General features: G+C 74.7%; 47 protein-coding genes (2 of these 47 cut by a window edge). 17 read left to right on the forward strand and 30 right to left on the reverse strand.

Annotated features, from left to right (window positions below; genetic code table 11):
* The 4 genes in view from ABZ873_RS03795 to ABZ873_RS03810 are tightly spaced (at most 18 nt apart) and all read right to left on the reverse strand, a layout consistent with a single transcriptional unit that may run on beyond the window.
* Positions 1-388, reverse strand: the 5' portion of a protein-coding gene (locus ABZ873_RS03795; protein ID WP_360864609.1) for a hypothetical protein. It extends 179 nt beyond the left edge of the window; the window shows 388 of its 567 coding nt (coding positions 1-388); the start codon lies at positions 386-388; the stop codon falls past the left edge of the window.
* Positions 381-1,670, reverse strand: a complete 1,290-nt coding sequence (locus ABZ873_RS03800; protein ID WP_360864611.1) for a hypothetical protein — start codon at positions 1,668-1,670, stop codon at positions 381-383. Before ABZ873_RS03800 ends, ABZ873_RS03795 begins: the two co-directional genes overlap by 8 nt.
* Positions 1,667-2,524 carry an ATP-binding cassette domain-containing protein gene (locus tag ABZ873_RS03805; RefSeq protein WP_360864614.1) on the reverse strand — a complete coding sequence of 286 codons (858 nt, stop codon included), beginning with the start codon at positions 2,522-2,524 and terminating at the stop codon, positions 1,667-1,669. Before ABZ873_RS03805 ends, ABZ873_RS03800 begins: the two co-directional genes overlap by 4 nt.
* Positions 2,525-2,542: 18 nt before the next feature.
* Entirely contained in the window at positions 2,543-2,980 is a 438-nt protein-coding gene (locus ABZ873_RS03810; protein WP_360864617.1) for a hypothetical protein, read from the reverse strand.
* A 320-nt stretch (positions 2,981-3,300) separates the two neighbouring features.
* On the opposite strand from ABZ873_RS03810, the gene ABZ873_RS03815 reads away from it, so the two are divergent.
* On the forward strand, positions 3,301-4,284 hold the full coding sequence (locus ABZ873_RS03815) for an XdhC family protein (protein ID WP_360864620.1): 984 nt from the start codon (positions 3,301-3,303) through the stop codon (positions 4,282-4,284).
* A gap of 482 nt (positions 4,285-4,766) precedes the next feature.
* Positions 4,767-5,162 (forward strand): DUF6479 family protein, encoded by a 396-nt coding sequence (locus ABZ873_RS03820; RefSeq protein WP_360864622.1) that lies wholly within the window; start codon positions 4,767-4,769, stop codon positions 5,160-5,162.
* Positions 5,163-5,234: 72 nt separating this feature from the next.
* Here the strand turns inward: ABZ873_RS03820 and ABZ873_RS03825 are convergent, their stop codons facing one another.
* Positions 5,235-6,116 carry an ATP-dependent DNA ligase gene (locus ABZ873_RS03825; protein ID WP_360865027.1) on the reverse strand — a complete coding sequence of 294 codons (882 nt, stop codon included), beginning with the start codon at positions 6,114-6,116 and terminating at the stop codon, positions 5,235-5,237.
* On the reverse strand, positions 6,116-7,114 hold the full coding sequence (gene ligD, locus ABZ873_RS03830; RefSeq protein WP_360864624.1) for a non-homologous end-joining DNA ligase: 999 nt from the start codon (positions 7,112-7,114) through the stop codon (positions 6,116-6,118). Before ligD ends, ABZ873_RS03825 begins: the two co-directional genes overlap by 1 nt.
* A gap of 31 nt (positions 7,115-7,145) precedes the next feature.
* Between ligD and ABZ873_RS03835 the strand changes: the two genes are divergently transcribed.
* Positions 7,146-8,234 carry a Ku protein gene (locus tag ABZ873_RS03835; RefSeq protein ID WP_360864626.1) on the forward strand — a complete coding sequence of 363 codons (1,089 nt, stop codon included), beginning with the start codon at positions 7,146-7,148 and terminating at the stop codon, positions 8,232-8,234.
* 339 nt (positions 8,235-8,573) lie between these two features.
* On the opposite strand, the gene ABZ873_RS03840 is transcribed toward ABZ873_RS03835, so the two are convergent.
* Positions 8,574-9,392 (reverse strand): nuclease-related domain-containing protein, encoded by an 819-nt coding sequence (locus ABZ873_RS03840; protein ID WP_360864629.1) that lies wholly within the window; start codon positions 9,390-9,392, stop codon positions 8,574-8,576.
* A 191-nt stretch (positions 9,393-9,583) separates the two neighbouring features.
* On the opposite strand from ABZ873_RS03840, the gene ABZ873_RS03845 reads away from it, so the two are divergent.
* The 3 genes from ABZ873_RS03845 to ABZ873_RS03855 all read left to right on the forward strand — a co-directional run bounded on the left by ABZ873_RS03845 (position 9,584) and on the right by ABZ873_RS03855 (position 12,667).
* Positions 9,584-10,219 (forward strand): hypothetical protein, encoded by a 636-nt coding sequence (locus ABZ873_RS03845; RefSeq protein ID WP_360864632.1) that lies wholly within the window; start codon positions 9,584-9,586, stop codon positions 10,217-10,219.
* Between the two features lie 220 nt (positions 10,220-10,439).
* A complete protein-coding gene (locus ABZ873_RS03850) occupies positions 10,440-11,285 on the forward strand; it encodes a hypothetical protein (RefSeq protein ID WP_360865029.1) in 846 nt (281 codons plus the stop codon).
* Positions 11,282-12,667 carry a HAMP domain-containing sensor histidine kinase gene (locus ABZ873_RS03855; protein ID WP_360864635.1) on the forward strand — a complete coding sequence of 462 codons (1,386 nt, stop codon included), beginning with the start codon at positions 11,282-11,284 and terminating at the stop codon, positions 12,665-12,667. Before ABZ873_RS03850 ends, ABZ873_RS03855 begins: the two co-directional genes overlap by 4 nt.
* Positions 12,668-12,678: 11 nt before the next feature.
* Here ABZ873_RS03855 and ABZ873_RS03860 read toward each other — a convergent pair whose 3' ends face one another.
* The 3 genes from ABZ873_RS03860 to ABZ873_RS03870 all read right to left on the reverse strand — a co-directional run bounded on the left by ABZ873_RS03860 (position 12,679) and on the right by ABZ873_RS03870 (position 14,682).
* Positions 12,679-12,960: a hypothetical protein gene (locus ABZ873_RS03860; RefSeq protein ID WP_360864638.1), complete on the reverse strand. Its 282-nt coding sequence runs from the start codon at positions 12,958-12,960 to the stop codon at positions 12,679-12,681.
* Positions 12,961-12,970: 10 nt separating this feature from the next.
* Positions 12,971-13,684 carry a helix-turn-helix domain-containing protein gene (locus ABZ873_RS03865; protein WP_360864641.1) on the reverse strand — a complete coding sequence of 238 codons (714 nt, stop codon included), beginning with the start codon at positions 13,682-13,684 and terminating at the stop codon, positions 12,971-12,973.
* Positions 13,685-13,752: 68 nt separating this feature from the next.
* Positions 13,753-14,682 (reverse strand): diiron oxygenase, encoded by a 930-nt coding sequence (locus tag ABZ873_RS03870; RefSeq protein WP_360864644.1) that lies wholly within the window; start codon positions 14,680-14,682, stop codon positions 13,753-13,755.
* A gap of 168 nt (positions 14,683-14,850) precedes the next feature.
* Between ABZ873_RS03870 and ABZ873_RS03875 the strand changes: the two genes are divergently transcribed.
* A complete protein-coding gene (locus tag ABZ873_RS03875) occupies positions 14,851-15,969 on the forward strand; it encodes a ferritin-like domain-containing protein (RefSeq protein ID WP_360864647.1) in 1,119 nt (372 codons plus the stop codon).
* A 35-nt stretch (positions 15,970-16,004) separates the two neighbouring features.
* Here the strand turns inward: ABZ873_RS03875 and ABZ873_RS03880 are convergent, their stop codons facing one another.
* Together ABZ873_RS03880 and ABZ873_RS03885 are read right to left on the reverse strand one after the other, a co-directional pair.
* A complete protein-coding gene (locus ABZ873_RS03880) occupies positions 16,005-17,465 on the reverse strand; it encodes a penicillin-binding transpeptidase domain-containing protein (protein ID WP_360864650.1) in 1,461 nt (486 codons plus the stop codon).
* Entirely contained in the window at positions 17,462-18,832 is a 1,371-nt protein-coding gene (locus ABZ873_RS03885) for an FtsW/RodA/SpoVE family cell cycle protein (RefSeq protein ID WP_360864653.1), read from the reverse strand. Before ABZ873_RS03885 ends, ABZ873_RS03880 begins: the two co-directional genes overlap by 4 nt.
* A 97-nt stretch (positions 18,833-18,929) precedes the next feature.
* Between ABZ873_RS03885 and ABZ873_RS03890 the strand changes: the two genes are divergently transcribed.
* Positions 18,930-19,337 (forward strand): DUF6325 family protein, encoded by a 408-nt coding sequence (locus ABZ873_RS03890; protein ID WP_360864656.1) that lies wholly within the window; start codon positions 18,930-18,932, stop codon positions 19,335-19,337.
* A complete protein-coding gene (locus tag ABZ873_RS03895) occupies positions 19,337-19,690 on the forward strand; it encodes a hypothetical protein (protein ID WP_360864659.1) in 354 nt (117 codons plus the stop codon). The genes ABZ873_RS03890 and ABZ873_RS03895 overlap by 1 nt, the downstream gene beginning before the upstream one ends.
* On the opposite strand, the gene cutA is transcribed toward ABZ873_RS03895, so the two are convergent.
* A complete protein-coding gene (cutA, locus tag ABZ873_RS03900) occupies positions 19,676-20,017 on the reverse strand; it encodes a divalent-cation tolerance protein CutA (protein WP_360864662.1) in 342 nt (113 codons plus the stop codon). The two genes, ABZ873_RS03895 and cutA, sit on opposite strands and share 15 nt — an antisense overlap.
* Before the next feature lie 238 nt (positions 20,018-20,255).
* On the opposite strand from cutA, the gene ABZ873_RS03905 reads away from it, so the two are divergent.
* A complete protein-coding gene (locus ABZ873_RS03905) occupies positions 20,256-21,464 on the forward strand; it encodes an NlpC/P60 family protein (protein ID WP_360864665.1) in 1,209 nt (402 codons plus the stop codon).
* On the opposite strand, the gene ABZ873_RS03910 is transcribed toward ABZ873_RS03905, so the two are convergent.
* From ABZ873_RS03910 to ABZ873_RS03930, 5 genes are read right to left on the reverse strand one after another with little or no spacing between them, the layout of a single operon-like run.
* The gene (locus ABZ873_RS03910; RefSeq protein ID WP_360864668.1) at positions 21,398-22,651 is read right to left on the reverse strand and encodes a styrene monooxygenase/indole monooxygenase family protein; all 1,254 of its coding nucleotides are present in this window, start codon (positions 22,649-22,651) and stop codon (positions 21,398-21,400) included. The two genes, ABZ873_RS03905 and ABZ873_RS03910, sit on opposite strands and share 67 nt — an antisense overlap.
* Before the next feature lie 4 nt (positions 22,652-22,655).
* On the reverse strand, positions 22,656-23,264 hold the full coding sequence (locus ABZ873_RS03915; protein WP_360864671.1) for an ATP/GTP-binding protein: 609 nt from the start codon (positions 23,262-23,264) through the stop codon (positions 22,656-22,658).
* 1 nt (position 23,265) lies between these two features.
* Positions 23,266-23,655, reverse strand: coding sequence for a DUF742 domain-containing protein (locus ABZ873_RS03920; RefSeq protein ID WP_360864674.1), 390 nt, complete (start codon positions 23,653-23,655; stop codon positions 23,266-23,268).
* Complete coding sequence (locus tag ABZ873_RS03925; RefSeq protein WP_360864677.1) at positions 23,652-24,143, reverse strand: roadblock/LC7 domain-containing protein; 492 nt, start codon at positions 24,141-24,143, stop codon at positions 23,652-23,654. Before ABZ873_RS03925 ends, ABZ873_RS03920 begins: the two co-directional genes overlap by 4 nt.
* Positions 24,140-27,574, reverse strand: a complete 3,435-nt coding sequence (locus ABZ873_RS03930; protein ID WP_360864680.1) for a nitrate- and nitrite sensing domain-containing protein — start codon at positions 27,572-27,574, stop codon at positions 24,140-24,142. The genes ABZ873_RS03925 and ABZ873_RS03930 overlap by 4 nt, the downstream gene beginning before the upstream one ends.
* A gap of 366 nt (positions 27,575-27,940) precedes the next feature.
* On the opposite strand from ABZ873_RS03930, the gene ABZ873_RS03935 reads away from it, so the two are divergent.
* A complete protein-coding gene (locus tag ABZ873_RS03935) occupies positions 27,941-28,714 on the forward strand; it encodes a protein phosphatase 2C domain-containing protein (protein WP_360864684.1) in 774 nt (257 codons plus the stop codon).
* 25 nt (positions 28,715-28,739) lie between these two features.
* Here the strand turns inward: ABZ873_RS03935 and ABZ873_RS03940 are convergent, their stop codons facing one another.
* The 4 genes from ABZ873_RS03940 to ABZ873_RS03955 form a co-directional block, all read right to left on the reverse strand.
* Positions 28,740-29,180, reverse strand: a complete 441-nt coding sequence (locus ABZ873_RS03940) for a MarR family transcriptional regulator (RefSeq protein ID WP_360864687.1) — start codon at positions 29,178-29,180, stop codon at positions 28,740-28,742.
* A 233-nt stretch (positions 29,181-29,413) separates the two neighbouring features.
* On the reverse strand, positions 29,414-31,810 hold the full coding sequence (gene lon / locus ABZ873_RS03945; protein WP_360864690.1) for an endopeptidase La: 2,397 nt from the start codon (positions 31,808-31,810) through the stop codon (positions 29,414-29,416).
* Between the two features lie 119 nt (positions 31,811-31,929).
* Positions 31,930-32,784 (reverse strand): sulfurtransferase, encoded by an 855-nt coding sequence (locus ABZ873_RS03950; RefSeq protein ID WP_360864693.1) that lies wholly within the window; start codon positions 32,782-32,784, stop codon positions 31,930-31,932.
* Between the two features lie 412 nt (positions 32,785-33,196).
* Entirely contained in the window at positions 33,197-35,353 is a 2,157-nt protein-coding gene (locus ABZ873_RS03955; protein WP_360864696.1) for a glycosyltransferase family 39 protein, read from the reverse strand.
* Between the two features lie 36 nt (positions 35,354-35,389).
* On the opposite strand from ABZ873_RS03955, the gene ABZ873_RS03960 reads away from it, so the two are divergent.
* The 4 genes from ABZ873_RS03960 (at position 35,390) to ABZ873_RS03975 (ending at position 42,164) form a co-directional block, all read left to right on the forward strand.
* Positions 35,390-35,890 (forward strand): hypothetical protein, encoded by a 501-nt coding sequence (locus ABZ873_RS03960; protein ID WP_360864699.1) that lies wholly within the window; start codon positions 35,390-35,392, stop codon positions 35,888-35,890.
* Positions 35,891-36,204: 314 nt separating this feature from the next.
* A complete protein-coding gene (locus tag ABZ873_RS03965) occupies positions 36,205-36,945 on the forward strand; it encodes a response regulator transcription factor (protein ID WP_360864701.1) in 741 nt (246 codons plus the stop codon).
* A gap of 41 nt (positions 36,946-36,986) precedes the next feature.
* Positions 36,987-38,027, forward strand: coding sequence for a HAMP domain-containing sensor histidine kinase (locus ABZ873_RS03970; protein ID WP_360865032.1), 1,041 nt, complete (start codon positions 36,987-36,989; stop codon positions 38,025-38,027).
* A 270-nt stretch (positions 38,028-38,297) separates the two neighbouring features.
* Positions 38,298-42,164, forward strand: coding sequence for a multifunctional oxoglutarate decarboxylase/oxoglutarate dehydrogenase thiamine pyrophosphate-binding subunit/dihydrolipoyllysine-residue succinyltransferase subunit (locus ABZ873_RS03975; RefSeq protein WP_360864704.1), 3,867 nt, complete (start codon positions 38,298-38,300; stop codon positions 42,162-42,164).
* Between the two features lie 438 nt (positions 42,165-42,602).
* Here the strand turns inward: ABZ873_RS03975 and fxsT are convergent, their stop codons facing one another.
* The 7 genes from fxsT to ABZ873_RS04010 all read right to left on the reverse strand — a co-directional run bounded on the left by fxsT (position 42,603) and on the right by ABZ873_RS04010 (position 55,733).
* On the reverse strand, positions 42,603-45,683 hold the full coding sequence (fxsT, locus tag ABZ873_RS03980) for an FxSxx-COOH system tetratricopeptide repeat protein (RefSeq protein WP_360864707.1): 3,081 nt from the start codon (positions 45,681-45,683) through the stop codon (positions 42,603-42,605).
* A gap of 64 nt (positions 45,684-45,747) precedes the next feature.
* Entirely contained in the window at positions 45,748-47,004 is a 1,257-nt protein-coding gene (locus ABZ873_RS03985; protein WP_360864710.1) for an HEXXH motif domain-containing protein, read from the reverse strand.
* Positions 47,001-48,500 carry an FxsB family cyclophane-forming radical SAM/SPASM peptide maturase gene (locus ABZ873_RS03990; protein WP_360864713.1) on the reverse strand — a complete coding sequence of 500 codons (1,500 nt, stop codon included), beginning with the start codon at positions 48,498-48,500 and terminating at the stop codon, positions 47,001-47,003. The genes ABZ873_RS03985 and ABZ873_RS03990 overlap by 4 nt, the downstream gene beginning before the upstream one ends.
* 140 nt (positions 48,501-48,640) lie before the next feature.
* Positions 48,641-48,835 carry an FxSxx-COOH cyclophane-containing RiPP peptide gene (fxsA, locus tag ABZ873_RS03995; protein WP_360864716.1) on the reverse strand — a complete coding sequence of 65 codons (195 nt, stop codon included), beginning with the start codon at positions 48,833-48,835 and terminating at the stop codon, positions 48,641-48,643.
* A gap of 105 nt (positions 48,836-48,940) precedes the next feature.
* Positions 48,941-52,324 (reverse strand): SAV_2336 N-terminal domain-related protein, encoded by a 3,384-nt coding sequence (locus ABZ873_RS04000; RefSeq protein ID WP_360864719.1) that lies wholly within the window; start codon positions 52,322-52,324, stop codon positions 48,941-48,943.
* Between the two features lie 6 nt (positions 52,325-52,330).
* Entirely contained in the window at positions 52,331-53,422 is a 1,092-nt protein-coding gene (locus tag ABZ873_RS04005; RefSeq protein WP_360864722.1) for a MoxR family ATPase, read from the reverse strand.
* 79 nt (positions 53,423-53,501) lie between these two features.
* Positions 53,502-55,733: a trypsin-like peptidase domain-containing protein gene (locus ABZ873_RS04010; RefSeq protein ID WP_360864725.1), complete on the reverse strand. Its 2,232-nt coding sequence runs from the start codon at positions 55,731-55,733 to the stop codon at positions 53,502-53,504.
* Positions 55,734-55,865: 132 nt separating this feature from the next.
* On the opposite strand from ABZ873_RS04010, the gene ABZ873_RS04015 reads away from it, so the two are divergent.
* Positions 55,866-56,051, forward strand: a complete 186-nt coding sequence (locus tag ABZ873_RS04015) for a DUF6104 family protein (protein WP_010061466.1) — start codon at positions 55,866-55,868, stop codon at positions 56,049-56,051.
* A gap of 68 nt (positions 56,052-56,119) precedes the next feature.
* Here the strand turns inward: ABZ873_RS04015 and sodN are convergent, their stop codons facing one another.
* Entirely contained in the window at positions 56,120-56,515 is a 396-nt protein-coding gene (gene sodN / locus ABZ873_RS04020) for a superoxide dismutase, Ni (RefSeq protein ID WP_030036761.1), read from the reverse strand.
* A gap of 171 nt (positions 56,516-56,686) precedes the next feature.
* On the opposite strand from sodN, the gene sodX reads away from it, so the two are divergent.
* Positions 56,687-56,897, forward strand: partial view of a nickel-type superoxide dismutase maturation protease gene (gene sodX / locus ABZ873_RS04025; protein ID WP_360864729.1) — the 5' end (the start) only. 212 nt of this gene lie beyond the right edge of the window; the window shows 211 of its 423 coding nt (coding positions 1-211); its start codon is at positions 56,687-56,689; its stop codon lies beyond the right edge, outside the window.

Below are 56,897 nucleotides of genomic sequence, written 5' to 3' on the forward strand. Positions count from 1 at the left end.
AGGCCGCCGCGGGGGGCAGGACGCAGCAGGCGGCGTAGGCCAGGGATGTCAGCAGGAGGGTGTTGCGGAGGGCGACGGCCGGGTCGTTCGTGGCGCCCGCCAGGGCGAGCGCGGCCGCGAGGGTGAGGACCAGGGCCGTGGTCAGGGCGCGGAGGCGGGCGGGCGTGGGGGCGAGGCGTTCCGGGACCTCGGCGGCCGTGGCGAGCACCGAGGGCAGGAACGCGGCGAAGAGGGCGGGGACCATCGGCCAGAGGGCGCCCTGTACGCCGTCCCGCGCGGGTACGTCGTACAGCCGCAGCGGGGTCGCGAGCCACAGCAGCGCGCAGAGCAGGGCGACGAGTGCCTGGCGGCCGAGGCGCCAGCGGCGGACGTAGACGAGGCTAGCCATCGCAGGCGGCCAGGCCCTGAAAGGCGGCGCGCGCCACCGCGATGCGCTCGGCCGGCGAGCCCGAGGTCAGCCGGGGGTCCAGGAGCGGGTCCTCGTACGCGGGGGCTCCCACGGCCGCGGCCAGCCAGTAGCGGGCGTTGACGTGGTGGCGCTCCATCGGGGTGCCGGGCTCGATCGCGCAGTCGGAGCCGTAGTAGGTGCCGAGGAACATGTCGAGCAGCAGTTCGCTGTCGCCGCCCGTGACGGTGTCCGGGGAGAGCTGGCCGGTGTTCCTGCCGCTCCGCAGCGCGTCCTGGCGGAAGGCGGCCGGGGCGGGCAGGTCCAGCTCGGCCATGGCCGTCACCAGCGGGGTGAGCTTCGCGCGCAGCCGGGGCTCGTACGTCGCGTAGCCGCGGCCGAGGCAGATCTCGGGGCGGGTGCCCTGGCAGCGGACGTCGCCCGGGCGGGCTTCGAGGTAAAGGGGGTCGGCGGAGGCGAGGTGGCCGGCGGAGAGGACGCACAGTACGGCGGTGGCGGCCGCGGCGAGGAACTGGCGCGGGCGCAGGTGGTGGAGGGCGGTGCTCCAGGCGGCGGCGATCAGGACGAGCAGGGTGGCGGCGGCGTAGAAGGCGATCTGGGCGGTCTGGGTGCCGGCCTTGGGCCGCAGTCCGACGAGGGAGCTGGTGGCCCCGCCGACCATCACGAACTCCGACAGCTCGCCCGAGTAGAGGAGGAGGAAGACGAGGAAGACGACGATCGCCGCCAGCGGGGCCGCGACCTTGCCGCCCTCGCCGCTCAGCCGGCCCGCCGCGAGGCCGACGGCGCAGGCGAGGCCGAGGAGGGCGAGCGCGGGCAGCGGGGTGAGCAGTTCGGGCGGGCCGAGGGCGGCCAGGGCGCCGGTCCGGGCCACGAGGCCGAGGACGAGGACGAGCCCCAGGAGGAAGGCGGCGCAGCACCAGGCGAGGAGGGCGGCCCAGGCCGCGGCGAGCATCGCGAGGGGGCGATGGTGGGCGGACAGGAAGGGGGCGGCGCGGGCGAGGCGATGGCCCTCCCAGGCCGCGACGCCGGCCAGCAGCGGGCCGAGCAGCATCACGGTGAAGTTGTACTGGTACACCGCCCACATGGGTTCGTAGCGCCAGCCCATGGGCCGCAGCAGGGTGTTGAGGACGACGAGGACGAGGAGGAAGGGGAAGGCGGTGCGGCCGAGCGAGCGGCGCAGGTGGAGGCGGGCGGCGCCGGTGCTCCGGGCGGTGGCGGCGGTGGACCGGTCGGCCCTCGTGGTCCGGGTGGCGGTGGTGGTCATCGGGCGCCTCCGACGGCATCGTCCTGGGATGAACTTCCACCGCTGCTCAGGTCGTTGAGGGCGCGTTCCACCGAGCGCGCGGTGTCGCCGGTGCCGGCGCCGGCCCGGGCCATGAGTTCCGCGGGTGTGCCGTCGAAGACGACGCGGCCCTCGCGCAGCGAGAGGACGCGGTCGGCCAGCAGCTCGATGTCCTCGGTGTGGTGGGTGCTCAGGACGACGCAGCGGGTCCGGCCGAGGCGGGCCAGATAGGTGCGCAGCTCGATGCGGTGCTCCACGTCGATGCCGGTGGTGGGCTCGTCGAGGAGGAGGACGGCGGGCTCGTGCACGACGGCCTGGGCGATATGGGCGCGCTGGCGGTTGCCGCCGGAGAGGGTACGCAGGCGGGCGTCGGCCACGCCGGTGAGGTTCAGGTCCTCGATCACGTCCCGGACGGCCCCGGCGCGGCGGGCGCGGGGGATGCCGCGCAGCCAGGCGGCGTAGGAGACGGCCTCGTGGACGGTGAAGTGGGCGGGGAATTCGGGGGCTTGGGGGAGGTAGCCGATGGCCTCGCGGTGGTGGCGGAGGCTTGGGCGGCGGTGCGGTGCGCGGTCGCCGAGGGTGACGGATCCGGCCGCGGGGCGCAGGAGGAGGGCGCAGACCTTGAGCAGGGTCGTCTTGCCCGAGCCGTTGGAGCCGGTGAGGGCGGTGATGCCGGGCCGGAGGGCGAGGGCGGGGATGTCGAGGGTGGTTTTGGCCCGGTACCGGACGACGAGGTCGCGGATGTCGAGGCCGCAGGGGGTCGCGGCAGGGGTGGATCCGCCGCGTACGGCGCCCGGCTCCCCGGGCGCGCGGTCGCTTCGTCGAGGGGTGATCATCGTGGGTCCTCGCCGTCGTCAGTAGTCGAAGGAGGGCAGGGCCTGGGCCGAGCACGTATCCGGGACCGGCCACCCGCGCTGGACGCACGCCCGCGTGCCTCCTCGTACGGATTTCGCCGTCGGTTCGAGCGGGTACTTGAGGTGGTGGGTGACGTAGTACGTGTGGTTGTGCTCGGGGGTGTTGAGGGCGTGGACCTCGGCTCCGTTCTCGAAGTACCAATTGCCCGTGGTGTAGACCGTGTTGCCGTCCGCCGCGAGGTCCTTGGACATGACCTTGTTCAGCGCGTTGATGTTGCGGTCGTTGCGGAAGTCCCCGTAGGCGGTCGCGCGGGCCTTCCCGTCGTAGGACACCGTGACGCTTCCCCAGCCCACGGCCGACGCCGAACCCGCCATGATCGTGACGAGGAGGACCCCGCCGGTGGCGGAGGCGGCCTGTGCGGGGGTGGTGCGGAGCATGAACACGCCTTTCGGAGCGGGGACTTCACGACGCGCGGCGGCGCCGGAGGACGCCGAGCATGGCATGCGGTGTGTAGTGGTTTGGGCCGTATGGGGCACAGAGGCCCGGATCGGCCCCGATCAGGTGACATGGGCGTCAACGCGGCAGGCCGTGGCTCCCCGGCGGGGTTCCGGTGATCCGTACGAGGCCGGGCGCGGGGAATCTGTGGGTTCGGCGGGTGGGGTGGGGGGCCGGGGCTGCCTATGGTGGGAGGTGAGGCCGCATCGTGCCGCTGAGCTGGCGCTTTGCGGGGAGAGCGCGGAGTGGATGGGCGGCGCGGATGCGTGAGCTGGTGGAGACGGCGCAGCGGTGGACGGCCGAGGGGCGGGCCGGGTTTCTCGCCCGGCCCGTGACCGAGGAGGGCTTCGGGCCGCGGGATCCCGGCGGGGCCGTGCTCGTGGACCCGCGCGGGGAGTGCGTAGGCGCGCTGTACCGGGGGGTCTTCGACGCCGAGCTGGTCGCGGAGGCCCGGGCGGTGCCGGCCGGGGCCACGGCGCGGGTGTGCGAGGTGTCGGTGCTGCGGGCCGAGGCGGAGGCGGCGCGGCTGACCTGCGGGGGCCGGGCGGAGGTGCTGCTGCAGCCGCTGGCGGGGATTCCGGCGCGGTGGTGGGAGCTGCTGGGGGCGGGGGCCGGGGTGGCGCTGGTGACGCGGCTGAACGAGGCGGCGGACCGGGCCACGAGTGAGGTCGTACGGGCCGCCGAGCCCCCGCGGGACGAGGCCGGGCGGCGGGCGGCCGAGCTGCTGGCCACGCGGCGGCCGGGGCGGGACGCGGTGTACGGGGATGCGGGGCTGGTGCTGGTCGAGGCGTACCCGTCGGCCCCGTACGTGGTCATCGGGGGCGGCGGCGAGCTGGCGGAGCTCATCGAGCGGCAGGCGCTGCTGCTGGGGTGGGAGGCCGTACGGGTCGAGGCGGCCGAGCAGGCGGCGAAGGCCATCGCGGCGCGGCGGGATGCGGCGTGCGTGGTGATGCTGAGCCACGACGAGGAGTTCGACGTACCGACGCTACGGGCGGCGCTGGCCGCCGGGGTCCCGTACGTCGGGGCGCTCGGGTCGCGGCGTACGACGACCCGGCGGCGCGAGGGCCTGCTGGCGGCGGGGGCCACGGAGGCGGAGCTGGCGCGGGTCCACGGCCCGATCGGCCTGGACCTCGGCGCCCGCACCCCGGCGGAGACGGCCCTGGCAATCTGCGCGGAAATCCTGGGCGTACTGGGCTCCCGCGGGGCGGGGGCGCTGCGGGACAGCGGGGGGCCGATCAACGGCTAGGGCGGGGCGGTCCGGGGAGACTCCGTGGCACGGGGGCGGAGCCCGGGGCCTGCGGCCGGGCGGCTGCGGTGCCGCGAGCCCGCACCCACCCTCAGCCGCGACCGCTCCCCCGCACCTGGGGCGGAATCCAGCGGAGCGGTTACGCGTCTGCGGCTCCGTCGCCATCACGCGCCGCTGGCGCAGGCGGGGGACGACACGGGCAGCCACCCGGGCGTCCATGTGGGGACCGCCTGCCTCCGCACGGCGTGCGGCGGGTCGGGCGGACACACCTCCGGGTGCGGGCCGTACCGGTACGCCCAAGGAGCGGGCGAGCTTCGCGGCGCCGACAGCCGGACGAGCCCAGGTGGCGGCCGCCGTAGGTCCCGCGACCGGAGGCCCGGAGCCCGGGGCCCGGCGGCCCCGCCCGCACCCACGAGCCCCCGACCCCTCGCCGGACGCTCTCGGCAGGCGAGATTTGGTAGGTCGTGGGAGAAAATGTCCCTATGGACATGATCCTGAGCGTGGACCCGGTCGCCCTCGACATCGTGTGGTTCCTCGTCGTCGGCATTCTCGTCGCCGGCATGCTGCTGGGCGGCTTCAAGCTCGGTCAGCGGGTGCGGGCCAAGGAGCCGCCGCCGCCCTCCGCCGAGGAGCAGCCGCATCTGCCGGACGGCGGAGCGGTGCACGAGGTGCGGGAGGAACGGGATCAGGTGGAGATCCCGAAGACCGGCCTGCGGCCGCACGATATGCAGGGCTACGGGAACTTCGGCTCGACGACCTCCACCCACCCCGACGAGGTCCGCGCCGAGCGGGAGTCCGGCTACAAGCAGCCGGAGGGGCCCGGTCCGCACCCGCAGCCGGGTGCTCCGCCGGACGCCGGCCGAGGCGCCCACGCCTGAGCCGGAGAGAACCGGAAAGAGGCCCGAGAGAAGCAGCACCGGACCTGTGACCCCCGCACCCCGCGCCGGGGGTCACAGGTCTGCGCGCAGGCGCAGGACCTCCGGCGGCGGATGCCGGGCCGACGTGTGGCGGACCTCCGCCGTCAGGGGCGGGTCCAGGGCCCGGTACGGGACCTCCCCGAGGCCGATCGCCGTCACCGTGGCCCCCGGCCGGGCCGCCCCGCGCGCGGCCGCCGCCTCGGCCACCTCCGCGCGCAGGGCCGCCGTCAGCGGGCTCGACACCAGCGGGGTCTCGTCCCCGACGGGCAGGACCAGTACGAGGGCCAGCGGGCGCCGCGGGGTCCCCGTATAGCCGATCACCGCCGTGTCCCGGACGTCCGTGTGCCGCAGTTTGCGCCAGCCGCGCCGGCCGGCCGGGTAGCGCTGGTCCAGCCGTTTGATGACCAGGCCCTCGATACCGCTGGCGGGCAGGGTCTCGTACCAGGTGGCGGCCAGCTCCGGATCGGTCGTCATCGGTACGGGCTGCAGCGGCGGCCCCAGCGGCAGCAGCAGGTCGACGAGGAGGGCGCGGCGCCGCTCGTACGGGCGTTCGCGCAGGTCGAGCCCGGCCAGCTCCAGGACGTCGAAGGCCGCGTACGAGGCCGGCAGGCTCTGCGCGAGGACGGCGGCCCGCGCCGGGGTGGCCGCCGCGCGCCGCTGCACCAGCGCGAAGTCGGTCCGGCCCGCGCTCCAGACCACCACCTCACCGTCCAGCACCGTACCCGCGGGCAGCAGCAGCGCGGCCGCCGCCAGATCGGGAAAGGCGCTGGTCACGATGCGGCCGGAGCGCGCCTGGAGGGTCACCGCGGACGCCGTGCGCACGACGACGAGCCGGTGGCCGTCGAACTTCGGCTCGTACGCCAGCCCCGCCCCCTGCGGCAGGCTCCGTACGGCGGCGGCCAGCGCGACGCGGATCACGGCGGGCCGCCCGTCCGCTGGCCGCCCTTCGCCTGCCCGCCCGTCCGCTGGCCGCCCTTCGACCGCCTGCCCGTCGGCGGTCGGTCACCCCCCGCCCCCGAAGCCCCGCGTCCCGGCAGGGGCCGAGCCCGCGACGGGTCCGTCAGTGGGGCGAAGAGGTCCCCGTCGCGGGACAGCCGGGGCACGATGTCGCCCGCGAGGAAGACCAGCTCGGCCGGGTTCCGGCAGGCTTCCACCTCCGCCCAGGAAACGGGCGCGGACACCGTCGGGGCGGGCCGCGCGCGCAGGGTGTAGGCGGCGGCGGTGGTCTTGGCGGCGGCGTTCTGGCTGTGGTCGACGAAGACCTTGCCGGGGCGCAGCGCCTTGGCCATGCGGTGCACCACCAGGCCGGGCAGCGCGCGCTCGGCCTCCTGGGCGAGGCTCTTGGCGTACGCGGACACCTGCTCGGACGGGGTCGGCTCCAGCGGCACCGCCAGGTGCAGGCCCTTCGAGCCGGAGGTCTTGGCCAGGGCTTCGAGCCCGTCGGCGGCGAGGCGGGCGCGGAGCCAGAGCGCGGCGGCGCAGCACTCGACGACGGTGGCGGGCGGGCCGGGGTCCAGGTCGAGGACCATCCGGTCGGCGACGGCGGGGCTGCCGGCCGGCCACTGGTGGATGTGGAACTCGACGGCGAGGTTGGCGGACCACATGAGGGTGGGCAGGTCGGCGACGACCACCTGTACGGCGGAGGGGTCCTCGGAGCGCGGGACGGGGGTGGTCCTCACCCAGTCGGGCGTACCGGGGGGCGGGTTCTTGGTGAAGAAGAGCTGGCCGTCCGGGCCGTCCGGGTAGCGCAGGAAGGACACCGCCCGGTCGTGGATCTGCGCGAGCAGGGGCTCCGCGACGGTGGCGTAGTAGTGGAGCACCTCGCCCTTCGTGAAACCGGTCTCCGGGTGGAGGACCTTGTCGAGATTGCTGAGCGCGAGGCGACGGCCCTCCACCATGGTGATCGGCGTCATACGATGAGATTGCCACGAAACGGGAGGAACCGTGCGATCCATCTGGAACGGAGCGATCTCCTTCGGCCTCGTCAGCATTCCGATCAAGCTCGTGAACGCGACCGAGAGCCACTCGATCTCTTTCCGTCAGATCCATCTCGCCGACGGCGGGCGGATCCGCTACCGCAAGGTGTGCGAAATGGACGGCGAGGAGGTGTCGGGCGCCGAGATCGGCAAGGGGTACGAGGAGGCCGACGGGTCGGTCATCCCGATCACGGACGAGGACCTGGCGCAGCTGCCGCTGGCGACCGCGAAGACGATCGAGATCATGTCGTTCGTACCGGCGGACGAGATCGATCCGCTCCAGATGGACGCGGCGTACTACCTCGCGGCGAACGGGGCGACGGCGGCCAAGCCGTACACGCTGCTGCGGGAGGCGCTGAAACGGAGCCGGAAGGTGGCCATCGCGAAGTACGCGCTGCGGGGGCGGGAGCGGCTGGGGATGCTGCGGGTGGTCGACGACGTGATCGCGATGCACGGGCTGCTGTGGCCGGACGAGATCCGCGTGCCGGAGGGGGTGGCTCCGGAGGTGGAGGTGACGGTGCGGGACGCCGAACTCGACCTGGCGGACGCGCTGATGGCGACGCTGGGCGAGGTGGAGATGTCCTCGCTGCACGACGACTACCGCGAGGCGATGGAGGCGATGATCGCGGCGAAGGCGGGCGGCGGCTTCGAGCCGGCGGAGGCGGCGGAGGAGCCGGCGGGGGGTGGGCAGGTGATCGACCTGATGGCGGCGCTGGAGAAGAGCGTGCGGGCGGCGAAGGCGTCGCGGGGGGAGGCGGAGCCCGGGGAGGAGGCGGAGGTCACGCCGATCCGGAGGGCGGCGTCCGGCGGCGGCCGAGGCGGCAAGGGTGCGGCTGCGCCGAAGGCGGTGGGCGGAAAGAAGTCGACGGCGACGTCGGCGAAGAAGGCGACCCCGTCGAAGCGGGCGACGAAGTCGACGACGAAGACGGCGGCGTCGTCGAGCACGGCCAAGAAGACGGCGACGGCCAAGTCGACAACGAAGTCCACGTCGACGAAGGCAACGTCGGCCACGAAGAAGACCAAGGCCACGCCCCCGCGCAAGCGCACCTCGGCGTAAGGGGGTACCGGGCGCCGGGCGGCTCGGGGCAGGTCCGCCCGTACGGGGTGGGCCCGCGGGGCGCCGGTCCGCGTCGCGCGGATGAACTGAGGTCGGCTGGCCAACTCCCAGCCCTCAAGCCCCCACTGGCCAGGACAGCCGGGCGACAGCAGCAGCGATGGGGCCCGGGGACGGCTGGTGGCGCGCGGCCCCGGACCGGCGATGCGCACGGCGATCTCAGGGTAAGCACGGTCAACACCAGCGCATTCAGGGCGGCTTGGGCGCCCGTCCTGTCCGGCCGGGGCCTGAACCCGGAACCCCGGACCCCCGCCCCGCAGGCTCCGGCCCCGACCCGCCCCCTCAGGCAGCCCGCCCCCCGCCCAGCCACGTCCCCGCGTCCCGGGACAGGGCGAACAAGGTTTCCACCTCCGGTCGTTTCAGGGTCGGCGGGGTCGACAGGAGGTCCTGCGTCGTTGTTGGTGGGGTGAGGAGGCGGATCGTGGCTCGGGCTGTGGGGGCGATTTCGATCTGGGAGGCGTCCGGGAGGGCCAGGGTGGGGGTGGTCGGGACCTGGAGCGTTCGGGCTACGTGGGCGGACGCCTGGCGAAGCCAGCGGGGGTCCGGGCGGGGTGGGGTGCGGCCCAGCGTGAGGAGGAGGTCGCCGATCGTGGCGCGCTGGCGGCGGGCCGGGACCGTGCGGACGCAGAACACCCCCGCCGGGCCGATCAGCAGGTGGTCCAGGATGCCGAGGCCGGGGAGCGGGACGTCGTGGAGGGTGTGCCAGCCGTCCGCGTCGAGCGCGTCGAGGGCGTCGCCCATGCGGGTCCGCGCGGTCAGGTCCGCCCGCAGCCGGTGACGGGTCCGCGCGCCCACCGGAGCGCCGTGTTCCAGCTCGCCCAGCAGCCGCTCCCCCGGCCGGTTCGGCGCCAGGTCCGCGTCGGGCGGCAGCGCCAGCCGCCGCAGGTCGGCGGCGGTGGGGACCGGGGGCGGGCCGACGGTGACGCTGCCGGTCACGTAGGGCCGTAACACCGCAAGGACCGCCTCGCGGTGCTCGTCCGCGAGGACGCTGATGCGGTGGGTGCGGCGGTCGTACCAGGCGACCGCGCGCCCGTCGGGCCGGCTGACATACAGCAGCCCGCCCCCGGGCCGCCCGCCCGGCATCACCCTGAGTCCGTGCATACGCCCTCACCCCCGCCCTCCATGGGAGCAGCCGCCCGCCCGCTCGGCAATCCCCCGTCCCCCGGTTGTGTAACGACTCCGACGGAACCTTGCGGCACCGCTGTTACACGAACGGGGCGCCTCCGCAACGGCGGAGCTCTACGTTGGTGCCGCCCGCAGCAGCCCGACCGCCCCGTACCGAAGGACTTCCCGTGAGCCGCGCCCGCCGCCGCACTCTCGTCCGCGCCGCCGCCGTGACCGCCTGTGCCGGCGGCCTGCTGGCCGCGCCGGCCGTGGCCGCGCTCGCGGAAGGGCTGCCGGCGGCCGCCGCCGCGCACTCCCCGGGCCCGCAGCGGACCCTGGTCAAGAGCCTCCCGCTCGCCGACGGGCTCTCCACCGGCAAGGTCTACCGCACCGCCCGGGGCGCCTACCAGGCCGAGATACTGACGGCCGACGGCGCCCGGACCGCCGTCCTGAACAGCCGTGACGGGGTCACCGACTTCGCCGGTACGGGCGCCCTGCACGCCTCGCTGGACCCCGCAGGACGGCTGACCTCCTGGGCGGGCGAGGTCCCCGCGCCGGACGGCGGCCACACCGTCGCGGGCGGCCAGGGCCACAAGACCGGCATCCGCGACGGCCGCGTCCTCCCCGCCTCCGCCGCGCACCGGGCCGCCACCGGCGACACCCGCGCCCTGGAGGCCGCGTCCGCGGGCGGACGGCGGCTGAGTACGCTGGCCGACGGTCCGGGCGACGGCGTCCTGCTGATCGCCGCCGGCGGCGGCGTCGCGGCCGTCGGCGCGGCCGGGCTCGGCTTCGCGATGCTGCGCCGGGGCCGCACGGAGGGCTGACCCACCTCCAACCCACCGCCGACCCGCCACCGAACCGCAGCCGAAACCGCAGCCGACCCGCCTCCGACCAGCCGCCGAACCGCCTCCGGACCGCCGCCCGCCGGTGCCGGGGTACCGGAGTGGGCAAAAGGGGCGGGCGTCCGCGTAGGGTTGACGTGATCGGCGAGAGAGCGGGCGCCGGCACGACGTGGGCGGAAGGGCACGGGGGGCTGTGAACAGAATGCGCTTCCACGGCACACTTCTGCCCCGTCCCGGACGGCCCCTGCCCCGGCCCCGCTCCGGACGGCCCCGGCGTCCCCTCCTCCCGGCCCTGGCCCTCACCCTCGCCCTCCTCGCCGGCTGCGGCGACACCGGCGGCCTCGTCGGCGCCGGGGCCACCGCGCCCGCGAGCGGCCCCGTACACCTCTGGCCCGACCGCCAGGGCGCGACCGTGCCCCCGGCCGATCCGGGCGGGGCGCCGCCCGAGTACGTCAAGGGGATCCCGGCCGTCCAGGACGAGAACGTGCACGCCGTCGACCCCGTCGCCCTGGTCCAGGCCGAGGTACGGGCCCACGCGCGCGCCGCGACCGGCCCCGACGGGATACCGCGCGAGACCGCCGAGGCGATCCGGGCCTGCGGGGCGGACGGCGCGGAGCCCTCCGCGTGCCCGGTGCACAAGCCGTACTACCGGGACCTCACGGGCAACGGCAAGGACGAGCTGATCGTGGGGATCGAGTTCCCCGACAGGATGATGTCCGTACGGGTGTACACGGCCGACGGCGACGGCCGCCTCAACCGGATCATGGCGACCACGGAGACCGTCGTCTCGGTCGAGCTGGCCGGGCGGGACGTGATCCTGCGCGTTCCCAGCGGGAACCACGGCTACGAGCTGATCACCGCCTGGTCCTGGGACGAGCGCCAGCTGACCATGCTGCCGACGCGCGAGCAGATCGTACGGGTGCCGGGCGGCCCGCAGAAACCGGCCGACGGGCCTCCCGGCGCCCCGGACGGACCCCCCGGCCCGGGCGGCGGCCCCGGCGGCCGCGGGCCGGGCCCCGGCCCCGGTCCCGCGCCGGGCCGGCCATGACGGGCCCCGGCTCCCCGGCGGCGGCGCGGGCCCGGCGCAGGCCCCTGCGCGCACGCCTCCGGCTGCCCGCCCGGACGGCCACGCTCACCTTCAAGTCGGCCTGCTTCATCGCGGTGATGTGCTGCGCGCTGGCGGGCGTACTGGGCGCGCTCGTGCATGTGGAGGTGACGCGCCAGACGGTGGCCACGGCCCGGGAGAAGGCGCTCGGCAAGCTCCAGGACGTGGCGCTCGCCTACGAGGCGGGCGAGGACCTGCCGCCCGGCGCCGGGCTCGATCCGGAGGGGCTGCCGCCGGAGCTGCGTACCCTCGCGCTGGGCGGGCAGCGGGGCACGCTGGTGGCGGACCACCTGGGCCGGCCGACGATGTGGGCGGCCGCCCCGGCCGACGGGCGGGCGCTGGCGGCCGCCGTGGACTACGGGCAGAGCGCGCGCACGATCCGCGGGCTGGACAACGCGATCATCGGCTCGTCGGTGCTGGCGATCGGCGGGACGCTGCTGGTGGGCGTCTTCGCGGTGACGCGGGTGACGCGGCGGCTGCACCAGACGGCACACGTGGCGCGGCGGATCACCGGCGGCGACCTGGACGCGCGGGTGGACGACCCGCGCACGCGGGACGCCTCGCGGCACCAGGACGAGGTGGCGACGGTGGCCGGGGCGCTGGACACGATGGCGGGCAGCCTGCAGGCGAAGCTGGAGAGCGAGCGGCGGTTCACGGCGGACGTGGCGCACGAGCTGCGGACGCCGCTGACGGGCTTGCAGGCGGCCTCGGAGCTGCTGCCGGACGGACGGCCGACGGAGCTGGTGCGCGAGCGGGTCCGTACGATGCGGCAGCTCACGGAGGACCTGCTGGAGATCTCCCGGCTGGACTCGGGCAGCGAGGTGGTGGAGGCGGATCTGCACCAGCTCGGGCGGCTGGCGCGGCGGGTGGTGCGGGCGTCGGGGACGGACACGGAGGTGGTGGTCGTCCGGGACGCCCACCTGGAGACGGACCGGCGCAGGCTGGAGCGGATCCTGGGCAACCTGATCACCAACGCGCACCGGCACGGCCGCGCTCCGGTGACCCTCACGGTGGACGGCCCGGTCCTGACGGTCCGCGACCACGGCCCCGGCTTCCCCGCCTACCTGACCACCCACGGCCCCCAGCGCTTCCGCAGCACGGGCAGCCAGGGCCATGGCCTCGGCCTCACGATCGCCGCGGCCCAGTCCCAGGTCCTGAACGCCACTCTCCGCTTCGCCCGGGCGGAAACCGGCGGCGCCCAGGCCGTCCTGACCCTCCCGGCGCCGCCGGAGCGGCAGGAGCTGCGGGAACGGCAGGAGCCGCCGGAGCAGCAGGAGCTGCGGGAACCAGCGCCGGACGCACCCCCGCGGCCCCGCACGCCGTAGCGGCACGCCCGTCAGTCCTCCGGTGCCGGCCGCCGGGCCCCCTTCGACCACGGCCAGCGGATCGGGGGCTTCGTGCCGGACGGGACGTGGCGGTACTTCCAGCCCTTCTGCAGGCCCAGGCGTTTGGTGTAGCCCGCCGGGACGCGCTCGTACAGGAGGACGGTCGGGGGGCCGGGCGGGGTCGGGACCGGGATCTCGTACCACTTCGGGGGGTGGCCCGTCGGGCCGACGAGGACCGGGAGGGTCCGGCCGTCCATGGGGCCGCCCTCGAACGGGGTCGGTTCGCTTCTCACCCCACCAGTGTCACAGCAGGTGGGCGGCCTCGGAGACCACCGGGATCACGCGGCGGGCCAGGGAGCCGACGGGTCCGTCGGCCGATTCCAGGGCGAGCGCGGCGCGGGCGGCGCGGGCGGTCTCCGGGTCGGTGGCGGCGGTCGCCGTCAGCAGGGCGATGAACTGGTCGAGCAGCCAGTCCCGCAGCGAGTCCACCTCCGGCTGCTTGCCCTCGTCGATCCAGATCAGGGAGGCGGCCTCGACCGCCGTGATCCACGTACGGACCATCATGCGCAGCCGGGGGCCGGGCGCCGGGGCGCCGAGGTGCAGGAGGATCTGGTCGGCGGCGGCCCGCCGGATGCCGTCGACCGTCGCCGTCGTACGGGAGGTCTCCACGACGCTGCCGCCCTGGAGGAGCGCCGCGAAACCGGTGTCGTGCTCGTCGACGAAGGCCAGGTACCGGTCGAGCGCGCGGGACAGCCGCCGGGTCAGCGGGCCCTGCTGGGGCTCGGCGAAGCACTGTTCGAGCAGGTCCGCCGCCGAGCGGAGCGCGGCCTCGTAGAGCTGCTGCTTGCCGCCGGGGAAGTAGCGGTAGACGAGCGGGCGCGAGACGCCGGCCGCCTCCGCCACGTCGTCGAGCGAGACCTCCTCCGGCGCCCGGTGCGCGAACAGCGTGAGGGCCGCGTCGAGGAGCTGGGCCCGCCGCTCCTCGACGCTCAGCCTGCGGTACGCGCGTACGGTCATGTCCGCAGGGTAACCCCGCAGGGCCCGGCTCCGGCCCGCCGCGGCGAACTCCCCTACGCCGCCCGCCCCTACGCCAGCAGCCCCGAGCTGCGCCACAGCCGCCGGCCCACCCCCCGCAGCACGCCGATGTCGTCGAGGAAGTCGGTGAGCCGCTTCGCGCCCGCCTGCATCACCTCGCGGCGGTGACCGCTCGCGCGGACCTGGGCGACGGCCTCGTGCCGGTCCAGGCCGATGTTGTCGTAGACCGCCGGGTTGACGAAGGCGAGGGAGAAGACTCGGGCGGCCTCCCCGCAGCTGATCCGGGTCAGTTCCTGCTCCCAGCGCGGAGCCGTCAGCATCTGGCGGCGCAGCTCCTCGCGCGCGTACCGGACGTGGCGCGCCTCCTCGATGACGTGGATCCGGGTGACGCCCCGGACCAGCGGCTGGATGCGCTCGTCCGGGAAGGTCAGCCGCTGCATCCAGTCCAGGATCTCCTCGCCGAGCAGGGTGCAGGCGAATGAGCCGGGGGTGGTGGAGACCGTCTTGAGGACCCGCGCGAGGTTGTGGTGGGCGCGGGAGACCGGGTACTCGGGGGTGCCGCTCTGCTTGATCATGCGGGCGAACATCATGGAGTGGCGGCACTCGTCCGCGATCTCGGTGAGCGCGTACCGGACATGATTGCTGGTCAGCGACTTGTCGTAGATGTGGCGGACCAGGAGCTGCATGAGGATGATCTCGAACCAGATGCCGAGGGAGCCGAGCGCCGCCGCCTCGTGGCGGGAGAGCTCGATGCGCTGCTCCTCGCCCAGCTTCTTCCACAGCGGGGTGTCGTAGAGGGAGAGCAGCTCGGGCGGCCAGTAGTACTTGCCCTCGATCATGGGGGCGTCCCAGTCGAGTTCCTTGTCGGGGTCGAAGGAGTGCTTGGCCGAGGATTCGAGCAGGCGCTCGGCGGTCTGCTCCCGGTCCTTGAGCAGGCCGAGGGCGTCCCTGAGCGCGGCTCGTTCGGTCACGGTCGTCATGGCTTCGGACACCTCGTCGTCGAGTTACCGGCGGTCACTGCTTATGAGACTGCTTGTCAGCAAGACCGTCAATCCCCCGTGCGCGACTTGTTGACCCCGCGTCTACCAACGTGTGACCCTGCCAACCGTCCGGTCCTGCACGGCAGTACAGGAGACGAGGGGGCGTCAGTGTCGACGCACGAGCTCTACACCAGGGACCCGGGCGAGCCGGTCTGGCAGGTACCCGCCGCCGGCTCCGCCCGCTTCACCTGGGAATACGAGGACGGCCGCGAACGGCTCCTCGCCCTCTACCAGAAGGGCAAGGACAAGCAGTGGGACGGCGGCAAGCGCATCGACTGGGACACCGAGGTGGACCCCTATGATCCGCTCGGCACCCCCGACGAGGCCCTTCCGCTCTACGGCACGCGGCACTGGGACAAGCTCACCGCGAAGGACCGGGGCGAGCTGCGCCGCCACTACACCGCCTGGAACTTCAGCCAGTTCCTGCACGGGGAGCAGGGCGCGATGGTGTGCGCGGCCCGCATCGTGGAGTCCGTACCCGACCTCGACGCCAAGTTCTACTCGGCCACGCAGACCATGGACGAGGCGCGGCACGCGGAGATCTTCGGGCGCTTCCTGCACGAGAAGATCGGGCTGCTGTACCCGGTCAACGACAGCCTCCAGGGGCTGCTGGGCGACACCCTGCGCGACTCCCGCTGGGACATGCCGTACCTGGGCATGCAGGTGCTCATCGAGGGCCTGGCCCTGGCCTCGTTCGGCCTGCTGCGCGATACGACGACGAAGCCGCTGCCCAAGCAGCTCCTGGCGTACGTGATGCAGGACGAGGCCCGGCACGTGGCCTTCGGGCGGATGGCGCTGCGGGACTACTACCGGCAGCTCACGGACGCGGAGCTGCGCGAGCGCGAGGAGTTCGTGATCGAGGGCTGCTACCTGATGCGGGACCGGCTGCTCGGGGTGGAGGTGCTGGAGAACTTCGGCGTCCCGGCGAAGGAGGCGCAGCAGCTCAGCGAACGGTCGGAGTTCCTGCACCTGTTCCGCCGGATGCTGTTCAGCCGGATCGTGCCGTGCGTGAAGGACATCGGGCTGTGGGGGGAACGGCTCCAGCGGGCCTATCTGGACATGGGCGTCTTCCACCTGGGCGATTCCAGCCTGGACCTGCTGATGAGCCAGGACGAGGAGATCGCCGAGACCCTGGACCGCGAACGCTTCGCCGCGGAGGAGGCGGCGCGGGTGGCGGAGGTCGGCTCGGCGATCAGCGAGGGCCGGGGCGGAACCCCCTCGGAGTGACCCGCGTCCTCAGCGCGCCGACAGCGCCGCCTCCATCAGCGCGCCGACAGCGCCGCCTCCATCACCGCGCGGGCGATCGGCGCCGCCGCGCCGTTGCCGCTGATGTCGCCGCGGTCCGCCGACGCGTCCTCCACGACCACCGCCACCGCCACCCGCGGCAGGGCCGCCCCCTCGGCCCTGGCCCAGGCGATGAACCAGGCGTACGGGGTCCCCGCGTTGCCGATGCCGTGCTGCGCGGTGCCGGTCTTGCCGCCGACCACCGCGCCCGGGATCGCCGCGTTCTTCCCCGTCCCGTTCTCCACCACCTTCACCATCAGCTCCTGGAGCCGCAGCGCGGTGGCCGGATTCATCGCCCGCCCGAGGCTGCGCCGGTCCCCCCGCCGGACCGGGGAACCGTCGTCCTGCGTGGTCCGTTCCACCAGGTACGGGGAGCTGACCTCACCGCCGTTGGCGACGGCCGCCGCCACCATCGCCATCTGCAGCGGGGTCGCCTTCGTGTTGAACTGCCCGATCGAGGACAGGGCCAGCTGGTCCTGGCTCATGTCGGTGTCGAAGGTGGACCGCGAGGTCCAGGAGGGCACCCGCGGCCCCTCCGCGTTGAAACCGAAGCGCCGGGCGGCCTCCACCATCCCGCGCAGCCCGACCCGTACGCCGATCTTCGCCATCACCGTGTTGCAGGACCACTGCACCGCCTCCGCCATGGAGGCGTCCTCGCAGCCCGTGGCCGCGTTCGGCAGCAGGGTGCTGGTGCCGGGCAGCGGATAGGGGTCGGGGGTGCGGGTCGGGGCGTCCACATCGGTGATCACGCCCGCGTCCAGGGCGGCCGCCGCCGTCACGATCTTGAAGGTGGAGCCGGGCGGGTAGGTCTCGCGCAGCGCCCGGTTGAGCATGGGCCGCGCCGGGTCGGCGTTCAGCCGCTCCCACGCCGCCTTCACCCGGCTGCCCGTACCGGACAGCTCCGCCGGATCGTAGGAGGGGCTGCTGACCAGCGCGAGGATCCTCCCGGTGGCGGGCTCGACGGCGGCGACCGCGCCGCGCCGGCCGGCCAGCCCGGTGTAGGCGGCGAGCTGCATGCCCGCGCGCACGGTGGTGACGGCGTTCCCGCCGGCGGGGCGGCCGCGGGCGAGCTCGTACCAGAGGGGGAAGACGGAGAGCCCGGGGTCGGTGCCGGAGAGGACAGCGTCCTCGGCGCGCTCCACGAAGCTGGTCCCGTACGTCTGGGAGGAGAAGCCGGTGACGGGGGCGTAGAGCGGGCCGTTGCTGTACGTGCGCTCGTAGCGCAGCAGTTGGCGGCTGTCGCGGGAGCCGGTGACGGGCCGCCCGTCGACCAGGATGTCCCCGCGCGGCTCGGCGTAGCGCTCGATGGCGGGGCGTTTGTTGGCCGGGTTCGCGCCGTAGGAGGCGGACTCCCACACCTGTACGCGCCCCACGTTGACCAGCAGCGCGAGCAGCAGCAGGGCGCAGAACCAGGCGCACCAGCGGATGTAGCGGATCACTCGGGCGCCTCCTGCGCGGGGCGGGGCCTGCGGGCGCTGTCGCTGAGCCGGACCAGCAGGGCGACGATGATCCAGTTGGTGACGACGGAGGAGCCGCCCTGGGCGAGGAAGGGCATGGCCATACCGGTGAGCGGGATCAGGCCGGTGACGCCGCCCGCGATCACGAACACCTGGAGGGCGACGATCGAGGCGAGGCCGGTGGCCAGCAGCCGGCCGAAGGGGTCGCGCAGGTCCAGCCCGGCGCGGAAACCGCGGGCGACGAGGAGTCCGTAGAGGAGCAGGATCGCGGTGAGGCCGACGAGGCCCAGTTCCTCGCCGGCGGTCGCGAGGATGAAGTCCGATTTGGCGGCGAAACCGATCAGGAAGGACTGCCCCTGGCCGAGCCCCGCGCCGAGCAGCCCGCCTGCGCCGAAGGCGAAGAGGGACTGGGCGAGCTGGCCGGGGCCCTCGCCGCGCTCGATGGAGGCGAAAGGATTCAGCCAGTCCTCCACCCGGCCGTGGACATGCGGCTCGAAGGTCCCCACCGCATACGCCCCGACGGCGGCGAGCAGCAGCCCGATCGCGATCCAGCCGATCCGGCCGGTGGCGGTGAACAGCATGATCACGAAGAGCCCGAAGAACAGCAGCGAGGTCCCGAGATCCCGCTCCAGCACCAGCAGACCGACGCTGAGCAGCCAGATCGCGAGGATCGGCCCGAGCACCCGGCCGGGCAGGAGGCGTAACTTCCAGAAGAGCCGGCGGCCCGTGAGGGCGAGCGCGGTGCGGTTCGCCGCGAGGTAGGCGGCGAAGAACACGGCGAGCAGGATCTTCGCGAACTCCCCCGGCTGGAAGGAGAGCCCGGCGAAGCGGATCCAGATGTGCGCGCCGTTGACGGCCGGGAAGAAGACGGGGACGAGCATCAGCGCCAGGGCCGCGGCGACGGAGAGATAGGCGTAGCGCTGGAGCACCCGGTGGTCGCGGAGCAGAGCGACGACAAGGACGAAGAGCAGCACCCCGAGGGCCGACCACAGCAGCTGGTCACCGGCGGTGAGCCGGCCGGGGGTGGTCGCGTCGAGCCGCTGGATGAGCACCAGCCCGAGCCCGTTGAGCAGCACGGCGATGGGAAGCAGCAGCGGATCCGCGTACGGAGCGCCGAACCGGACGGCCAGATGCGCGAGCAGCGCGGCCACCGCGAGCCCGGCGGCGTACCGGTCGGCGGAGCCCGGCACGCGACCGGTGGTGGCGATACCGACATGGAGATGACCGAGGACGGAGATCAGCACGGCCCCGGCCAGCAGCACCAGCTCGATCCCCCGGCGCCGGGGGACACCGGCGGCGGGAGGCGGGGGCGGGGTGGGCTCCGCCACCTTCGCCGTCAGAGCGGTCATACCCCGAAACGTAGCAAGCGAACAGACGCTATGTCCGCTTATGTCATAGTGTGCCGAAGAGTCGTCACAAACGGTCGGAAACGAGGAGCCGAGGCGCATGGGACCCGTGGAATTCATCGTCCTCGCCTTCCCGGAGGAACAACTCCGGGTACCGGCCGTCGAAGCCGTGACGGGCCTGCGCAAGGCCGGGGTGGTCCGCCTGATCGACGGACTCGTGGCCACGAAGACGGCGTCGGGCGAGGTCCTGGCGGCCGAGTTCGACGAGTTCGCCGAACTGCACGGCCTCCTCACCGGCCGGGACGCCGCCCGCCTGATCGGCCCGGAGGACGTCCAGGAGGCAGCGGACCTGCTGGAACGCGGCAGCTGCGCCCTCCTCCTCCTGGTCGAGCACGTCTGGGCCCAGGACGCGGCGATCGCCGTCCGCGCGGCGGGCGGCCACATCGCGGGCTCGGTCCGCATCCCCCCGGACCGCGTCCCGGCGGACCCCCAGGCAGGAGCGGCCTGATGTTCATCCGCCCGATGGGACCGGTCGCCCACACCACCACCCGCCCCCAGGGCCACCCCCTGCTCCGCGGCCTCCTGACCCAAGCCGCAGGAACCACCACGCCGACCACGGCACCCCCGGAGGCACAGCCCCTGGCCCGCGCGGACCCGGACGAGGCCCGTGACGAACCGGACTGGGGCGACTGGTCCGAAGACCCCTGGCCCCAGGACGACACGGAACCCCCCACCCCGGACGAGCCCCCGCACCCGGCCAACCTGGCGGCAGACCTCACCCAACTGTCCAGCCTGGCCCGCGAGGGGCTGCTCACCCCCCACGAATTCACCACGGCCAAACGCCGCCTACTGAACGGCTGACGCCTGCCCCGGCCCGGCCTCTTCCGCGACCCACGCCAGATAGGCGTCGGACCCGCCCTCCACCGGAAGAACGATCCACTCCGGCACGTCATAACTGTGCGCCTGAGCGACCCACACCCCAAGAGCCGGAAGCCGTTCACGGGTCGTCTTGTACGAGACCCGCCACTCCGTGGCCGTCTCGACGGCACCCTTCCACCGGTAGACGGCGGTGAAGGGCGCGTCGATGTGCGCACAGGCCGCAAGCCGCGCCTCCACCGCACCCCGCGCCAACTCACCCGCCAGCTCGGCGCTGTCCACGGTCGTCTGCGCGATCACGATCTCCACCACGGCCACCCTCCCTGCGCCATCACCTCCGCCGGAGCCTACCCAGAGGTCGCCACAGCGGCCCGCAGCCGCTGAGCGGACAGGACCGCGCGGCGATCAGACGCGCCAGCGGCTCCCCCACCCGAGTGACCCCCTCGACCCGCCCGCCCCCTTGGGCGATTTGTCATACCGCGCATGGCAGCATCAGGCGCTCGGAGGAGGCGGAGAAGGAGAAGCAGAAGTAGAAGGAGGCAAAGCTCCCGTGCTGTCACATCGGCTGTTCCGCGTCGCCTGTATCGCCGCCGTGCTGCTCGTCGTCGGCCCGGTGCCGGCTGCCCGGGCCGAGCCCGGGCTGCCCGACGGGGAGAACGTCGGCATGCTCCTCACCCGCCTGCAAGGGCTGTACCAGAAGGCGGAAGAGGCGTCCGAGGCGTACAACGCCACCGAGGTCGCGCTCCAGGCCGGCGCCGCCGAGGAGCGCCGCCGTACCGCCGCCCTCGGGCGGGCCCGTACCGCGCTCGGCTCCGAACGCATCCTCGCCGGCCGGCTGGCCCGCGAGCAGTACCAGGGCGGCCGGGGCGGCCTGTCCCCCCTGGCCCGGATGCTGCTCGCCGGGGACCCGCAGGCCGCCCTGGACCAGCGGCGGCTGGCCGCCCGCGAGGGCGACCGGCGGGCCGCCGCGCTGCGCCGGCTCGCGCGCAGCGCGAAGGAGGCCGACGCCCTCGCCCTCCGCGCCCGCAAGGCCCTGGACACCCAGCAGACCCTGGCCGCGCAGCGGAAGGTCCACGAGAAGGAGGTCTCCTCCCAGCTCAGGCAAGTGGAGCGGCTGCTGTCCGCGCTCACCCCCGAACAGCTCGCCCTGCTCGGCGCACGCGAGGCCGAGGACACCGCCGTGGCGCAGCGCTCGCTGGTCGACTCCGGCCGCCTGCCCACCCGTACGGGCACCCCGACCGCCGCGGGCGGCGAGGCCCTCAGCTTCGCGGCGGCCCAGATCGGCAAGCCGTACGTATGGGGCGCCGAAGGCCCCGGAAGCTTCGACTGCTCGGGCCTGACCTCGCAGGCGTGGGCGCACGCCGGGCGCAGCATCCCGCGTACCAGCCAGGAGCAGTGGGCACGGCTCCCCCGGGTACCGCTGAACCAGCTACGGCCCGGTGACCTGGTGGTCTACTTCCCGAAGGCCACCCACGTGGGCCTGTACGTCGGCGACGGCAAGGTCATCCAGGCGCCGCGCCCCGGAGCGGTGGTCAAGGTCTCGCCCCTCGCGGCGAACCCCCTGCTGGGGGCGGTACGGCCGGACCCGAACGGAACCCCCCTCACGGAGTTCACCCCGCCCCACCTGCCGGAGCCCAAAGCCCCGGCGACAACCCCGGCGGACACCGACGACCACACCGACGACCACACCGGCTACTCCGCCGAGGAAGCCCCCGCGGCCACCTCCGCCAGGTACTCCCCCGCATCCTCCGGATCATAGAAGTACCCGTCGAAATCAGCCGGGTTGTCGAACCCGTTCGCAAACCGGTCCGCCACCGGCTGGAGCTGCCCCGCCGCCCCGATCAGGTTCAGCACATGCTCCGGCGGCACCCCCAGCATCGCGTTCGTCCACTGGGTCACCGGCTTGCCGGTGGTGAACCAGAACTTCTCGAACGTCGCCCGCATCCACGCCTCGTCGAACGGCTTGTCGCCGTGCATCAGGATCGACGACAGGTACGAGGCGGCGCACTTCGCGGCGGAGTTCGAGCCCTGCCCCGTGATCGGGTCGTTCGCCACGACCACGTCCGCGACGCCCAGCACCAGCCCGCCCCCCGGAAGCCGCCCGACGGGGTTGCGGACCACCGGGGCGTAGCGCCCGGCGAGCGTGCCGCCCGCGTCCGTCAGCTCGACCTTCGTCGCCCGCGCGTACTCCCACGGGGTGTACGTCTCCATCAGCCCCAGCGTCAGCGCCAGATGCTCGGCGGGATCCTTCACGCCCCGGAAGACGTCCACCGGACCGCCCGGCAGTCCCTCCCAGAACAGGATGTCGGCCCGCCCCGACGTGGTGAGCGTCGGCATGACGAACAGCTCGCCCACGCCCGGCACCAGATTGCAGCGGACCGCCTCCGTCCCCGGGTGCTCGGGGCGCGGTCCGAGACCGTGCACGTACGAGACGGCGAGCGCGCGCTGCGGGGTCTCGTACGGGGAACGCGCCGCGTCCCGCCCGAACATCGACACCAGCTCGCCCTTGCCCGCCGCGACGAGCACCAGGTCGTAGGCGCGGGAGAAGTAGTCGAGATCGGCCACGGACGCGCCGTGGATGACGAGCTGCCCGCCGCGCTGCGCGAAGGCGTCCAGCCAGCCGGCCATCTTCACCCGCTGGTCCACGGACTGGGCGTACCCCTTGAGCCGGCCCAGCCAGTCGACGGCCCGGGAGCCGTCGGGGCCCGCGACGGAGACGCCCAGGCCCTCGGTCCTCGGGGCCTGCTGCTCCCAGAAGTTGATGCCGAGGTCGCGCTCGTGCTGGAGCGCGGTGTCGAACATGACCTGCGTGGACATGACCCGGCCGGAGCGGATCTCGTCCGCCGTCCGGTTGGACACGAGGGTGACCTCGTAGCCCTTGCCCTGGAGCCCGAGCGCGAGCTGGAGGCCGGACTGGCCGGCTCCGACGACAAGTATCCTGCGCATCCGCTCAGGTCCTCTCTTCCGGAGTGCTGTCGAGGGCGTGGCCCACCAGCGCCAGCAGGGATTCGATCACCGTACGGCGGTCGCGCGCGTCCATGATCACCACGGGTACGTGGGGCGGCACGCTCAGCGCCTCGCGCACGTCCTCCGGCTCGTAGGACTGCGAGCCCTCGAAGTGGTTGACGGCGACGGCGTACGGCAGCCCCGCGCTCTCGAAGTAGTCGAGGGCGGGGAAGCAGTCGCGCAGCCGGCGGGTGTCGGCCATGACCAGCCCGCCGATGGCGCCGCGTACGAGGTCGTCCCACATGAACCAGAAGCGCTCCTGGCCCGGGGTCCCGTACACGTACAGGACGAGGTCGTCGTCGAGGGTGACGCGGCCGAAGTCCATGGCGACGGTGGTGGTGGCCTTGTCCGGGGTGCCGGAGAGGTCGTCGGTGGGGACGCTGGCCTGGGTCATCACCGCCTCGGTGCGCAGCGGCGTGATCTCGGAGACGGAGGAGACGAAGGTGGTCTTCCCGACGCCGAAGCCGCCCGCGACCAGCACCTTGACGGCGACGGGCGCGCGGGAGCGGTCGTACTGCCAGGGCTGGACGGGCTCGTCGTCGACCAGGGGCATGTCAGAGACGGCGAAGACCACCGAGCACCCTTTCCAGCAGCGCGCGTTCGGGCCGGCCGGGCCCGTGGCCCGTGCCGTAGACGCGGATCCGGCCCTGGTCCGCGAGGTCGCTGACGAGGACGCGGACCACGCCCAGCGGCAGCTTGAGCAGTGCGGCGATCTCGGCGATCGTGCGCATGCGGCGGCAGACCTCGACGATGGCGGGCATCTCGGGCATGCGGTCGGGCTTCTGCGGCGCGGACGCCTTGGTGTCCAGGGCGGCCACGAAGGTCTCGACCTGGAGGACCTCGGTGAAGCGGGTCCGGCCGCCCGTCAGGGAGTACGGGCGGACGCGGGCCGGGCGGCGGTCGGCGCCGCGTATCGGGAGGCGGTCGGAGGCCGGACTCCTCACGGGGTGTTCTCCATCGACTGGCGCAGCTCGCTGCGGACTTCGGGGGTCAGGACGTGGCCGGCCCGGCCGACGAACAGGGCCATGTGGTAGGCGACGACGCTCATGTCGCAGTCGGGCGCGGCGTGCACGCCCAGCAGGGAGCCGTCGCTGATGGCCATGACGAAGACGCTGCCGTTCTCCATGGCCACCATGGTCTGCTTGACGGCGCCGGTCTCCATGAGGGCGGCGGCCCCGGTGGTGAGGCTGCCGAGGCCGGAGACGATGGTGGCGAGGTCGGCGGAGGCGCCGCGCGGGCCCTTCGTCCGCGCGCCCGTCTCCGCCGTGGCCCGGGGGTCGCCCGCTCCGGGGTCGGAGGACAGGAGCAGCAGCCCGTCCGAGGAGACGACGGCGACGGAGTTGACGCCGGGCACCTCCTCGACCAGGTCGGTCAGCAGCCACTGCAGGTTGCGGGCCTGGGTGCTCAGTCCGTACGTACTGGGCGCGGTCATGTGCGTGCCTCCTGTGCGCTGTCCCCCTGGTCGGTCTTGCTCTGTGCCTGCCGCTGGTCCTCGGCGAACTCGGCGGCGGCGACGCGCCGTCCGTCCTGGGCTCCCTGGTAGAAGCCCCCGAGGCGGCGCCGCAGTTCCTCGGCGTCGACCCGGCGCGGCGGCTGCGGCCGTACGGCCTCGGCGCGGGGGGCCACCGCGCGCGGGGTCCGCTTGGGCAGTCCCTTTTCGGTCACGGCCTGCCCGCCCTGCCGGGGCACCCGGTTCCCGTCGCCCCGCTCCCGCCCGGCCTCGGGCACGACGGGCGGCCCGTCGTACCCCCGCGCGTGCTCGGCCTCGGCCCCGTGCGGCGACACGTCGGCCCGCCGCGCGGGATCGGCCTGCGGCGCGGGGTGCCGTACGTCGGCTCCGCGCGCGGGGTCCGCCTGCGGCGCGGGGTGCCGTACGTCGGCTCCGCGCGCGGGGTCCGCCTGCGGTGCGGGGTGCCGTACGTCCGCCCCGTGGGCGGGGTCAGCCTGCGGTGCGGGGTGCCGTACGTCCGCCCCGTGGGCGGGGTCAGCCTGCGGCGCGGGGTGCCGTACGTCGGCCACGCCTGCGGGACCGGCCTGCGGCCCCGGGTGCTGCACGGGGGCCGCCTCCGGCGCGGGCGGCGGTACGTCGGCCGGGCGCGCGGGGGCCTCCTCCTCGGCGGCGGCCGCGACGAACACCTGCTCGGCGGGCGGCAGCGGGGCGTCGGGGACCACCCGGGCGAGCAGTTCCTCGGCGGGGCCCGCAGCCGTGGCCACGGGCTCCTCCGGAGCCGGGGCCGCTCCCGCGGGCAGGTCGAAGTCCGGGCCCATGGCCAGGTCGGCCGCCGGGGCCGCGCCCATGGCCCGGTCCGGGCTCGGGCCCGAAGCCGCGTCCGCGGCCGGATCGGCGTCAGGTTCAGTGCCCGCGTCCGCGGCGGCGGCCCGCTCCGGGGTCGCGCCCGGGACGACACCCAGGTCCGAGTCCCGGCCCACGCCCGGGGCCGCCTCCGGGGCGAGGCCCGGCTCCGACGCCAGCGCCGCACCCGAGGCCGTCCCCGGGGCAAGGTCGGGCTCCGCCGCACGGGTCGCGCCCGAAGGCACCTCAGGAGCGAAGCCCGGCTCCGGTGCCAGGTCCGCACCCGAGGCCGTCCCCGGGGCAAGGCCCGGCTCCGCCGCCAGGGCCGCGCCCGAAGCCGTCTCCGGGGCGAGGCCCGGCTCCGGAGCAGGGGCCGCGACCGGCTCCGCCGGAAGGGCCGTCTCCGGGGCAGCGGCGGGCTGTGCCTCCGCGGGGGCCGGGGCCGCGTGGGCACCCCGGGCTCGCTTCGGCAGGGTGTTCTCGTTGGCCTCCGCTATGACGCCCGGCAGGTGGAGCCACGGGGCGCCCGGGGTGGAGAAGGTGTGGACCGGGGAGGCCGGCGGGGTGGTGGGGAGGAGGGCCGCGGGGACGACCACCAGGGCCTCCGTACCGCCGTGGCGGCCGCCGCGCAGCTCGGCCGTGACGCCGTGCCGGGCAGCGAGGCGCCCGGCCACGTACAGGCCGAGCCCGAGCCCGTGCTCGGCCTCCGGTTCCTCGTCGTACGCCTCCGGCGTGGCCAGCCGCTCGTTCAGCGCCTGCAGCCGGTCCCCGGCGACCCCGATGCCCTCGTCCACGACGGAGATCACCACGTCACCCGAGTCCAGCGTCCAGCCGGACACCTTCACCTTGACCTCGGGCGGCGAGAACGTCGTCGCGTTCTCCAGCAGCTCGGCGAGCACGTGCGAGATGTCGTCGGCGGCGTGCCCCGCGACCTGCGTGTACGCGGGCAGCGCCGTGAGGTCCACCCGCTCGTAGCGCTCGATCTCGCTGACCGCGGCCCGCATCACGTCGACCAGCGCCACCGGCAGGCCCTGCCCGTGCCCGTGCTCCTGCCCGGCCAGCACCAGCAGGTTCTCGTTGTGGCGGCGCATCACCGTCGCGAGGTGGTCCAGCTTGAACAGCGTGGCCAGCCGGTCCGGGTCCTGTTCCCGGGACTCCAGCTCCTCGATGACCGTGAGCTGGCGCTCCACCAGGCCCAGCGTGCGCAGTGAGAGCGAGACGGAGGTGGTCGACATGATGCGCCGCTGCTCCTCCAGCCCCGCCCGCAGCGCGGTCAGTTCCTCCTCCAGCACCTCGCGCCCGGAGTTCAGCGCCTCGTTGCGGCCGATGAGGCGGCGCCGGTCGGCGTCGAGCCCGGCGATCCGGGTGTGCAGGGAGACGGTCTGGTCGCGTACGGCGTTGAGGTGCCGCACGACCTCGGCGAACTCGTCGTTCCGCCCGGTGAACCGCACCGGTTCGACGGAGCCCTCCGGCGTGGCGAGCCGTTCGGACCCGCGGCGCAGCACCGACAGCGGCCGGGTGAGCGAGCGCGCGACGGCGGTCGAGAAGCCGACGGCGACGAGGAAGAGCAGGCCGAGTACGCCGACCAGGATCTCCAGCCGGGTCACGTCGTCGTCGCGCAGGGTCGCGAAGGCGGTGGCGCGCTGCCCGGCCAGCGTGGACTCGACCGTCCGCATCCGGTCGATGCGCGCGGTGAGCGCGGCGCCGACGGCGGCCGGGTCGGTCTTGCGGTCGGCGGTGGTCAGCGTGGGCCGGTCGGTGAGCCGCTTGAGGTAGTCGTCGGCGGTCTTGACCTCGGGGCCGGTGACGGTGGCGGTGAGGGTCTGGCGTACGTCGGGCCGCGAGACCCGCGTGAAGTCGTCGAGGGCGGCCTGCTCGCGTACGCGCGACCGCTGGGCGGCGGTGGTGAGTTCGTCCACGGCGGCGGAGCCGGGGGCCACGTCCCCGCGGGGGACGGACAGCGCGGCGAGCAGCAGTCCGCGGGTGGCCGACGCCTGGTCCACGGCCTGGCCGAGCGGGGCCAGCGGACGGGTGGTGGCGAGGGCGGCCTCCGCGCGCGGCGGGGTGAGTTCGGCGAGCCGGGCGGCGGGGGCGAGGAGTTCGGTGATGAGGCCGGTGTACGCCTGGTGCGCGGCGAGGGCGGTGCCCTTGCCGCCGACGGCCTCGGTGCGGACGGCCGGGATGCGGCCGAGGACGGCGCCGAGGGATTCCTCTACGTCGAGTGCGGCCTCGCGGGTCTGCCGGTCGGTGCGGCCGATGCGCTCGTCGAGGGTCGCGCCGGCGCCCGCGGGGCGGCCCTTGGCGATGTGCTCGACCACGGCGTCGCGTTCGTCGGCGAGGACGTGGGTGAGGGTGAGGATCTGCCGGTTCTGGTCCGCGAGGCTGACCAGCCGCTGGGAGTCGTTCAGTTCCCTGGCGGCGGTGACGACGGCGGGGGTGCCGGCCGCGAGGACGGTGAGCCCTGCGACGGCTACGCCGACGACCAGCCGGCTGCGCACGCGGACGCGGCGTCCTGCGGGGGCCGGGCCTTCGGCGGCGGTGCCGTTCTTCCGAGACCGCTTCTTCTGCACCGGTGCTCGCAATCCTGTACGTGTGCTTGTGCTCGTCTACTCGTGTGGCCGAGGTAACGGCCGGTCAACAAGTAAACGCCCCCTGCCCCCTCGTACCGCCTCAGACCTTTGCAGCGTGTTGGGAAGACAGCCGCACATCGCCCACCCGGCCACTCGAACGAGTGAACATCACGGATGAGTTGGCCACCAACTCGGACACCCTGCCCCGGGCGGGCTCCCTGGACAGGTGGTTGAAAGATCGCCGGAGCCTTTGGCAGTATGCCCGCCCACATCGCCCGGCCCGCACCCGCGGCCGGCCGGCACCGACACCCCCTCCTGGTACGGACCAAGCCCGCTCCGGAGACCGTCACGCGGCAGAATGTCCGTATGCGCATCGACCTCGCCTCGGCGCCCGGGAATCGGGAACGCCCCAATGAGGACTGGTTGTCGGCGTCGCTCCCCACCTCAGGCGGCGGCGTCCTGGTCGCCCTGGACGGGGTCACTCCGCCGGGCGGCGGGGACGGGTGCGTGCACGGCGTGCCGTGGTTCACGGCCCGGCTCGGCGGCCGATTGACCGAACTGTCCGGATCGCGGCGGGACATGCCGCTGGCCCGGATCCTGGCCGAGTCCGTCCGCGCCACGGCCGACGCCCATCGCGGCACCTGTGACCTTTCTCACGTACGCACGCCCCAGGCGACGGTGGTCGTCGTCCGCTGGGACGAGGCGTACGTGGAGCACCTCGTGCTCTCGGACTCCGTCCTGCTCCTCCAGGCCCCCGGGGGCGCGGTGACGGCGGTGCTCGACGACCGGCTGGACCGGATCCCGCGGGAGGTGCTGCGCTCGACGGCGGCCACGGACGCCCTGCGCAACGCGGAGGGCGGCTTCTTCACGGCGGCCGCCGATCCGGCGGTGGCGGCACGGGCGCTGACGGGGCGTACGCCGCGCGAGCGGGTCCGGGCGGTGGCCGCGCTCACGGACGGCGCGAGCCGGTGGACGGACACCTTCGGGGAGGGCGACTGGGCGGACTGCCTGGCGGTCCTCCGCAAGGAGGGCGCGGAGGCCCTGATCGCCCGTGTCCGCGCCCTGGAGTCCGATCCCGCGCGCCCGCCGGGCCGCCACAAACGCCACGACGACGCGTCGGCGGCGTACGCGGAGCTCTGAGGGGGCGGGCCGTCGCGGCTCTCCCCTACTCGGCCCCCGCGTTCAGCTGGTGCAGCAGGCGGGCCAGTTCGGCCACCTCGCCGCGGTCCCAGCCCGCCAGCTTGCGCATGTACTGCTCGCGCCGGGCGCCCCGGACGCGCAGGAAGCGTTCGCGGCCCTCGTCCGTCAGGCCGACCAGGAAGGCCCGGCCGTCGGCGGGATCCGGCTCGCGGGCCACCAGGCCCAGGACCTCCAGGGCCCGCAGCTGCCGGCTCATGGTGGCCTTGCCGACCCCGAAGTAGGCGGCGAGGTCGGTGGCCCGCTGCCGGCCCGCCGCCTCCAGCCGTACGAGGAGTCCGTACGCGGCGGGCTCCAGCTCGGGGTGGAGCTCGCGGGCCATCTCGCCGGAGGAGGCGCGGGCCCGCCGGAGGAAGACGGACAGCTCCCGCTCCAGGGCAAGGAACTCCTGGTCTTCGCTCCCGTGCACGTCCTGCTCCTTCTCCGGTGGTCCGGCTGACCGGTACTCCGGTTTTCTGGTCTCTTCCGCTGTGGGCACCCCCGGCAGAGGGGGCGGAGGCCAGTATTTCGCAGCGGGTGCGCCGACGGCCCGGGGCCCCGCCGGAGCGGGGACCCGGGCCGTGCGGCGGGCCTTGGGGGGGTCGTGCGGTGGGCCTTGAGCGGGCCGTGCGGTGGGCCTTGAGCGGGCCGTCGGGCGGGCCGTCAGGCGGCGGCGCCCACCGGCTGCTCCGCCCGCGCCAGGGCCAGTTCCAGCACCTGCCGCACATCCGTCACCGGGTGCACCTCCAGCCCCTCCAGCACCTCGGCCGGGACATCGTCGAGGTCGGCCTCGTTCCGCTTCGGGATGATCACGGTGGTCAGCCCGGCCCGGTGCGCGGCCAGCAGCTTCTGCTTGACCCCGCCGATCGGCAGGACCCGCCCGGTCAGCGAGACCTCACCGGTCATCGCCACATCCGTGCGCACCTGCCGCCCCGAGAGCAGGGAGGCGAGCGCGGTGGTCATGGTGATGCCCGCGCTCGGGCCGTCCTTCGGCACCGCGCCGGCCGGGAAGTGGATGTGCACGCCCCGGTCCTTGAGGTCGGCCACGGGCAGCTCCAGTTCGGCCCCGTGGGAGCGCAGGAAGCTCAGGGCGATCTGCGCCGACTCCTTCATCACGTCGCCGAGCTGCCCGGTCAGGGTCAGTCCGGCCGCGCCCGTCTCCGGATCGGCGAGCGACGCCTCCACGAACAGCACGTCACCTCCGGCGCCGGTCACGGCGAGGCCGGTGGCCACGCCGGGCACCGCGGTGCGCCGCTCGGCCGGGTCCTGGGCGGACTCGGGCACGTGGTGCGGGCGGCCGATGAGCCCGCGCAGCTCCCCGGCCCCGATGCGCAGGGGCAGTTCCCGTTCGCCCAACTCGTGCTGCGCGGCGACCTTGCGCAGCAGCCGGGCGAGGGAGCGCTCTAGGGTGCGCACGCCCGCCTCGCGGGTGTACTCCCCCGCCAGCTTGCGCAGGGCGTCCTCCTCCAGCGTGACCTCGTCGGCGGCGAGGCCCGCGCGCTCCAGCTGGCGCGGCAGCAGGTGGTCGCGGGCGATGACCACCTTCTCGTCCTCGGTGTAGCCGTCGAGGCGGACGAGCTCCATCCGGTCGGCCAGGGCCTCCGGGATGGCCTCCAGGACGTTGGCGGTGGCCAGGAACACCACATCGCTCAGGTCCAGTTCCACTTCCAGGTAGTGGTCCCGGAAGGTGTGGTTCTGCGCCGGGTCGAGGACTTCGAGCAGGGCCGCGGCGGGGTCGCCGCGGAAGTCGGAGCCGACCTTGTCGATCTCGTCGAGCAGGACCACCGGGTTCATCGACCCGGCCTCCTTGATCGCCCGGACGATCCGGCCGGGCAGGGCGCCGACGTAGGTGCGGCGGTGGCCGCGCACCTCGGCCTCGTCGCGGACGCCGCCGAGGGCGACGCGGACGAACTTGCGGCCCATGGCGTGCGCCACCGACTCCCCGAGGGAGGTCTTGCCGACACCGGGCGGCCCGACGAGGGCGAGCACGGCCCCGCCGCGGCGGCCGCCGATGACGCCCATGCCGCGCTCGCCGCGCCGCTTGCGGACGGCGAGGTACTCGGTGATGCGGTCCTTGACGTCGCTCAGACCGGCGTGCTCGGCGTCGAGCACGGCCCGGGCGCCGCGGATGTCGTAGGCGTCCTCGGTGCGCTCGTTCCAGGGCAGTTCGAGGACGGTGTCGAGCCAGGTGCGGATCCAGGAGCCCTCGGGGCTCTGGTCGCTGGCCCGCTCCAGCTTCTCGACCTCCTTGAGGGCGGCCTCCCGCACCTTCTCCGGCAGGTCGGCGGCCTCGACGCGGGCCCGGTAGTCGTCGGACTCCTCGCCCTCCTTCTCGCCGTTCAGCTCGCGCAGTTCCTTGCGTACGGCGTCCAGCTGGCGGCGCAGCAGGAACTCGCGCTGCTGCTTGTCCACGCCGTCCTGCACGTCCTTGGCGATGGACTCGGCCACGTCCTGCTCGGCCAGGTGCTCGCCGAGCCACTGGACGGCGAGGCGGAGGCGGGCGACCGGGTCGGCGGTCTCCAGCAGCTCGACCTTCTGGGCGACCGTGAGGAAGGGCGAGTAGCCGGAGTTGTCGGCGAGGGCGGAGACGCCCTCGATCTGCTGGACCCGGTCCACGACCTGCCAGGCGCCGCGCTTCTTGAGCCAGCTGGTGGCGAGGGCCTTGTACTCCTTGACCAGCTCGGTGACGGCCCCGGGCAGCGGCTCGGGGTCCTTCTCGTCGACGGTCTCCCCCTCGACCCAGAGCGCGGCCCCGGGCCCGGTGGTCCCGGCGCCGATACGGACGCGGCCGCGGCCGCGGATCAGCGCGCCGGGGTCGCCGTCGGAGAGCCGCCCGACCTGCTCGACGGTGCCGAGCACGCCGGTGGCGGCGTAGGTCCCGTCGACGCGCGGTACGAGCAGCACCCGCGGCTTCCCGCTGCCGGCGGCGGCCTGAGCGGCCTCGACGGCGGCCCGGACCTCGGCGTCGGAGAGGTCCAGCGGCACGACCATGCCCGGCAGCACGACCTCGTCGTCGAGCGGCAGTACGGGCAGGGTGAGCGTTTCGGGCGTCGAAGCCATGATCTTCCCTCCGGCAGTGAAGTTGAGCTATGCCGACTCAATGCACATGCGCCCCCCAATGTTCCCCACACCCCGTTCGCCGGGGGCGAACAGAGGGTGAGGCTCTGCGGTGCGGTGGCTCAGTCCTGGCCGGAGGCCACCGGGCGCGCGGAGGGGAGGCCCCATTCGCTCCAGGAGCCGTCGTAGACCGCGAGGTCGTCGTAGCCGGCGAGTTCGGCGCCGAGGGCGAGGACGCAGGCCGTGACGCCGGAGCCGCAGCTGAGGAGCAGGCGGCGCCGGTCGCCGGCCGCGGTGCGGAAGGCCGTACGGAGTGCGGGGGCGGGGAGCATGCGGCCGTCGGGGGACAGCAGCTCCCCGAAGGGCAGGTTCACCGCGCCCGGCATTTGGCCCGCGCGCAGGCCCGGCCGGGGCTCCGGGGCGGTACCGGCGAAGCGGTCGCGGGTGCGGGCGTCGACGACGGCGGCGGCCGGGTCGGTGAGGGCGGCGGCGACGGTGGCGGCGTCGGCGAACAGGCCGGGGCGCGGCCGGGCGGTGAAGGACCCACGGGGTCCGTCGTAGCCCGGCCCCGCGTCCTCGACGGGCAGCCCGGCGGCGATCCAGGCGGGCAGCCCGCCGTCGAGCACGGCGACCCGCTCGAAGCCCATCGCACGCAGCATCCAGAGGGCACGCGGGGCGGAGTACACCCCGGCGCCGTCATAGACGACGACGGTGTCGCTGTCGCGGACGCCGCGAGCGCGCATCGCGTCGGTGAACGGCGCGGGCCCCGGCATGGTGTGCGGATGGGGCGCGTCGTGGTCGGAAAGCGCCCCGTCCAGATCGAACGCCCGCGCCCCGGGAATCCGCCGCCCGGCCCCTCGCTGAGCGCCGACGGACGCATCCATCACCACCAGCCCAGCCACCCCCAACCGCCCCGCGAGCCACTCCACCCCGACAAGCGGCCCCGGCAACGCCCCAGGAACGACGGACGAGTCCATGCAACACCTCCGAAAAGCCCGGCGGACGGTCCGGCCCGCCGCCCGGACGACGCGATCACCCCATCCTCCAGCGCGCGCGAGCGGGGCCGACGGCGGGGGGCGGGCGTACGCGGGGGTGGGCGTGCGGCATCTCGACAGCCCGCGCCGCGACCGCGCCGGGCGGGACGGGGCGTCTCGCGGGCGACGGGGGCGCGGCGGCCCGCCGGGCGGGTGTCGTGATCGCCCCGGCGTCGGGCGCCGAGCAGCCGGGGTGGGCGTGAACGGGGCTGGGCGGCACCAGCGGCGGGTGCGGGTGCCGATCGGGCGGGTGAGGGCGGGCACGGGCGGGCGCCGCGCGGCACCGCTGGAGGGCAAGCCGCGCCCGGCGGGCGGCGCGTCCGGGGCGACGGGCGCGGCTGACCTCGGGCCGACCTCAGCGGGGGCAGGTGCCGGGGTGGGCGTAGAGGGCGATCCGGGCGCCGCGGACGTCGGTGATCGAGCAGCGTTCGAAGTGGGTGGCGAGCAGTTCGCGCTTGATCGCTTCCCGGGGGTACGGGTCCAGCGGCTGGTCGGCCGGGTCCAGGAGGGCGATCACGCGGGGTGCGGCGAGCAGGGCGGCGCGGATGCGTTCGGGGGGCAGTTCGGTGCCCTGGAGGCTGTGCGAGGCCGCCGGGCTCCCGGACAGGGCCGCGTCGTGCAGGTCGGCGTAGGTGCCCGGGGAGGACAGCAGCCATTCGCGCCGGCGGGAGGGCATGAACACCACCGCGTCCCCCGGCCGTGCGTACTCGCGTACCGCCGCCGCCACCGCGAGCACGTCGTCCTTACGACTCTCGGCCGTCCGCAGCCACACCGACCAGACGCCGACCCCCGCGACAAGGACAGCCCCCGCGAGACCCCACACCCACGGCCGCCGAACGCGAGTCTCCGGATGCCCCCTTCCCTGCGCCTGCCCGACCCAGGCCCCTACAAGCCGGACCAACATGAGCGGGACCGCCACACGCCGCCCCCCGGCGGCCAGGACCCCTACGAGCCGCATTCCGACGCCCTGCGCCACCCCGAGCCGGGCCCCCGCCGACCCAGCCCCTGCGGGCTCGGCCTCCCCGAGATCGCCCCCCGTGAGCCCGGTCGTCCCGAACTGAGCCCCCGCAGGCCGGTCCGACGCGGGCCGGGCCTCCTCTGGCTGATCCGCCTCGGGCCGGCCCAACCCAACCCCTGCGGGCGTAGTCCCGGCAGGCTGCGCCTCCCCGAGCCCACCCCCCGCGAGCCCCACTGACGCGAACTGAGCCCCCGCAGGCCGGTCCGACGCGGGCCGGGCCTCCGCTGGCTGTGCCCTCCCGATCCGGGCCGCCGCAGGCTTGGTCCCCGCTCCCTGCGCCGCCCCGAGCCGCCTCCCGGCGGCCAGGACCCCCGCAGGCGGGTCCGACGCATGCCGGGCCCCCTCGGCCGGGACTCCCGCTCGCTGGGCTTCCGCCAGCCGACTCCCCTGAGGCAGGCCCGACGCGGGCTGAGCCCCCGCGGGCTGGCCCGCGCCGAGCCTGACCCCCTCCGGCGGGTCCGACGCAGGCGGGTCCGACGCGGGCCGGGCTCCCTCGGCCGGGTCTCCCGCTGTCTGAGCCCCCGCAGGCGGGTCCGACACCGCCAGGACCCCCGCGGGCGGACCCCCCGCGGGCTGGCCCGCGGAGCAGACCCCCGCCAGCCGCACCCCCGCCAGCAGGGTCCAGCCCGTCAGGGCGTACAGCACGTAGCGGTCCACGTACCAGGGGTTCGCCAGGGAGATCGTCATCAGGAGGCCCGGCGGGAGGAGCGTCAAGGGGAGGGCTACGCCGACCAGGGTCCGGGGCGCGCCCCGGGACAGGAGGAGGGCCGTGGTGGCCAGCAGGCCGTACGCCGTCCAGTCCTGCCAGCTCGGTCTGCCCAGCCAGCCGAGCTGGTCGTGCGCCTGGCGGAGGCTGAGCACCGCCAGGGGCAGGATGAGGAGCGCCACCACCGCCGCGCTCCGGCGCCACGCGCGCGAGTGCCGCGACGGGAAGGCGTGGGCCAGCAGGGCCAGGGCCGCGAACTCGTGCAGCCAGCAGCCCAGCACGAGCACAGCCGTGTACGCCGCCCACCGCTCGCGCAGCATCAGGTACGTCGCCCACACCACCGCCGCCGCGACCAGCGCGTACGAGCGCCCCTCCTGGGCGTACATCTGCACCGGCGGCAGCACCGCGTACACGCACCCGGAGGCCAGTGCCGCCCGCTCTCCGCACAGCCGGTGCGCCACGGCGGCCACCCCGGCCGCCGCGAGGGCGGTGGCGGCGACGGAGGGCAGCCGCAGCGCCCACAGGCCGCCGTCCCACAGCTGGAACACCCCGTGCATGAGCAGGTAGTACAGGCCGTGCACGGCGTCGACCCGGCCCAGCAGTTCCGCGATCCCGCCCAGCGGCCGGTGGGCGACCTGCCAGGTGACGGACTCGTCGCGCCACATGCTGCCGCCGCGCTCCAGGCCCCACAGGCCCAGCAGCACGGCGAGCAGCGGCGGCGCCAGGCGCCAGGCGATGCGGCTGATGGCGGCCTCCGGGAGCTGTCGGAACGGGTGCGCGGACTCCATACTCGGGGGTGGACCCGGTCGGCTGCGGAGGTGGGTGTGCGCGCGTTCGGAACGGTGGTGGCGGCGGTGCTGGGCGCGGCGGTCCTCGCGGGTTGCGGACCCTCGGATTCCGCGACGCCGGACGCGGCACCACCGAGGCCGTCGTCCACGCAGCCGGCCACCACCAGCACCACCAGTACCACCACCACGAGCCCCGCCCCCGCCGACAGCCTCCTCCGCCTCACCCGTACCGGCGGCTTCGCGGGCCGGACGCACACGCTCCAGGTCCAGCAGGACGGCTCCTGGACCCTCCTGGACGCCGACGCGCGGCCGGAACGCACCGGCCGCCTCACCGAGCCGGAGCTGGCCGCCCTGCGCACGGCCCTCCGCGAGGCGGACTTCGCGCGGCTGCCGCGGACCACGACGGGCGGCCCGACGATCTACGACGGCTTCGCCTACACCTTCGTCCACGCGGGCCACGAGGTGGCGAGCGACGACGGCTCCCTGCCGCCGGCCCTGGCCAAGGTCCTCGCCGCCCTGCCGCCCCTCACCGCCTGACCCGCGACCACAGGCCCGCGACCACAGGCCAGCGACCAAAGGCCAGCGACCACCCGCCCGCGACCACCGTCACCCCCCGCCCGAATGTGCCGAACGCCACCCCCGGCGCCCCGGGTCCCCCCGTACGGTCACGGACCGGCCCCCGGGGCTCACACCGCGTACGCCACACACCCCTCAGCGACCCCGTACGGACCCGGTACAAGCCGTTCCATTTGCGCCGCTCCAGCGCATATGCCGTGTCCCAACCCCACGTAGCCGCAGGCGGGAGCCTCCTCTACGCTGCACCCCAGTCAGCGGGATCTTCAGGGGCGGACATGGAACAGACACACACCACCCACCACGGCGCCGCGGCGACGCCCGGCGCCCAGCGGCGTGTGCTCGTCGTCGAGGACGACCGCACCATCGCCGAGGCCATCGCGGCCCGCCTGCGCGCCGAGGGCTTCCAGGTGCAGACGGCCGGCGACGGCCCCGCCGCCGTGGCCGCGGCCGAGAGCTGGCTGCCCGAGCTGCTGGTCCTGGACGTCATGCTGCCGGGCTTCGACGGGCTGGAGGTCTGCCGCCGGGTCCAGGCGCAGCGCCCCGTCCCGGTCCTGATGCTCACCGCGCGCGACGACGAGACCGACATGCTGGTCGGGCTGGGCGTGGGCGCGGACGACTACATGACGAAGCCGTTCTCGATGCGCGAGCTGGCCGCCCGGGTGCACGTCCTGCTGCGGCGGGTGGAGCGCGCGACGATCGCCGCGCACACCCCGCGCGGGGCCACCCTGCGCCTGGGCGACCTGGAGATCGACCACGCGCAGCGCCGGGTGCGGGTGCAGGCCGAGGACGTGCACCTGACGCCGACCGAGTTCGACCTGCTGGTGTGCCTGGCCGGGACCCCGCGGGCGGTGCTCTCGCGGGAGCAGCTGCTGGCGGAGGTGTGGGACTGGGCCGACGCCTCCGGGACCCGTACGGTCGACAGCCACATCAAGGCCCTGCGGCGCAAGATCGGGGCGGAGCGGATCCGTACGGTCCATGGCGTCGGGTACGCCCTGGAGACCCCGGCCCAGCCGTGACCGGCGCGCCGACGGGGCCGCGCCAGCGGCCTCCGGGAGGGCTGCGGCCCTTCTCGCCCTTCTCGATCAAGACCAAGCTCGGCACGCTCGTGGTGGTCTCGGTGTTCATCACCACGGGCCTGCTGCTGGTGGCCCTGCGCACCGACACCGAGCTGCGCTTCATCACGGTCTTCTCGGTGATCGCCTCGATGCTGATCACCCAGTTCGTGGCGCACGGCCTGACGGCCCCGCTGGACGACATGACCCGGGTGGCGCGGGCGATATCGCACGGGGACTACACGCGGCGGGTCCGGGGCGCCGGGCGCCGCGACGAGCTGGGCGACCTGGCCTCCACCATCAATCTGATGGCGGACGACCTGGAGGCGGTGGACCGCCACCGCAAGGAGCTCGTCGCGAACGTCTCGCACGAGCTGCGCACGCCGATCGCCGGGCTGCGGGCGGTGCTGGAGAACGTGGTCGACGGGGTCTCGGCCGCCGATCCGGAGACCATGCGGACGATGCTCAAGCAGACCGAGCGCCTGGGCCGGCTGGTGGAGACCCTGCTGGACCTGTCCCGGGTGGACAACGGGGTGGTGCCGCTCAAGGCCCGCCGCTTCGAGGTGTGGCCGTACCTGTCGGGCGTACTCAAGGAATCGCGGCTGGCCGCGGCCGGGCGGCCGGGGCTGCTCTCGGGCTCGGGCGGGCACACCCGCAACGACGTGCACCTGCACCTGGACGTCTTCCCGCCCGAGCTGTGCGCGTACGCGGACGCCGAGCGGCTGCACCAGGTCGTCGCAAATCTGATCGACAACGCGGTCAAGCACAGCCCTCCGCACGGCCGGGTCACCGTCCGGGCGCGGGCCGGCGAGGCGGCCGGCAGCCTGGTGCTGGAGGTACGGGACGAGGGTCCGGGCATCCCGGAGGCGGAGCGGCACCGGGTCTTCGAGCGCTTCAACCGGGGCAGCGCGCGCAGCGGCGACGGGGGCACCGGTCTGGGGCTGGCGATCGCCCGCTGGGCGGTGGAACTGCACGGCGGCCGGATCGGAGTGGCCGAATCGTCACGGGGCTGCCGCATCCTCGTCACGCTTCCGGGCAGCTCGTAGGCGTGATGTTGACGTAGGGTTCGACGGGGAAGGACATGATCTCGGCCACACGTACCCGAGGTCAGTCAGGGGTGCGGAGCCAGGGGGCCGCAACCTCGCTGCCGCCTACCCGAACCACACGTGTTTCCCGCCATTCCTGGTGGCGAAACCCGCCGTTCGATGTGACCTGCACGACGGATCTCCCGCCCGGTCTGCATCTCACCGTCCAGGAGGCGTAGCCTTTATCCCCGCTGTCCATACCTTGTGAAGCGGAAGAGGGCGGTTGCCGCCGTGTCGCCACAGTCCCCCAGTAACCAGAGCACCACGACCGAAGCAGCAGAGGGCGGGAAGAACCCTGCCTCAGGCTTCGGCGCGAATGAGTGGCTCGTCGACGAGATCTACCAGCAGTACCTCCAGGACCCGCATTCGGTCGACCGGGCCTGGTGGGACTTCTTCGCCGACTACAAGCCGGGGGGCGCCGCCGCTCCGGTGACGTCGGCCGGTCCCGATCAGTCCACGCCGACGGACGGCGCCTCCGCACAGGCCGCCCCCACCGTCGCCCGGACCCCGCAGGTCGCCGACGCCGCCACGGGGGCGGCGGACGCCGCGCCCGCGCGCCCCGCGACGGCGGCCACTCCGCCTGTGTCAGCTCCTGCCCCTGCTCCTGCCATCCCCTCTGGTGCCCCTGCTGTGACTGTCACCTCCCAGGCCCCGGCCGCCGCACCGGCCGCGCCCGCCCCCTCCCCCGCCGCCGGCCAGAAGGCCGCGCCCGCCACCGAGGCCCCCGCGGGCCCCGAGCTGGTGACGCTCCGCGGCCCCGCGGCCGCCGTGGCGAAGAACATGAACGCCTCCCTCGACGTCCCGACGGCCACGTCCGTCCGCGCCGTCCCGGTGAAGCTCCTGTTCGACAACCGCATCGTCATCAACAACCACCTCAAGCGCGCCCGGGGCGGGAAGATCTCCTTCACGCACCTGATCGGCTACGCGATGGTGCAGGCGATCAAGGCCATGCCGTCGATGAACTACTCCTTCGCGGAGAAGGACGGCAAGCCGACCCTGGTCAAGCCCGAGCACGTGAACTTCGGCCTCGCCATCGACCTGGTGAAGGCCAACGGAGACCGCCAGCTCGTCGTCGCCGGCATCAAGAAGGCCGAGACGCTGAACTTCTTCGAGTTCTGGCAGGCGTACGAGGACATCGTCCGCCGCGCCCGCGTCGGCAAGCTGACGATGGACGACTTCACCGGCGTCACCGTCTCCCTGACCAACCCCGGCGGCCTCGGCACCGTGCACTCCGTGCCGCGCCTGATGCCCGGACAGTCGGTCATCATGGGCGTCGGCTCCATGGACTACCCCGCCGAGTTCCAGGGCACCTCGCAGGACACCCTGAACAAGCTGGGCATCTCCAAGGTCATGACCCTGACCTCGACCTACGACCACCGGGTCATCCAGGGCGCCGCCTCCGGCGAGTTCCTGCGCATCGTCGCGAACCTGCTCCTCGGCGAGAACGGCTTCTACGACTCCGTCTTCGAGTCGCTGCGCATCCCGTACGAGCCGGTCCGCTGGAACCGCGACATCGACGCCAGCCACGACGACGACGTCACCAAGGCCGCCCGCGTCTTCGAGCTGATCCACTCCTACCGGGTCCGCGGCCACGTCATGGCCGACACCGACCCGCTGGAGTACAAGCAGCGCAAGCACCCCGACCTCGACATCACCGAGCACGGCCTCACCCTGTGGGACCTGGAGCGCGAGTTCGCGGTCGGCGGCTTCTCCGGCAAGTCGATGATGAAGCTGCGCGACATCCTCGGCGTGCTGCGCGACTCGTACTGCCGCACCACCGGCGTCGAGTTCATGCACATCCAGGACCCGAAGCAGCGCCGCTGGATCCAGGACCGCATCGAGCGCCCGCACACCAAGCCGGAGCGCGAGGAGCAGCTGCGCATCCTGCGCCGCCTGAACGCCGCCGAGGCGTTCGAGACCTTCCTGCAGACGAAGTACGTCGGCCAGAAGCGCTTCTCCCTGGAGGGCGGCGAGTCCGTCATCCCGCTGCTCGACGCCGTCATCGACTCGGCCGCCGAGGCCCGCCTCGAAGAGGTCGTCATCGGCATGGCCCACCGCGGCCGCCTGAACGTGCTCGCGAACATCGTCGGCAAGTCGTACGCGCAGATCTTCCGCGAGTTCGAGGGCAACCTCGACCCGAAGTCCATGCACGGCTCCGGCGACGTCAAGTACCACCTGGGCGCCGAGGGCACCTTCACCGGCCTGGACGGCGAGCAGATCAAGGTCTCGCTCGTCGCGAACCCCTCCCACCTGGAGGCGGTCGACCCGGTCCTGGAGGGTGTCGCACGCGCCAAGCAGGACGTCATCAACAAGGGCGGTACGGACTTCACGGTCCTGCCCCTCGCCCTCCACGGCGACGCGGCCTTCGCCGGCCAGGGCGTCGTCGCCGAGACCCTGAACATGTCGCAGCTGCGCGGCTACCGCACCGGCGGCACCGTGCACGTGGTCATCAACAACCAGGTCGGCTTCACCGCCGCCCCGGAGTCCTCGCGTTCCTCCATGTACGCGACCGACGTGGCCCGCATGATCGAGGCGCCGATCTTCCACGTGAACGGCGACGACCCGGAGGCCGTGGTGCGTGTGGCGCGCCTCGCCTTCGAGTTCCGCCAGGCGTTCAACAAGGACGTGGTCATCGACCTCATCTGCTACCGCCGCCGCGGCCACAACGAGTCCGACAACCCGGCGTTCACCCAGCCGCTGATGTACGACCTGATCGACAAGAAGCGCTCGGTGCGCAAGCTGTACACCGAGTCCCTGATCGGCCGTGGCGACATCACCCTGGAAGAGGCCGAGCAGGCGCTCCAGGACTTCCAGGGCCAGCTGGAGAAGGTCTTCGCGGAGGTCCGCGAGGCCGCCACGCAGCCCCCGGCCTCCGCGCCGCTGCCGACCCCGCAGGCCGACTTCCCCGTCGCCGTCAACACGGCGATCTCCCAGGACGTCGTCAAGCGGATCGCCGAGTCCCAGGTCACCATCCCCGAGGGCGTCACCGTCCACCCGCGTCTGCTGCCGCAGCTCCAGCGCCGCGCCGCGATGATCGACGACGGCACCATCGACTGGGGCATGGGCGAGACCCTGGCCTTCGGCTCGCTGCTGATGGAGGGCACCCCGGTCCGGCTGTCCGGCCAGGACTCCCGCCGCGGCACCTTCGGCCAGCGCCACGCGGTCCTCATCGACCGCGAGACGGGCGAGGACTACACGCCGCTGCTGTACCTGTCGGACGACCAGGCCCGCTACAACGTCTACGACTCGCTGCTCTCCGAGTACGCGGCCATGGGCTTCGAGTACGGCTACTCCCTGGCCCGTCCGGACGCGCTGGTCCTCTGGGAGGCCCAGTTCGGTGACTTCGTCAACGGCGCGCAGACCGTCGTCGACGAGTTCATCTCCTCGGCCGAGCAGAAGTGGGGCCAGACCTCCGGCGTCACCCTGCTCCTCCCGCACGGCTACGAGGGCCAGGGCCCGGACCACTCGTCCGCCCGCCCGGAGCGCTTCCTCCAGATGTGCGCGCAGGACAACATGACGGTGGCCATGCCCACCCTGCCGTCGAACTACTTCCACCTGCTGCGCTGGCAGGTCCACAACCCGCACCACAAGCCGCTCATCGTCTTCACCCCGAAGTCGATGCTGCGTCTGAAGGCGGCGGCGTCGAAGGCGGAGGAGTTCACGAGCGGTTCCTTCCGCCCGGTCATCGGTGACAGCACGGTGGACGCGAACGCGGTCCGCAAGGTCGTCTTCTGCGCGGGCAAGGTCTACTACGACCTGGAGGCGGAGCGCGAGAAGCGCGGCATCACCGACACCGCCATCATCCGCATCGAGCGCCTGTACCCGCTCGCGGGTGCGGAGATCCAGGCGGAGATCGCCAAGTTCCCGAACGCGGCCAAGTACATCTGGGCGCAGGAGGAGCCGGCGAACCAGGGCGCGTGGCCGTTCATCGCCCTGAACCTGATCGACCACCTCGACCTGGCGGTCGGCGCGGACGTCCCGGCGGGCGAACGCCTCCGCCGCATCTCCCGCCCCCACGGCTCGTCCCCGGCGGTAGGCTCGGCCAAGCGCCACCAGGCCGAACAGCAACTCCTCCTGAACGAGGTCTTCGAGGCATAGCCCTCGGCAGCCCCGCTCGACCCGGATGGCCCGGCCCCTTGGGGCCGGGCCATCCGGCGTTGGCGGCTCGCGGCCGCCGCCTGAGCGACCTGAACCCATGCCTGCCGCGCAGACCAGCCCCAGCCCACCCGCAGTCGCCGCCTGGCAGTGGCACGTAGCGATCCGGGGCGCTTCGGGCTCCGCCCTCCCGAAGCCGCCCTGTCAGGCTCTGAGTTCCGCATGCCGGTAGCCAGGCCGCTCCAACCGCCGCAGGCGCTCACTCGACTGCCCGCATCGGCTTCCTTCCCGGCGCAGCCGGCCCGCGCCTCGGGGCGGTGGGCAGGCACCGGATGCGGGTGGTGGGGCCGAGGGGGTGAGGGCGCCGGATGCGCGGGAAGCCGTACCGCGGCCCCCTCGCCGCAGCCCCCGCGCGCGTAGCCCCCGTACCGCCCCCACCCCCTACGGCTGTGGCTCGAAGTCCCAGTACGGCCTTGCCCGTTGCTTCGCCGACAACGTGTGTACGTGTGGCGCGCCCAGGGTGCGGGTCAGGCCACGGATGCCCGCTTCCTCGTGTTCCGACGCCTCCGTGTCCTCGCGGACCGAGCGGAGGTCCGCCGCCAGGGCGATCTGGGCGCTCAGCGTCATCGGGTGGTCCGGGCCCAGGACCTGTTCCGCCGTGCGCAGGGTGTCGCGGCTGAGGGTGAGGGCGTCCTCCAGGCGGCCCGTGATGTTGCGGTGGCCCGTGGCGTTGAGGGCGCAGCCCAGGGTCCAGGGGTGGCGGCTGCCCAGCGCTCCGCGCATGCCGACGAGAGCCTGCTCCGCGAGGGAGAGGCCCTCGGCGCGTTCGCCCTGGGCGCGCAGGACCAGGCCCAGGTTGCCGACGGTGCCGATGCTGTACGGGTGGGCGAGGCCGAGCTGGGACTGGTAGCCGCGGACGACATCCTCGGAGATGCGGCGGGCCTCGCCGATGTCCCCGTACTCCCTGAGGTACGTGGCGTAGTCCGAGGCGACCATCAGCGTCCACGGGTAGTCCACCCCGAAGACCCGCGTGGCGCGCTCCCACACCGTCCGCAGCCGCAGCCCCGCCCCGGGGATGTCGCCGGAGCGGCGCAGGCACAGGCCGAGGTTGTGCTCGGCGCGCAGGGTCTGGGGGTGGCCGAGCCCGAGGACCTGGGTGTTGAGCTTGACGCCCTGCTCCTGCCGGGTCTGGGCCTCCCGGTAGCGGCCCATGAGCCGCAGGCCCATGGCGCAGGCGATGCCGGAGGCGAGGGTGGAGATGTGCTGGGGCATCAGGACGCGTTCGCGGCGGCGCAGGGTGTCGAGGTCGAGGTCGTAGGCGTCCTGGTAGCGGCCGAGGAGGCGGTAGGTGGCGGCGAGGTTGTTCTGGGCGTCGAGGGTGGTGGAGTCGTCCTCGCCGAGGAGTTCGCGGTAGGTGGCCAGGCAGTGTTCGAAGATCTCCCGGGCCGGTTCGAACTGCGCGATGCACAGCAGTACGCCGCCGTAGGCGCTCCGGGCGCGCAGGCTCTCCAGGTCCTGGTCGCCGCGCTCCCCGGTGAGGCGGTCGGCCACGGTCCGGGTGAGGGCCTCGGCGCGGCGGAAGAGGCCCAGGTTGCGCAGGGAGTTGCCGTACTGGTAGCTCAGCTCGCGCACCTTGGGGTGGTCCTCCCCGAGGCTGGCCCGCCAGATCCGGTCGGTCTCCTCGCAGAGCCGCAGGCAGGTGCGGTACTCCCCGGCGAGGATGAGGTAACGCAGGCAGTGCAGCAGGAAGTTCTGGATGCGCGGGTTGCCGCTGGTGATGACCCCGGAGGTGGTGAGGTGCGGGACGAGTTCGGCGTAGCGGGGCCAGAGCCGGGAGTCGGCGGGCCGGCCGGGGTCGGCGGCGGCGAGGACCTGGCGGACGGCGCGGGCGAGGGGTTCGGCCTCCTCCTCGGAGAGGTTGTCGCGGACGATGCCGTGGACCATGCGGTGCAGTTGTACGGTTTCCAGCCCGCCCCCTCCCTCCTCCACGGCGAGGTCGGAGTACTCCAGGCGGACGACGGAGAACTGCACGAGCTTGTTGAGGGCGCCGTTCCACCGGATCTGGTCGTTGATGAGGCCGGCGAGCTGTTCGGGCACGTCGTCGGCGGGGAATTCGCGCAGCAGCCGCAGCGGGACGGGGCCGGGTGCGAAGAAGACGAACAGGCGCAGCAGGGCGAGGGCGTCGGGGAAGTTCTCCCGGACGTTGTTGAGCAGTATGGCGAGGGCCGTGGGGAAGGGCAGCGGGTAGTCCTCGGAGACGGTGACGGCCCCGTGGGAGTCCATGCGGCGCTGGAGCAGGGCGAGGTAGTCCCCGACGGGCAGGGGTGAGTCCGCGAGCCAGCCGGCGGTCTGGTCGAGGGCGAGCGGGTAGTCCTCCAGCGCCTCCGCGAGCTGGTCGGCCTCGTGGGCGGTGAGGCGCAGGGCGCGGCGGCGGATGAAGGTGATCGATTCGGGGCGGGCGTAGAGGGGGACCTCGACGAGGCTGGTGTGCCGGGCGGCCCATTCGCGGTTGCGGGAGGTGATGATGACGTCGCCGGCGCCGCCGGAGGGCAGCAGGTCGATGAGGTCGTCGGGGTTGTCGCAGCCGTCGAAGACCATGAGCCAGCGGCCGTACGGGGTGCCGCGGCGCAGCGCTTCGAGCACGGCCCGGATCTGCTCGCCGTAGCTGCCGGCGCCGCGGGGCAGGCCGAGGGCGGGGGCGAGGTCCGCGAGGCGTTCGCGGAGGGTGGGGCGGTCCTCGGCGGGGACCCACCAGACGACGTCGTACTCGGAGGCGAAGCGGTAGGCGTACTCGGTGGCGACCTGGGTCTTGCCGACGCCGGAGAGGCCGAGGAGGGTGACGGTGGAGGCGCCGGGCGGGGCATCGGCCAGGGCGTGGCGCAGGGTGCCGATGACGTCGTTGCGGCCGGTGAAGCGCGGGTTCCGGCGGGGTACGCGGCCCCAGATCTCGGGCGGGTCGTTGGGGAAGCGGGGGCCGCGGCGGCCGGTCTCGGTGCCGACGCGGTCGGTGGGCAGGTCCAGGCGGCGCAGGACGCGGTATTCGGCCTCGTAGGCGTCCAGGCCCCACAGGTCCGTCTTCTCCAGGGCGGCGACGGCGCTGGGCAGCGGGGCGTCGGTGAGGCAGACGGCGGCGAAGCGGCCGGGGTGGTCGTCGGTGACGGTGCGCAGGGAGGCGTTCCACTCCTCGTCGGTGTGGGTGCCGGCGGAGAAGTAGCGCTCGCTGAGGACGAGGAGGACGCGGCTGCCGGAGCGGGCGAGGTCGTCGAGGGCCGGGGTGAGGCCGGGGCTGTTCTGCGGGTCCCAGCGCTGGAGGGTGACGCGGTGGCCGTGCTCTTCGAGCCGGTGCGCGATCCAGACGGCCCAGGGGCGGTTGAAGCCGGCGAAGCTGATGACAAAACGCTGGGGCTGCTGAGGCTGCTGGCCCTGCTGGCTCGGCTGGCCCTGCTGCGTCTGGAGGTTCTGGTGGGGCAGTTGCGGCTGCTGGGCCGCCGCGTCGCGCTCCTGCCGGCTACCGGTGCTCATGCGGCCGTCTCCCTGGGCTGCGGGCGGTGGACGGGCTTGAAAAGGTACCGCAGCGGACGGTCCGTCAGACCTGTGCGAACGGGGCGAGTTCGGGGTGCTTCTCGCACCATGCGCGGCGCTCCCGGTCGACCGTCAGCCGGGCCGCGGTGTGCTGGTCGCCGGGCGGCGGGAGCTCGTCCATCGCCCGCTCGGCGGCGGCCATGGCATCCGTGAACTCCCGTCCTACGGAGGTCAGTCGCTCGTGGTGGCGCAGCGCGGGCAGCACCGCCGCGACCTGGGCGCGGATCCGGGCGTGCTGCGCCCAGGCGCCGCGGGCCCCGTAGAGGGCGGCGCGCTGCCAGTAGCCGGCGAGGGCCAGGTGGGCGTAGGTGCCGTGGAGGAGCCCTTCGAGGGGGCGCGGGTCGCTGCGCCAGGGGGCCCAGTGGCGGGGTGTGCGGTCGGCGGTGTGCAGGGTGAGGACGTCGGAGAGGGCGGTGAGCTTGCCGTGCTGGACCTCGTGGACGAGGGTGGCGGCCAACGCGGGCGGGGCCTGGGTGCGGGCCAGTACGGAGCCCGCGGCGGCCGGGAGGGTGGCGCCGTGGGAGCGGGAGGCGCCGCCGAGGGGGACGACGGAGCGCAGGAGTTGCAGGGTCTCCTCGGCCCGGACGGTGTCGTAGCGCTGGAGCAGGGTGAGGGCGCCGGACCACTGGGTGTCCCAGCGCTTGTGGCCCTTCGGGGTGAGGCGGCGGGCGGGCCGCAGCGGGGCCGGTCGGGCCGGGCCGGGCGCCCGGTAGGGGTCGAGGTCGTCGAGGGCGGTGCGGCCGCCGGGCAGGGTGTGCAGCGGGACGGTGGCGGGGTCGTCGGGGTCCCAGGAGCGTTCGGTGAGGGCGAGCGGGCCGGGGCGGTCCGGGCGCAGCAGCCCGAGGGTGGGCAGGACGAGCCGGCCGTGGAGGGGGCGCAGGGTGTGGCGGAAGGTGATCCCGGCGCGCAGGGCGGCGGCCGCGGCGAGGGCGCCGAGGTGGGCGAGGTCGGCGGGCGGGCCGTAGGGGGCGTGCAGGCGGCGCAGGGTCTCCTCGGCCCAGACCCCGGTGGCGGGGTAGTGCAGGACGTCGCGCACGGCGCCGGGGTCGTGCCGCTCGGCCTCCTCCAGGAGGGCCCAGTGGTCGGCGGTCTCGCCGGAGCGGCCGCCGGGGGCGGCGTCGAGGACGGCGCGCAGCAGGACGAGGCGTTTGGAGCGGCGTACGTCGCGCACCAGGCGGGTGCCGTCGGCGCAGGGCTCGGTGGAGGCGAGGGCGCGCAGGGTGCGGCTGGGGACGGTGAAGGCGGTGAGGGCGGGGCTCATGAGGCGGCCGCCGGGGGGAGGACGGGGGCGACCGGGGCCGCAGGCAGCACCTCGGCGGGGCCGACCGGGGCCGGGACCGGGACCGCGCCGGCCGGCTGGCCGCCGCCGGGGGTCGGGGTGGCCGCGACGCCGCCGGTGGTGGCAGCAGCAGCGGTGGCCGCGCGCGGCACCGCGGCGGACGGGGCCGCGGTGGCAGCGGCGCCGGCGGCGCCAGCGGCGCCGGTGGCCGCGCGGCGCACCGCCGCGGCGATGTGCCGGATCAGGGCCTGGAGGTCGGCGCAGTACACGGACGGCTGCCGGAAGCCCTCCCCGGCGCGGTAGCGGTGCGGGTAGTGCCCGCCGCCGCACACCTCCACGAGCGCGCAGCCGCGGCAGACGGGCGCGAGGGCGTCCCGGCCCAGCTGGCGGGCGGCGAAGCCGGGGTGGTCGAGGAGCTGGTCGAAGCTGTGGGTGTCGAGGGCCATGCCGGTGGCGGCGGCCCCCTCGTACGCGGATTTCAGCGAATCGGCCTGTTCGATGGAGCCGTCGGTCTCGATGACGGCGGTGGCGGCGGGCGCGAGCCCGAGGGTCTCGGTGGTGGCGGGCAGGCCGAGCAGCAGGGCGATGATCTCCTCGAAGAGCCGGATGCGGGTGCGGCGTACGCCGTCGTGCCACCAGCGCTCGAAGACGGCCAGGAGCCAGTCGGCGTACGGGGTCCGGCCCGGGTGGTGGCCGGGCGGCGGGGCGCTCCAGTGGCCGAGCGGCAGCAGCAGCCCGAGGGAGGGCGGGTCGAAGGCGAGCAGGGACTCGTACGTCTCCACGGGATCCTGCGCGAGGTCGACGACGCACAGCACCCCGGCGTAGCTGTCCGGGTGCCGGGCCAGCAGCCGCAGCCCGCGCGCGGCGGCGCCGAAGCCGGGGCGGCCGGCGTGGTCGACGCGGCGGGTGTTGTGCGCGGGCAGCCCCCCGTCGAGGCTGACGCCGACCCGGATCCCGGCGGCGGCCAGCGCGGCGAGGCGGCCGCGGGTGAGCAGGGTGCCGTTGGTCTGGACGGTGGCGGTGAGCCGCGTACGGGGCGAGGCGGCGGCCAGCGCCTCCCGCACGGCCCGGACGGGCGCGGCGAGGGCCGCGGGCGCGGTGAGCAGCGGCTCGCCGCCGTGCAGCACCAGGTCGACCCGGGGCAGGTCGTGCGCGGCGGCATGCTCGGCGATCCGCCGCGCGGCCCGCGCGGCGGTGGCGGCGGTCATGACGACGGGCTGCTCCCGCCACCCCTGGTCGGCCATGGCGTAGACGTAGCAATAGGTGCAGGCGAGATTGCACCGGCTCCGCGTCTTGAGCACGAACTGCCGGATGGGCCAGGCCGCATGCCCGTGTGCCCGCGCCGCCTCCACATCGAGCCGCGCGTAGGGCCAGGGCGCCCAGTACGCGTGCGCACCGCCCTGCGGGCCCGGCGGCGAGGCGGCAGGAGGAGGGTGGCCGGGCAGGTCCGGGGAGGGGGTTGTGATGGGTCGATTCATCGCCGTGCTCCCTCCCCGGTGTCGCCGGGGCGACCCGGTGGACGAAGCATCCCTGCCCCCGGCTCCGGGGCCGCTAACGGCGGAAAGTGGTCAACCGGGACAGCCGGGTTCGGCCGGGCCGGGGGCCGAGGGGGAAGCGGTCAGGTGGTGCTGGAGTCGAAGGCGTTCAGGATTTCCGCCGGGTGGGTCACCCGTTCCACCAGGCCCTCGATCACCTCGGCCAGGACGGGATGGTCGATCCCGCGCAGGGCGGCCAGGTCCAGGCCGGAGAGGTCGGGGAGCTGTCCGGAGCAGGCCGGGGCGGCCGCCTCCACGTCCTGACGTTTGGTCACCATGTGCCGCCGCTCCCCCAGTCGCGTCGCATTCCGGACGGTCCACTGCCCACCCCTCCGCTTCCCTCCGCCCGGTCCGGGGAAACGGCCGGTCCGCGGAAACGGCCCTCACCGCCCCGTCTCCAGGGCCCGTACCCGTGCGCGCAGCGCCTCCGATCGGCCGTCCGGGTCCGTACCGATGCGTTTCCACAGCTGGAGCGCCGACCGGTACTCCTCCAGGGCGGCGCGCGGCCGTGCCAGCCGTTCCAGGACCGCCCCGCGCGCCTCCTGCACGCGGGCCGCCAGCCGCAGCGCGGTGTCCTCCCGGCCGGGGACCCCGTCGTGCTCGTCGCGGCCCTCGTGGTCGTCGCGGCCCTCCCGGTCGGCCTCCAGGGCGGCCCGCCAGGCCAGCCGGTAGGACTCGGCGGCCCGGTCCAGGCGGTCCGCGGCCCGCGTGTGCCCGTGGATCTCCTGCTGGACCTCCGCGTGGTCGCGCCAGGCGCGGGCCCGCTCCAGCGGGCTCCGGCTGTGCCGGACGGCCAGTTCCAGGAGGTGTTCGGCCTCCCGGAGGTCCACCGCGTCACCCTCGTACGCGTACCGCAGGCGCAGCCCGGCCGCCAGCCGTACGAGGCGGTGCGCGGACCCGGGGTCGGACTGCGGGACCGCCGCCCGGCTCTCGCGCAGGATCCGCACGGCCGCCCCGGTGAACCGCCGCCCGCCCGCGCCGCGCGCCCGCTCCAGCAGTACGTCGCCCCACTCGGGCAGCAGCTCCGCGAAGGCGTCCCCGTCGCGCGGCAGCAGCCGGCGCGCCCGCCCGTACGCCTCGGCGGCGTCCTCCAGCGCGGCCGGATCGGCGTCGCGGGCCCACCGCGCGCGGTGGGTGCGGCCCAGGCAGAGCAGGGCCGCCACGCGCAGCTCCGGGTCGCCGCCGGTCTCCGCGAGGGAGGCGTCGAGGTGCCGGGCGGCCTCCTCCAGCCGCCCGGGCAGGTGCCGCAGGGCGTCGGCGAGCTCCATCCGGACCCGGGCGGCGACGGCCGCACCCCCGCCGGCCACACCCCCGCCGGCGACACCCCCGCCGGCCGAGCCCCGGCCGGCCCCGCCGAGCACCCGGGCCGAAGCCCCGGCCCCCGCACCCGCCCTCGGCACCGCCACCGCCAGCACCGCCGCCAGCCGCCCCGCCGCCTGCTCCGCCAGCGCGGCCCGCTCCCCCGGCTCCGGCGTGCGGGGCAGCAGGGCCAGCAGGACGCGCCCCAGCGCCAGCTCCACCTCCGGATGCGCCGGGGGATCCCCCTCCGCCCCCGCCAGCGGTTCCAGCGCCGCGCGGGCCTCCCGCAGCGCCCCCGGGTCCTCGCGCAGGGCGGCCAGCCGGATCAGGGTCTCGGCCCGCCGCACCGCGCAGTCCCGCAGCAGCTCCGGCACGGCCCCGGCCGCCGCGCCCGCCGCCGCGAACTCCCGCCCGGCGGCGGCCAGCAGCTCCGGATCCGGCCCCGAGGCCAGCGCCCGCTCGTACAGCACCCGGCCGCGCACGGCCGTCGCCGGGGCGGTGCGCAGCCCGGACACCGCCCGCTCCGCCTCCGCGAGCAGTTCCGGTTCCCGCCGGGCCGTCCACAGCCGCAGCAGGGCCCCCGCCAGCTCCGTCTCGGCCTCCTCCGGCGGATCGCCCGGCTCCGCCGGGGCGGTGACGGCCCGCCGCAGTACGGCCACGGCCTCGTGCAGGGCGCGGGCCCCCGCGTCGCCGTCCGCGTCGGCGTCGGCGAGCCGGTCGCGGGCCGCGCGCACCGCCCCGGCGCGGGCGAGGGCGGGGGGCGTGGCGGCCACCCGGGGTGCGGGGGCCTCGTGGGGCATCCCGGGCAGGTAGCGCCGTACGACGGTGGCCGAAACCTGTGCGAAGGCCCGCGGGAGCCGCCCCTCGGGTGTCCGGTCCGCGTCGTCCCCGGGCCCGGTGGCCGGTTCCCGCGCCGCGGGCCTCCCGGTCAGCTGGGCGACGGCGAGCGCGGGGAAGTTCCGTACGCCCGCCCCGAAATGGGCCCGTACGTACTCCGAGCAGTGCTTGAGCACCAGCGCGGCCTCGTCCCGCCCCAGCGGCCCCAGCAGCACCTCCCGCACCCCGGGCACGAACTCGTACCAGTGCCCCGGCCCCTCCGCGCAGCGCCGCAGCAGCCCGCTGAGCAGCACCTCCGCCAGGTCCGAGGGCTCCGAGTCGGGCAGCATCGTGCGCTGCACCAGCCGCATCACGGGCAGCGTCAGCGGCGCCGCCGACAGGTACACGGCGAGCTGTACGGCACGGGGCGCGGCCGAGGACCGGAAGCGCGCCACCAGCTCCCGCGGCGGCCGCACGGCGCGCGGCGGCGGCAGCGGCGCGGCCGGGTGGTCGGGCCGTACGCGCCCCACCTCGGCCGGGACCGGCCCGGTGCCCAGCCCGGCGACGAGCCGGGCCCAGGTGCCGAGGGCGGTCGGGCTGGGCGGCAGCACGGGCACGGCCAGTCCCCCGGCGGCCCGGCCGGGCGGCGGGGGCCGGTCGGGCCGGAAGCGCAGCCGCTGCCCGCCGCCGTCGGGCCGGGCCAGGGTGCCGCGTTCGGTGGGCAGCCAGCTGCGGCTCCACAGCCGCTGCGGGAGCGGCTGGACCACCATGCACGGGGTGCACTCGGCCCAGCGGTGCAGCAGCCGCTGGGCGGTGCCCTCGCGCCACAGCGGTCCGGCGCAGTCGGAGACGACCATGGTCAGGGCCCGGCCGGTGGGGTCGCGCAGCTGGTCCCCGGAGCGCATCCCGGCGGCGGGCAGCGGCCCGCGCCCGAGGGCGGCGGTGCCGTCGGCGCGGCGGTGCAGATAGTGCACCTGGACATCACGGAAGGCGCCCAACCGCTCGCACACGGACCGCAGTTCCTCGAACATGTCCTGCCAGACGGCCATGGAGGGCGAGGCGTCCATCACCAGCCGTACGGTCGCCTCGCGCCGGCTGTCCGGCCGGAGCACCGGGACCACCAGGCCGAGGGCGCGGGCGCTGGCCTCGGCGGTGGCGGCCTCGTCGATCACCAGCCGTACGGGCGGGGCCGGCGGGCGGTGCCGCTGGAGGGCGCGCAGGGCCCGCTGGATGTCGAGGATGCGGGGCAGCGCGGCCGCGCCGGGCACCCGTACGGGCACTCCGTACTCCTCCGGCACCAGCGGCGGGGCGTCCTCGACGGGGCCGTCGGGGTGGTGTTCCCCGGGCGCGTAGAGCCGTACGGGATCCTCCTCCTGCGCCTCCCCCCGTACAGGCTCCACGGGATCCGCCGCGGGCTCCCCGGCCTCCTCCCCGGGGGCGGGCTCCGGGCCGGACGGCGCGGGCGTGCCGCCCGGGCGGCGGATGTGGCCGGCGAGCCAGAGGGCGTCGGCCAGCTCCTCGGCGGAGGGGTCGAGCCCGGCACCGCGCAGCAGCACGGCGAGATCACGCACGCCGACGGCGGGCGGCGGCGTGGCGGGACCGGCGGGCGGCTCGGCGGGACCGGGGGGCGGCGGCGTGGCGGGATCGGGCACGGCCGGTCACCTCGGACGGTCGAGGCGCTGGATGAGCAGGTCCGCCAGGTCCTCCCGGTTCGGCGGCGAGGCGTGGTGCGTGAGGTACACGGCGTTGAGCAGCTGGTCGGCGGCGAGCAGCTCGGACTGGGAGCGGCTCAGGAACTCCCGGATCAGGTCGGCGCCGAGCCGGGCCGCCTCCTCGCCGAGATGGGCGCGGACCATGGTGGCGAGGCGTTTCTCGCCGGGCTGGCCCAGCCGCAGCTGGATGCAGCGGCGCAGCAGGGCGGCGGGGAAGTCCCGCTCGCCGTTACTGGTCAGGACGATGAAGGGGAAGGCGCGGCAGCGGATCCGGCCGCCGCGGACGGTCACCTTGGTGCCGTCGTCGGTGAGCACCTGCACCTCGGGCTCGGTGTCGGCGACGCGCTCCAGCTCGGGGAGGGTGAACTCCCCCTCCTCCAGGACGTTCAGCAGGTCGTTGGGGAGGTCGATGTCGCTCTTGTCGAGCTCGTCGACGAGGAGGACGCGCGGGCGGGCGGCGGGCAGCAGGGCGGTGCCGAGCGGGCCGAGCCGGATGTACTTCCCGATGCCGGGCATCCCGCCGGGGCCTCCGGCCGGCCCTCCTTCGGGCCCTCCTCCGGGCCCTCCTCCGGACCCTCCGCCGGGCCCTTCCGCGGGCCGTCCGCCCGCCGCTCCCCCGGCTGCGAGCTGTACGTCCTGGAGCCGCGCCAGGGCGTCGTAGCGGTACAGCCCGTCCTGGAGCACGGTCCGCGAGACCACCGGCCAGCGCAGCACCCGGCCGAGCTTGAGCTCGTGGGCCACGGAGTGCGCGAGGGTGGACTTGCCCGTGCCCGGGAAGCCGGTGACGAGCAGCGGCCGGCGCAGGTACAGCGCGGCGTTGACGGCCTCCAGCTCCTCCGGCTCCGGCCGGTGCACGGCGGCGGCCTGCCGGTGCGCGCCGAGCCGCCGGGCCACATTGCCCTCGGCGGCGGCGCCGGCCCCGCCGGGCGCGGTCACGGGCCCGCCGTCGAAGTCCCGCCAGGGCGGGGGGTCGGGCAGGCCGTCGATGCCGTCGTGGGGTTCTCCGGCCCCGCGGTAGATCAGCCATTCGTCGTTCATGGTGCGTGCTCCCTCCCTCGCGTCCGCCGGCCCGGCCGGCCGGCGTCCCCCGGATCGCGCCTCACCGCCCGTCAGTGGTTCACAGGTCCCCGTGCAGCGGTTCGACATCCGGCAGCGGGCGTGCCGGGTCCTCCCACACCAGGCCGGTCCCGGCGGCCCAGTAGGCGTCCGGGTCCGCCCCGTACGCCCGGCCGCGCAGGGTCTGGAAGCGCACCGGCAGCACCTCCGCCCGCCCCGCGTCGGCCAGTTCCTCGCGCAGCCCGCGGTGGAAGGGCGCGCAGGAGCCCCCGGGTTCGGGGGGCCTGCGGGTCACCGCCACCCCGTAGCCGGCGTCCCGTACGGCGTGCAGGGCGCCCAGCGTCGGCTCCTGGTCGGCCGCCCGGCAGTGCACCGGCACGGTGTTGTCCGGCAGGGCGGAGAGCCATTCGGCGGCGGGGGCCCGCGGGCGGCCCCGTACGCAGTCGGCCCGTTCCTCCTGCAGCGGGCCCGCCTGCACCCGGGCCCACCGGGCGGCCGCGGCGGTGGCCTCGCGGTCGGCGGGGTGACCGGGCGGGGCACCGGGGTACGGGCCAGGGGCACCGGGGTACGGGCCCGGGACGCCGGGGTACGGCCCCACGGCGGCGGCATACGGGCCCACCGCGCCCGGGTGCGCGGCGGGATGCGCCGCGGCGGGATGCCCTCCGGCGCCCCCGGGATGGCGCAGCACCACCGGCCGCTGCACCCCCAGCGGTACGCCCCCGGTGACCACCCACTCGTCCACCGCGAGCCCGAACAGCTCGGGGGCGACGGCCACTTCGAGCAGGGCCGCCGCCTCATGGCTGTCGCAGCGCCGGAACGCCTCGGCGAGCGGGACCCGCAGCTGCTCGGGCAGGCCCGCCACCGTGGCCCGTACGCCCGAGTCCACCGGGGTCACCCGGCCGGGATGGGCCGGGCCGGCCAGCACCGAGACCCGCCAGTCGTACAGGCTCTCCCAGCCGTGCGCCCACACCTCCAGCAGCACCGAGGCCCCGGGCGGCAGCCCGCCGGCCCGCCGGGCGGCGCCGCGCATCGCCCGCCCGGCCGAGGCCCGGCGGCGCCGCTCCCGCTCCGCGAGGCCGCGCTCGTGCCGCTCGCCGAGCTCCCGCCGCAGCGGGCGCCACAGCCGCTCGGCGGTGGCCCGTACCCAGTCCCACAGCTCCTCGTCGGCGCCCGGGGTGGCGGGCTCGCGGTAGTCGGCCACGCTCACGTCGGTGGCGTAGCGCAGCATGGCCGCGGCCTCGCCGGTGCCGGCGGGCGGGTCGTACAGCAGGCCGAGGCCGTCGCGCCAGCTCAGCGGGGCCGGGGGCTGCGGGTCCGGCTCCTCCCCGCGGGCGGCCTCGACGAGGGCCCGTACGACCTCGGAGGAGCCGGGCGGGGGCAGTTCGGCGAGCAGCCCGCACAGGGTGGTGCGCTCGCCGGGGGTGAGCCGGCCGCGGCCGCCGTAGGGGTCGCGCTCCTCGGGCGGGAGCTCGCCGTGCACGTCGGTCCAGGTGCGGCGGTTGTCGAGGTCGCTGAGGTGCTGGTCGTAGTGGTGCAGGTCGTGGGCCTGCATGACCCGCCGGTAGAGGCCGATCTGGCCGCGGGCGGGCGTCGGCAGGGTGCGCAGCTGCACGACGGAGACGGCGAGTCCGCCGCCGCCGGTGTGCCGGCGGGCCTTGACCACGCCGACGACCTCGCCGCGCGCGAGGTCCACGACGGGTCCGCCGGACATCCCGGGGTCGATCTCGTCGTCGTCGGCGAGCCGGATGGCGGCGCCGTGGCCTGCGGTGCCGCGCAGCCGGGTGGTGCGGCCGGTGATCTCGGGGGCGCCGAGGTCCTCGGTGCAGCCGAAGTAGGCCACCTCGTCGAACCGCGGCCGGGACCGGTCGGTGAGCCAGACGCAGGCGTGCGAGACGGGGGCGAGCACGCGCACGAGGGCGAGGTCGGGTAAGTCCCACAGGGCCCGCGGCCCGGGCCGCCGCTCCTCCAGCCGCTCGGGCAGTACGCATTCCACGCGCCCGGTGACGGTCCCGGTGACGGCTCCGTGGCCGCCGGGTCTGCCGGAGTGGAAGGTGATGCCGACCTCGCGGCCCGCCAGACGCACCGCGGCACCCCCTTCGCCGACCACGTGCGCGCACGTCAGGACCCAGCCGGGGGCGATGAAAAAACCGCTCCCCCAGGTGGGACCGGTCCGAAGGCTGCCGGAGGTGTCATACCCGCGCGGCGGGGCGTGGACGCGTACCGTCGCGGCCTGGACGAGGGGTTCGAGGAGCTCGAAGGCGCGCGCCGTCCCGGTCGTGCGCCCGTCGGTCATCCACGCCCCCGCCCGCTCGTGAGACGTCCAGGCTAGCGCCGCCGGTACCGCACGCGGGAGGTCGCGAAAGAGCCGCGGACTATCCTGGCGGGAAACATTCCCCGCACATCCCTTCACGGCACGGAGCCCGACTTGTACTTCACCGATCGCGGCATCGAGGAGCTGGAGAAGCGGCGCGGCGAGGAGGAGGTCACCTTCGAGTGGCTCGCCGAACAGCTGCGCACCTTCGTCGACCTGAACCCGGACTTCGAGGTCCCGGTGGAACGCCTGGCCACCTGGCTGGCCCGCCTGGACGACGAGGACGACGAGGACGAATAACCCGCCGCACACACCGGAGGGGCCCGCCCGGAACTCCGGACGGGCCCCTCCGCATGGAAGGCGAAGGCTCAGGCGGCCTTGGTCTCCCAGAAGATGCGGTCGATCTCCGCGATGAGGTCCAGGGCCTTCTGGCCCGTCGCCGGGTCGTTCGACGCCTTGGCGGCCGAGAGGGCCTTCAGGGTGTCGTTCACCAGGGTGTGCAGCTGCGGGTACTTCTCGAAGTGCGGCGGCTTGAAGTAGTCGCTCCACAGCACCGAGACGTGGTGCTTGGCGAGCTCGGCGCGCTGCTCCTTGATGGTGATGGCGCGGGCGCGGAAGTCGGCGTCGTCGTTGGCCTGGTACTTCTCCTGCACGGCCTTCACGGACTCGGCCTCGATGCGGGCCTGGGCAGGGTCGTACACGCCGCACGGCAGGTCGCAGTGGGCCGAGACCTTCGCCTTGGGGGCAAAGAGACGGGAAAGCATGGGGTTGTCCTCCTCGTGATCGTCTTCTCAAGAGGGGAGATTACTCGCTGGAGGACCGGTTTTCTCGGCCGCCCCCATGGGCTTGGGACAAAAGTCCGAGGTCTCGGCCGGACCGGTGAGCGAACCTACGGGGCCGTGCGGCAGCATGCGGGGGTGACGAGGAGGACACGCATGGTGGACGGCGGGCACCCGGGCGGGCGCTTCGGGGTCGTGGAGGTGACGGGCCCCTCCATGGTGCCCACGCTGCTGGACGGGGACCTTCTGGTGGTCCGGTACGGGGGAGCCGTCCGGCCCGGTGGCGTGGTGGTGCTGCGCCATCCCCTCCAGCAGGACCTGCTCGTGGTCAAGCGCGCGGTGGAGCGGCGGCCCGGCGGCCGCTGGT

The sequence above is a fragment of the Streptomyces sp. NPDC047014 genome (assembly GCF_040644195.1).
GTDB lineage: Bacteria > Actinomycetota > Actinomycetes > Streptomycetales > Streptomycetaceae > Streptomyces.

Bases quoted from the DNA above. Each gene is read 5' to 3' on its own strand.
- lon (WP_360864690.1), bottom strand. From the start codon at position 31,810: ATGGCTTCGACGCCCGAAACGCTCACCCTGCCCGTACTGCCGCTCGAC.
- ABZ873_RS03870 (WP_360864644.1), bottom strand. From the start codon at position 14,682: ATGACGACCGTGACCGAACGAGCCGCGCTCAGGGACGCCCTCGGCCTG.
- ABZ873_RS03865 (WP_360864641.1), bottom strand. From the start codon at position 13,684: ATGACCGTACGCGCGTACCGCAGGCTGAGCGTCGAGGAGCGGCGGGCC.
- ABZ873_RS04005 (WP_360864722.1), bottom strand. From the start codon at position 53,422: ATGAACGACGAATGGCTGATCTACCGCGGGGCCGGAGAACCCCACGAC.
- ABZ873_RS03840 (WP_360864629.1), bottom strand. From the start codon at position 9,392: ATGCACGGACTCAGGGTGATGCCGGGCGGGCGGCCCGGGGGCGGGCTG.
- ABZ873_RS03950 (WP_360864693.1), bottom strand. From the start codon at position 32,784: ATGGACTCGTCCGTCGTTCCTGGGGCGTTGCCGGGGCCGCTTGTCGGG.
- ABZ873_RS03985 (WP_360864710.1), bottom strand. From the start codon at position 47,004: ATGAGCCCCGCCCTCACCGCCTTCACCGTCCCCAGCCGCACCCTGCGC.
- ABZ873_RS03820 (WP_360864622.1), top strand. From the start codon at position 4,767: ATGGACATGATCCTGAGCGTGGACCCGGTCGCCCTCGACATCGTGTGG.
- fxsT (WP_360864707.1), bottom strand. From the start codon at position 45,683: ATGAGCACCGGTAGCCGGCAGGAGCGCGACGCGGCGGCCCAGCAGCCG.
- ABZ873_RS03810 (WP_360864617.1), bottom strand. From the start codon at position 2,980: ATGCTCCGCACCACCCCCGCACAGGCCGCCTCCGCCACCGGCGGGGTC.
- ABZ873_RS03855 (WP_360864635.1), top strand. From the start codon at position 11,282: ATGACGGGCCCCGGCTCCCCGGCGGCGGCGCGGGCCCGGCGCAGGCCC.
- sodN (WP_030036761.1), bottom strand. From the start codon at position 56,515: ATGCTTTCCCGTCTCTTTGCCCCCAAGGCGAAGGTCTCGGCCCACTGC.
- ABZ873_RS03925 (WP_360864677.1), bottom strand. From the start codon at position 24,143: ATGACCGCGCCCAGTACGTACGGACTGAGCACCCAGGCCCGCAACCTG.
- ABZ873_RS03910 (WP_360864668.1), bottom strand. From the start codon at position 22,651: ATGCGCAGGATACTTGTCGTCGGAGCCGGCCAGTCCGGCCTCCAGCTC.
- ABZ873_RS03895 (WP_360864659.1), top strand. From the start codon at position 19,337: ATGTTCATCCGCCCGATGGGACCGGTCGCCCACACCACCACCCGCCCC.
- fxsA (WP_360864716.1), bottom strand. From the start codon at position 48,835: ATGGTGACCAAACGTCAGGACGTGGAGGCGGCCGCCCCGGCCTGCTCC.
- ABZ873_RS03915 (WP_360864671.1), bottom strand. From the start codon at position 23,264: ATGCCCCTGGTCGACGACGAGCCCGTCCAGCCCTGGCAGTACGACCGC.
- ligD (WP_360864624.1), bottom strand. From the start codon at position 7,114: ATGACGCCGATCACCATGGTGGAGGGCCGTCGCCTCGCGCTCAGCAAT.
- ABZ873_RS03965 (WP_360864701.1), top strand. From the start codon at position 36,205: ATGGAACAGACACACACCACCCACCACGGCGCCGCGGCGACGCCCGGC.
- ABZ873_RS03890 (WP_360864656.1), top strand. From the start codon at position 18,930: ATGGGACCCGTGGAATTCATCGTCCTCGCCTTCCCGGAGGAACAACTC.
- ABZ873_RS04010 (WP_360864725.1), bottom strand. From the start codon at position 55,733: ATGACCGACGGGCGCACGACCGGGACGGCGCGCGCCTTCGAGCTCCTC.
- ABZ873_RS03815 (WP_360864620.1), top strand. From the start codon at position 3,301: ATGCGTGAGCTGGTGGAGACGGCGCAGCGGTGGACGGCCGAGGGGCGG.
- ABZ873_RS03990 (WP_360864713.1), bottom strand. From the start codon at position 48,500: ATGAATCGACCCATCACAACCCCCTCCCCGGACCTGCCCGGCCACCCT.
- ABZ873_RS03805 (WP_360864614.1), bottom strand. From the start codon at position 2,524: ATGATCACCCCTCGACGAAGCGACCGCGCGCCCGGGGAGCCGGGCGCC.
- ABZ873_RS03850 (WP_360865029.1), top strand. From the start codon at position 10,440: ATGCGCTTCCACGGCACACTTCTGCCCCGTCCCGGACGGCCCCTGCCC.
- ABZ873_RS03800 (WP_360864611.1), bottom strand. From the start codon at position 1,670: ATGACCACCACCGCCACCCGGACCACGAGGGCCGACCGGTCCACCGCC.
- ABZ873_RS03885 (WP_360864653.1), bottom strand. From the start codon at position 18,832: ATGACCGCTCTGACGGCGAAGGTGGCGGAGCCCACCCCGCCCCCGCCT.
- ABZ873_RS03955 (WP_360864696.1), bottom strand. From the start codon at position 35,353: ATGGAGTCCGCGCACCCGTTCCGACAGCTCCCGGAGGCCGCCATCAGC.
- ABZ873_RS03935 (WP_360864684.1), top strand. From the start codon at position 27,941: ATGCGCATCGACCTCGCCTCGGCGCCCGGGAATCGGGAACGCCCCAAT.